General features: G+C 64.8%; 52 protein-coding genes and 1 other RNA gene (1 of these 53 only partly in view). 19 read left to right on the top strand and 34 right to left on the bottom strand.

Annotation, left to right across the window (positions count from 1 at the left end; all coding sequences use genetic code 11):
- The 4 genes from B7Z66_07130 to B7Z66_07115 form a co-directional block, all read left to right on the top strand.
- A protein-coding gene (locus tag B7Z66_07130) for a glutamate-1-semialdehyde-2,1-aminomutase (protein ID OYV76843.1) crosses the window boundary here: on the top strand, positions 1 to 513 show its final stretch. Its footprint begins 768 nt before the window's first position; only the last 513 of its 1281 coding nucleotides appear in the window; the start codon falls outside the window, past its left edge; the stop codon is at positions 511 to 513.
- 107 nt (positions 514 to 620) lie between these two features.
- On the top strand, positions 621 to 2651 hold the full coding sequence (locus B7Z66_07125) for a hypothetical protein (GenBank protein OYV76842.1): 2031 nt from the start codon (positions 621 to 623) through the stop codon (positions 2649 to 2651).
- A complete protein-coding gene (locus B7Z66_07120) occupies positions 2641 to 3006 on the top strand; it encodes a hypothetical protein (GenBank protein OYV76841.1) in 366 nt (121 codons plus the stop codon). Before B7Z66_07125 ends, B7Z66_07120 begins: the two co-directional genes overlap by 11 nt.
- A 223-nt stretch (positions 3007 to 3229) precedes the next feature.
- Positions 3230 to 3457 carry a hypothetical protein gene (locus B7Z66_07115; protein OYV76840.1) on the top strand — a complete coding sequence of 76 codons (228 nt, stop codon included), beginning with the start codon at positions 3230 to 3232 and terminating at the stop codon, positions 3455 to 3457.
- A 556-nt stretch (positions 3458 to 4013) separates the two neighbouring features.
- Here B7Z66_07115 and B7Z66_07110 read toward each other — a convergent pair.
- The 4 genes from B7Z66_07110 to B7Z66_07095 all read right to left on the bottom strand — a co-directional run bounded on the left by B7Z66_07110 (position 4014) and on the right by B7Z66_07095 (position 7272).
- On the bottom strand, positions 4014 to 4601 hold the full coding sequence (locus tag B7Z66_07110; protein ID OYV76839.1) for a peptidase S16: 588 nt from the start codon (positions 4599 to 4601) through the stop codon (positions 4014 to 4016).
- A 101-nt stretch (positions 4602 to 4702) separates the two neighbouring features.
- Entirely contained in the window at positions 4703 to 5332 is a 630-nt protein-coding gene (locus B7Z66_07105; protein OYV76838.1) for an aromatic acid decarboxylase, read from the bottom strand.
- Positions 5329 to 6723: a UDP-N-acetylmuramate:L-alanyl-gamma-D-glutamyl-meso-diaminopimelate ligase gene (locus B7Z66_07100; GenBank protein ID OYV76837.1), complete on the bottom strand. Its 1395-nt coding sequence runs from the start codon at positions 6721 to 6723 to the stop codon at positions 5329 to 5331. Before B7Z66_07100 ends, B7Z66_07105 begins: the two co-directional genes overlap by 4 nt.
- Positions 6724 to 6780: 57 nt before the next feature.
- Positions 6781 to 7272 carry a hypothetical protein gene (locus B7Z66_07095; GenBank protein OYV76836.1) on the bottom strand — a complete coding sequence of 164 codons (492 nt, stop codon included), beginning with the start codon at positions 7270 to 7272 and terminating at the stop codon, positions 6781 to 6783.
- A 179-nt stretch (positions 7273 to 7451) separates the two neighbouring features.
- Between B7Z66_07095 and B7Z66_07090 the strand changes: the two genes are divergently transcribed.
- From B7Z66_07090 to B7Z66_07070, 5 genes are all read left to right on the top strand, one after another.
- Positions 7452 to 8666, top strand: a complete 1215-nt coding sequence (locus B7Z66_07090; GenBank protein ID OYV76835.1) for an SAM-dependent methyltransferase — start codon at positions 7452 to 7454, stop codon at positions 8664 to 8666.
- Positions 8667 to 8820: 154 nt separating this feature from the next.
- Positions 8821 to 11211, top strand: coding sequence for a hypothetical protein (locus B7Z66_07085; protein OYV76834.1), 2391 nt, complete (start codon positions 8821 to 8823; stop codon positions 11209 to 11211).
- A 7-nt stretch (positions 11212 to 11218) separates the two neighbouring features.
- Positions 11219 to 12526, top strand: coding sequence for a molecular chaperone SurA (locus tag B7Z66_07080; protein ID OYV76833.1), 1308 nt, complete (start codon positions 11219 to 11221; stop codon positions 12524 to 12526).
- Between the two features lie 18 nt (positions 12527 to 12544).
- Positions 12545 to 13645 (top strand): 4-hydroxythreonine-4-phosphate dehydrogenase PdxA, encoded by a 1101-nt coding sequence (locus B7Z66_07075; GenBank protein ID OYV76832.1) that lies wholly within the window; start codon positions 12545 to 12547, stop codon positions 13643 to 13645.
- Entirely contained in the window at positions 13626 to 14420 is a 795-nt protein-coding gene (locus B7Z66_07070; protein ID OYV76831.1) for a 16S rRNA (adenine(1518)-N(6)/adenine(1519)-N(6))-dimethyltransferase, read from the top strand. The genes B7Z66_07075 and B7Z66_07070 overlap by 20 nt, the downstream gene beginning before the upstream one ends.
- A gap of 322 nt (positions 14421 to 14742) precedes the next feature.
- Here the strand turns inward: B7Z66_07070 and B7Z66_07065 are convergent, their stop codons facing one another.
- The gene (locus B7Z66_07065) at positions 14743 to 14925 is read right to left on the bottom strand and encodes a hypothetical protein (GenBank protein OYV76830.1); all 183 of its coding nucleotides are present in this window, start codon (positions 14923 to 14925) and stop codon (positions 14743 to 14745) included.
- A gap of 316 nt (positions 14926 to 15241) precedes the next feature.
- Here B7Z66_07065 and B7Z66_07060 point away from each other — a divergent pair, with 316 nt between their 5' ends.
- Positions 15242 to 15997 carry a 6-phosphogluconolactonase gene (locus B7Z66_07060; protein ID OYV76829.1) on the top strand — a complete coding sequence of 252 codons (756 nt, stop codon included), beginning with the start codon at positions 15242 to 15244 and terminating at the stop codon, positions 15995 to 15997.
- Positions 15994 to 16995 carry a glucokinase gene (locus tag B7Z66_07055; protein OYV76828.1) on the top strand — a complete coding sequence of 334 codons (1002 nt, stop codon included), beginning with the start codon at positions 15994 to 15996 and terminating at the stop codon, positions 16993 to 16995. Before B7Z66_07060 ends, B7Z66_07055 begins: the two co-directional genes overlap by 4 nt.
- Before the next feature lie 3 nt (positions 16996 to 16998).
- Here the strand turns inward: B7Z66_07055 and B7Z66_07050 are convergent, their stop codons facing one another.
- The gene (locus B7Z66_07050; protein ID OYV76827.1) at positions 16999 to 18447 is read right to left on the bottom strand and encodes a hypothetical protein; all 1449 of its coding nucleotides are present in this window, start codon (positions 18445 to 18447) and stop codon (positions 16999 to 17001) included.
- Positions 18448 to 18676: 229 nt separating this feature from the next.
- On the opposite strand from B7Z66_07050, the gene B7Z66_07045 reads away from it, so the two are divergent.
- Both B7Z66_07045 and B7Z66_07040 read left to right on the top strand, forming a co-directional pair.
- Complete coding sequence (locus B7Z66_07045; GenBank protein ID OYV76826.1) at positions 18677 to 19060, top strand: Co2+/Mg2+ efflux protein ApaG; 384 nt, start codon at positions 18677 to 18679, stop codon at positions 19058 to 19060.
- A 183-nt stretch (positions 19061 to 19243) separates the two neighbouring features.
- Positions 19244 to 20068, top strand: coding sequence for a bis(5'-nucleosyl)-tetraphosphatase (symmetrical) (locus B7Z66_07040; protein ID OYV76862.1), 825 nt, complete (start codon positions 19244 to 19246; stop codon positions 20066 to 20068).
- Positions 20069 to 20115: 47 nt separating this feature from the next.
- Here the strand turns inward: B7Z66_07040 and B7Z66_07035 are convergent, their stop codons facing one another.
- From B7Z66_07035 to B7Z66_07015, 5 genes are all read right to left on the bottom strand, one after another.
- Entirely contained in the window at positions 20116 to 20325 is a 210-nt protein-coding gene (locus B7Z66_07035; protein ID OYV76825.1) for a hypothetical protein, read from the bottom strand.
- An 89-nt stretch (positions 20326 to 20414) separates the two neighbouring features.
- A complete protein-coding gene (locus B7Z66_07030) occupies positions 20415 to 20918 on the bottom strand; it encodes a dihydrofolate reductase (GenBank protein OYV76824.1) in 504 nt (167 codons plus the stop codon).
- Between the two features lie 54 nt (positions 20919 to 20972).
- Positions 20973 to 21767 carry a thymidylate synthase gene (locus B7Z66_07025; protein OYV76823.1) on the bottom strand — a complete coding sequence of 265 codons (795 nt, stop codon included), beginning with the start codon at positions 21765 to 21767 and terminating at the stop codon, positions 20973 to 20975.
- A gap of 64 nt (positions 21768 to 21831) precedes the next feature.
- Complete coding sequence (locus B7Z66_07020; protein OYV76822.1) at positions 21832 to 22644, bottom strand: prolipoprotein diacylglyceryl transferase; 813 nt, start codon at positions 22642 to 22644, stop codon at positions 21832 to 21834.
- A 49-nt stretch (positions 22645 to 22693) separates the two neighbouring features.
- The gene (locus B7Z66_07015) at positions 22694 to 23899 is read right to left on the bottom strand and encodes an rRNA large subunit methyltransferase I (GenBank protein ID OYV76861.1); all 1206 of its coding nucleotides are present in this window, start codon (positions 23897 to 23899) and stop codon (positions 22694 to 22696) included.
- A 416-nt stretch (positions 23900 to 24315) separates the two neighbouring features.
- Between B7Z66_07015 and B7Z66_07010 the strand changes: the two genes are divergently transcribed.
- A complete protein-coding gene (locus B7Z66_07010) occupies positions 24316 to 25014 on the top strand; it encodes a hypothetical protein (GenBank protein ID OYV76821.1) in 699 nt (232 codons plus the stop codon).
- On the opposite strand, the gene B7Z66_07005 is transcribed toward B7Z66_07010, so the two are convergent.
- Positions 25004 to 26818, bottom strand: coding sequence for a sodium-independent anion transporter (locus B7Z66_07005; protein ID OYV76820.1), 1815 nt, complete (start codon positions 26816 to 26818; stop codon positions 25004 to 25006). The genes B7Z66_07010 and B7Z66_07005 overlap by 11 nt on opposite strands.
- Before the next feature lie 353 nt (positions 26819 to 27171).
- Between B7Z66_07005 and B7Z66_07000 the strand changes: the two genes are divergently transcribed.
- Positions 27172 to 29265, top strand: a complete 2094-nt coding sequence (locus B7Z66_07000) for a thioredoxin domain-containing protein (GenBank protein OYV76819.1) — start codon at positions 27172 to 27174, stop codon at positions 29263 to 29265.
- 353 nt (positions 29266 to 29618) lie between these two features.
- On the opposite strand, the gene B7Z66_06995 is transcribed toward B7Z66_07000, so the two are convergent.
- The 4 genes from B7Z66_06995 to B7Z66_06980 all read right to left on the bottom strand — a co-directional run bounded on the left by B7Z66_06995 (position 29619) and on the right by B7Z66_06980 (position 31992).
- A complete protein-coding gene (locus B7Z66_06995; protein OYV76818.1) occupies positions 29619 to 31124 on the bottom strand; it encodes a glycine dehydrogenase (aminomethyl-transferring) in 1506 nt (501 codons plus the stop codon).
- A 108-nt stretch (positions 31125 to 31232) separates the two neighbouring features.
- Positions 31233 to 31418, bottom strand: a non-coding RNA gene (ssrS, locus tag B7Z66_06990) — 6S RNA.
- Positions 31419 to 31447: 29 nt separating this feature from the next.
- On the bottom strand, positions 31448 to 31762 hold the full coding sequence (locus B7Z66_06985; protein ID OYV76817.1) for a cell division protein ZapA: 315 nt from the start codon (positions 31760 to 31762) through the stop codon (positions 31448 to 31450).
- On the bottom strand, positions 31762 to 31992 hold the full coding sequence (locus B7Z66_06980; protein ID OYV76816.1) for a TIGR02449 family protein: 231 nt from the start codon (positions 31990 to 31992) through the stop codon (positions 31762 to 31764). The genes B7Z66_06985 and B7Z66_06980 overlap by 1 nt, the downstream gene beginning before the upstream one ends.
- A gap of 146 nt (positions 31993 to 32138) precedes the next feature.
- On the opposite strand from B7Z66_06980, the gene B7Z66_06975 reads away from it, so the two are divergent.
- Positions 32139 to 32450: a hypothetical protein gene (locus B7Z66_06975; protein OYV76815.1), complete on the top strand. Its 312-nt coding sequence runs from the start codon at positions 32139 to 32141 to the stop codon at positions 32448 to 32450.
- Positions 32450 to 33016: a hypothetical protein gene (locus B7Z66_06970; GenBank protein ID OYV76814.1), complete on the top strand. Its 567-nt coding sequence runs from the start codon at positions 32450 to 32452 to the stop codon at positions 33014 to 33016. Before B7Z66_06975 ends, B7Z66_06970 begins: the two co-directional genes overlap by 1 nt.
- A gap of 48 nt (positions 33017 to 33064) precedes the next feature.
- Here B7Z66_06970 and B7Z66_06965 read toward each other — a convergent pair whose 3' ends face one another.
- The 12 genes from B7Z66_06965 to B7Z66_06910 all read right to left on the bottom strand — a co-directional run bounded on the left by B7Z66_06965 (position 33065) and on the right by B7Z66_06910 (position 49551).
- Positions 33065 to 34138, bottom strand: coding sequence for a uroporphyrinogen decarboxylase (locus tag B7Z66_06965; GenBank protein ID OYV76860.1), 1074 nt, complete (start codon positions 34136 to 34138; stop codon positions 33065 to 33067).
- A gap of 94 nt (positions 34139 to 34232) precedes the next feature.
- A complete protein-coding gene (locus B7Z66_06960; protein ID OYV76813.1) occupies positions 34233 to 35639 on the bottom strand; it encodes a glutamate synthase small subunit in 1407 nt (468 codons plus the stop codon).
- Between the two features lie 73 nt (positions 35640 to 35712).
- Positions 35713 to 40179, bottom strand: a complete 4467-nt coding sequence (locus B7Z66_06955; GenBank protein OYV76812.1) for a glutamate synthase large subunit — start codon at positions 40177 to 40179, stop codon at positions 35713 to 35715.
- Positions 40180 to 40538: 359 nt separating this feature from the next.
- Positions 40539 to 42344 carry a hypothetical protein gene (locus tag B7Z66_06950; protein ID OYV76811.1) on the bottom strand — a complete coding sequence of 602 codons (1806 nt, stop codon included), beginning with the start codon at positions 42342 to 42344 and terminating at the stop codon, positions 40539 to 40541.
- A gap of 82 nt (positions 42345 to 42426) precedes the next feature.
- On the bottom strand, positions 42427 to 42678 hold the full coding sequence (locus B7Z66_06945; protein ID OYV76810.1) for a hypothetical protein: 252 nt from the start codon (positions 42676 to 42678) through the stop codon (positions 42427 to 42429).
- Positions 42679 to 42705: 27 nt separating this feature from the next.
- Positions 42706 to 43797, bottom strand: coding sequence for a 3-dehydroquinate synthase (locus B7Z66_06940; GenBank protein OYV76859.1), 1092 nt, complete (start codon positions 43795 to 43797; stop codon positions 42706 to 42708).
- A 32-nt stretch (positions 43798 to 43829) separates the two neighbouring features.
- A complete protein-coding gene (locus tag B7Z66_06935; protein ID OYV76858.1) occupies positions 43830 to 44393 on the bottom strand; it encodes a shikimate kinase I in 564 nt (187 codons plus the stop codon).
- A 97-nt stretch (positions 44394 to 44490) separates the two neighbouring features.
- Complete coding sequence (locus tag B7Z66_06930; GenBank protein ID OYV76809.1) at positions 44491 to 46623, bottom strand: pilus assembly protein PilQ; 2133 nt, start codon at positions 46621 to 46623, stop codon at positions 44491 to 44493.
- A 106-nt stretch (positions 46624 to 46729) separates the two neighbouring features.
- On the bottom strand, positions 46730 to 47293 hold the full coding sequence (locus B7Z66_06925) for a hypothetical protein (protein OYV76808.1): 564 nt from the start codon (positions 47291 to 47293) through the stop codon (positions 46730 to 46732).
- Complete coding sequence (locus tag B7Z66_06920; protein ID OYV76807.1) at positions 47290 to 47889, bottom strand: pilus assembly protein PilO; 600 nt, start codon at positions 47887 to 47889, stop codon at positions 47290 to 47292. Before B7Z66_06920 ends, B7Z66_06925 begins: the two co-directional genes overlap by 4 nt.
- Entirely contained in the window at positions 47886 to 48488 is a 603-nt protein-coding gene (locus B7Z66_06915) for a hypothetical protein (protein OYV76806.1), read from the bottom strand. The genes B7Z66_06920 and B7Z66_06915 overlap by 4 nt, the downstream gene beginning before the upstream one ends.
- A gap of 1 nt (position 48489) precedes the next feature.
- Positions 48490 to 49551: a pilus assembly protein PilM gene (locus B7Z66_06910; GenBank protein OYV76805.1), complete on the bottom strand. Its 1062-nt coding sequence runs from the start codon at positions 49549 to 49551 to the stop codon at positions 48490 to 48492.
- A gap of 194 nt (positions 49552 to 49745) precedes the next feature.
- Between B7Z66_06910 and B7Z66_06905 the strand changes: the two genes are divergently transcribed.
- Both B7Z66_06905 and B7Z66_06900 read left to right on the top strand, forming a co-directional pair.
- Entirely contained in the window at positions 49746 to 52286 is a 2541-nt protein-coding gene (locus tag B7Z66_06905) for a peptidase (GenBank protein OYV76857.1), read from the top strand.
- A gap of 96 nt (positions 52287 to 52382) precedes the next feature.
- Positions 52383 to 52991: a hypothetical protein gene (locus tag B7Z66_06900; protein ID OYV76804.1), complete on the top strand. Its 609-nt coding sequence runs from the start codon at positions 52383 to 52385 to the stop codon at positions 52989 to 52991.
- A 66-nt stretch (positions 52992 to 53057) separates the two neighbouring features.
- Here the strand turns inward: B7Z66_06900 and B7Z66_06895 are convergent, their stop codons facing one another.
- The 6 genes from B7Z66_06895 to B7Z66_06870 all read right to left on the bottom strand — a co-directional run bounded on the left by B7Z66_06895 (position 53058) and on the right by B7Z66_06870 (position 57266).
- Positions 53058 to 54002, bottom strand: a complete 945-nt coding sequence (locus B7Z66_06895; protein OYV76803.1) for a malate dehydrogenase — start codon at positions 54000 to 54002, stop codon at positions 53058 to 53060.
- A 54-nt stretch (positions 54003 to 54056) separates the two neighbouring features.
- Positions 54057 to 55319 (bottom strand): malate dehydrogenase, encoded by a 1263-nt coding sequence (locus B7Z66_06890; GenBank protein OYV76802.1) that lies wholly within the window; start codon positions 55317 to 55319, stop codon positions 54057 to 54059.
- 71 nt (positions 55320 to 55390) lie between these two features.
- The gene (locus B7Z66_06885; GenBank protein ID OYV76801.1) at positions 55391 to 55651 is read right to left on the bottom strand and encodes a hypothetical protein; all 261 of its coding nucleotides are present in this window, start codon (positions 55649 to 55651) and stop codon (positions 55391 to 55393) included.
- Complete coding sequence (locus B7Z66_06880) at positions 55648 to 56472, bottom strand: hypothetical protein (protein ID OYV76800.1); 825 nt, start codon at positions 56470 to 56472, stop codon at positions 55648 to 55650. The genes B7Z66_06885 and B7Z66_06880 overlap by 4 nt, the downstream gene beginning before the upstream one ends.
- A 5-nt stretch (positions 56473 to 56477) precedes the next feature.
- Positions 56478 to 56687 (bottom strand): 50S ribosomal protein L31, encoded by a 210-nt coding sequence (locus tag B7Z66_06875; protein OYV76799.1) that lies wholly within the window; start codon positions 56685 to 56687, stop codon positions 56478 to 56480.
- Between the two features lie 126 nt (positions 56688 to 56813).
- A complete protein-coding gene (locus B7Z66_06870; protein OYV76798.1) occupies positions 56814 to 57266 on the bottom strand; it encodes a hypothetical protein in 453 nt (150 codons plus the stop codon).
- Positions 57267 to 57513: the final 247 nt, after the last annotated feature.

Genomic DNA, 57513 nt, shown 5'->3' with positions numbered 1-57513 from the left:
ACCCCGGACCTCACCACGCTCGGCAAGGTCATCGGCGGCGGGCTTCCGGTCGGGGCCTTCGGCGGACGCCGTGCCATCATGGAATCCATCGCGCCGATGGGTCCGATTTATCAAGCTGGCACCCTGTCGGGCAATCCGGTCGCCATGGCAGCGGGGCTCGCCACCCTGGAGATTGTCGCGCGGCCGGGCTTCTTCGAGGCGCTCAGCGCCGCCACCGCGCGCCTCACCGCAGGACTACGGGCGGCAGCACGAGACGCCGGAGTGGACTTCACCACGAATCAGGTGGGGGGCATGTTCGGATTCTTCTTCACTGCCGCCCCCCAGGTGAGCTCCTATGCGCAGGCCACGGCATGCGATCAGGAGCGGTTCACGCGCTTCTTCCACGGCATGCTGAACGCTGGCGTGTATCTGGCGCCATCCGCCTTTGAATCGGGATTCGTCTCGGCGGCCCATGGCGCGGCCGAACTCGATGCCACGGTAGCGGCGGCGCGCCGCGTGTTGGCGACGCTGTGACGCCGGCCCGTTTCCGATCGCACTGGCCGCGCACCGCCAGTGCCCGACCTCCACAGTAGAGACGCCCCGTGCCCGATTCCATCCAGCCGATTTTGGCCTGGTTCAGCATGCACCCCACCTGGGCGGGCCTGGGGGTGTTTGGCATCACCTGCGCCGAGTCGCTGGCCATCGTGGGGCTGTTCATGCCGGGGATGCTGTTGATGTTCGGCATCGGGGCACTGGTGGCGGTGGACGCCTTGTCCCTCTGGCCCACCCTGGCGTGGGCCACCGCCGGGGCCATCACCGGGGACGTGGTGAGCTTCTGGCTCGGGCGTCACTTCCATCTCCGGCTCAAGGTCATGTGGCCATTCCGGCACTATCCGCGGCTAATGAACCGCGGCGTGGATTTCTTCCACCGGCACGGCGGCAAGAGCGTAGCCATCGGCCGATTCATCGGCCCGGTGCGTCCCATCCTCCCGCTGGTGGCGGGCATGCTCGGGATGCACCCGGTGCGGTTTTTGCTGGTGGCGGTACCCGCGGCCATGGTGTGGGCACCGGTGTTCATTCTCCCTGGAGTGGCCTTCGGGGCGTCTCTGCAACTGGCCGCGGAGGTGGCCACCCGGCTGGCGGTGCTGTTGGCGCTGGTCATCCTGGTGCCCTGGGCGGTGTACTGGCTGGTGCGGCGGGCATACGGGTTGCTGGCCCCCCGGGGAGGGCGCCTGCTGGACCGCGCCTTGGACTGGGGCCACAGCCATCCAGTGCTGGGCCGGATCACCGCGGGGCTGGTGGACCCCCAGGAACCGGAATCCCGCGCACTCCTGCTTTCCGCGTTGTTGCTGCTCCTGGGCACCTGGGGCTTCTTCCGGATCCTGGTGGTGGTGACCCATCACCAGATTCCGCTCCCGCTGGACCACACCGTGTACCACTTTTCCCAGGGCCTGCGCAGCCCGTGGGGCGACCGGCTCATGGTCCTGGTAACAGAGCTCGGCGGACAGCCGGTGGATATATCCCTGACCCTCGCCGTCGCGGCTTGGTTGGCACTGCGCCGGCGCTGGCTGGCCGCTGGTCACTGGGTGGCCGCCGTGACCTTCGGGGTGCTTGCCACCCTGGGGTTGAAGGTCATCCTGGAAATCCCGCGCCCGGTCCCGGACCTGTACGGGGGGCTCAGCACCTACGCGTTTCCCAGCGCCCACGCGACCCTCAGTACTGTTACATATGGGTTCCTCGCGGTGCTGATTGCCCGGGAACTGCGCCCATCGAAACGCTGGCTGCCTTATACCGTCGCAGCGTTGATCATCAGCTTGGTAGTCCTTTCCCGGATCTACCTCGGTGCTCATTGGCTCACGGACGTGCTCGCGGGGACCAGCCTCGGACTGGCCTGGGTGGCGCTGCTGGGCATCGCCTACCGTCGGCACAGTACCGCGCCACTGGAAGTGGGCGGTGTACTCGCCGCCGCCCTGGTGGGCCTGTTGGCAGCCGGAGTATGGCAGGTGGGCCATCAGTATCGTCTGGACCTGCAGCGCTATACACAGCGCCATCCGATCCATGTGCTAACGGAGAACACCTGGTGGCAGGGGGGCTGGCGTCAGCTGCCGGCGTTCCGGATCGACCTCGCGGGCCGACAGACCGAGCCTCTGACTGTACAATGGGCCGGCCCGTTGACGACGCTGGAGCACACCCTGCGCGACCATGGCTGGGTCACGCCCCCACCCCTCACCCCGAGCACCGCGCTGCGTTGGCTGTCCAGCCGGCCGGTCCTGGACAAGCTCCCGGCACTGCCCCAGGTGCACAATGGGCGGCATGGCTCTCTGCTGATGATCCACCCGGAGCCCGCAGACCCCGTGAAGGGCGGACAACACCAATGGGTCCTGCGTCTATGGACCGCGGACACCCGGCTCATGCCCGGAGGGATTCCGGTTTGGGTAGGAACCATCACCGAGCAGTCCCTGTACCGACCCCTGGGGCTGGTGGCAGTGCCGCGAGCGGGCACCCGGTTCAATCGCGCGGTGCGAACTCTGGAAGGGTTCCTGGACGACTTGGCGTGGCGCGCCGTGCGCCGTCACGGCCCCACGACCACCGACCCGAACGCACACTGGAACGGCACAGTGCTGCTGATACGCGCCCTCCCCCCAACCGCGGGCCGTTCCAGTGAAAAATAGGCCGTTCCGGGAACGGCTCGGATTTGCCTTGGCGGGACTCCGATCCGCGTGGCGCCACGAACAAAGCCTGCGCACCCAGGGCATCGTCGCGACGCTGTTGCTGGCGGCGCTGGTCGCGCTAGGCGTATCCCCCGTATGGTGGGCGCTGGCCGGCGCCCTGACCGCGGTCGTAATCGCCGCGGAGCTGTTCAACACCGCGTTGGAGCAACTCGCCGATCGTCTGCACCCCGAACAACACCCCGATATTCAGCGCGCGAAGGACGTCGGCGCGGCCGCGGTGCTGGTGCTCAGTGTAGCCGCAGTATGGGTAGGCCTGTGGTTGCTGGTCGCGTGGCTGCAAGCCCCTGCAAACTGAACCGTCGCGAACGCGGACACCCGGCGTCGCCGGATCCCCCCACGACATTCCCGCGAAACTGATCACCGCGACACAGCCCTGGCCCTAACGCCAGTCAAATAGTTGTTCTTAATGAACTTAAGTGACCTTGGCACATGACTTGCTGCCCCTTGGACACGGGGACGCCGATGGCAGCGATCTCGGATGACCCGTTCGAATGACTGCAATACTAAGGAGGTACATCATGGACCGCACGAATCGCCTTCGCTTCCTCCCCGCCACCGTGCTGGCAGGCCTGTTGGCTTCCGCCGCCTGGATTGGCGCTCCCGCCTTCGCGTCTTCCAGCCCGGCGGGGCTCCATGCTTCCGCGCTGCGGGGGGCGCCGGCCGCGCAGCAGACCAATGCAAAACCCACCAAGGCCTACTGCCGTAAGCATCCGACGGACCCGCGCTGCCAGAACCCGGGGCAGTAGTAAATCCGTTCGGGCGGCACGAGCGCCAGACCCTTGGCCCCGTGCCACCACTTCCCTGAACACAGGGCGCGATCCTCATCGGGATCGCGCCCTTTTCGTGTGCGGACCGCCGTGCCACCCACGACCGATGGCCGGAGTACCACATTGTCGCAGGATGGGAACATAAAAATAATTTTATATAATAATTAGTTATCGGAATTCAACACAACGCCGTCGGCCACGCCCGACACCCATGGCGCGAAGATTTTGGATCCCATCGGAAGGCCCCCGCTGTTCGCCCGGCCCCTCCCGCGGGGGCCGTACACACGAACAACCGCCGGGCGCCGCGGACCCACCGCCGACACCCGGTCGCAGCGAATGCGGGTGGTGCGCGCCCGTCCGGGCGCACGCAGCGGTATGTCCGGAAACAAGACCGTGATCGAGGATGTGTAGCCGAGCGATTAGAAAATCGGGGGGTCGTTTCGTGATCGATCAGGGACCCTTGTACCAGCGTATCCCAAGGGGACCGCGAAAATGCGTCGCGTCGCTACCGCCCCTCCGCCTTCCGGACCGACGCTTAGGCCAGTTCCATGCCGTCAACGATCTCACCGAGCCGCTCCAGGCGCTGCAGTGGGTCCGTGAGTTGCAGGAAGTACTGCTTCTGGGACAAGCGCAGCGGGAGCAGTTCGGCCAGCCTCCAACCAACCCACCGGGCGTCGTCAAAATGGGTGGGCAAACTACCGTAGAGGGATTCAAAGCGCGCCAGCATGCGGCCCAGCAGGTCCACCATAGGCCGGCACGCCTGGGGAATCTCTGCGGCGGGCTCTTCGGCCATCAGACGCACATGGGCCACGGAGAGTTGGTTCCCCTGGACGTCCACCGACTCGACTTGAAACCGGCCCTGACCATGGACCGTGATCCCCAGCAAGCCGTCCGCGCGCACGTTCCAGTCCGCGACCCGGGCAAGGGTCCCCACCTCGTGGGTAGACGCGGCCTGCCCCACTTCGTCTCCCTGGCGGATCAGACAGACCCCGAATTCGCGCTCCCGTTTCAAGCAGTCGCTGACCATATCCAGGTAACGGGGTTCGAACACCCGCAAAGGCAGGGGTCCCCCGGGAAACAACACCGCATGCAGCGGGAACAGGGGGACTTGGATTTCATCCATCAGGGTGACGCGCCGGCTAAGGGTGCTTACCAGTGTTTCGTAACTTTGCGGCGAAAGTTTAGGGCTGGGCAGCGCTATCGGCACCATAGCGACACAAACGGCTAGGGCCCTTCCCCCCAGCGGGGCACAAGATCGCACTCAACCTCGAGGTGATCGAGGATCCGGGCTACCACAAAATCCACCAGGTCTGAGATCTCCCGCGGCTTATGGTAGAACCCCGGATTGGCGGGAAGAATGACCGCGCCGGCACGCGCCAGACGTAACATGTTTTCCAGGTGGATCACCGAGAACGGTGTTTCACGCGGCACCAGGATCAGCTTGCGCCGCTCCTTCAACACCACATCTGCGGCGCGTTCGATCAGATTGTCGCTGGCACCGCAGGCGATCGCCGCGAGGGTCCCGGTGGTGCACGGGCACACCACCATGGCCCGCGGGGCGCCACCGCCGCTAGCCACCGGGGCGGTCCACTGGTCGAGGCCCAGGACCGAGAGTTGTCCGGGTTCCGCGCCGTAGCGCGCGGCGAGCCGCCGCTCCATCTCCCCGGGCCGTTTCGGAAGTTTCAGATCGGTCTCCATGCCGACCACGATCTGCCCCGGGGTGGAAACCATCAGATATACCCGGCGTCCGGCGTTCAGCAAACACTCCAGCAGGCGCAGGCCATAGACCGCACCGGACGCGCCGGTCATGGCGATCGCGATGGTCCCGGCGCGCGATTGTGGGGTCTGGTTCATGGTACCGCCGACGGGGCGCGCGTGGCACCCAGTCCCCGCAACAATCGCTCGTGGATCCCGCCGAACGCGCCGTTGCTCATCACCACCACATGGTCCCCCGGCCGCGCATCCGCGACAATGCGATCCACAATCGCCTGCACTTCACCCAATACCGCGGCTCGGGGGCCCATCCGGGCCGCGACGGGCTGGAGATCCCAGGTCAGATCCGGGGGCCTATAGAGCAACACTTGGTCGGCGTCCGCCACCGCTGGTGCCAACCGTTCCCGGTGCACGCCCATGCGCAGGGTGTTGGAGCGCAGCTCCAACACCACGATGACCCGCGCACGTCCCACATGGCGCCGTAGGCCCTGGAGGGTGGTGGCGATCGCGGTGGGGTGGTGGGCAAAATCATCATAGACGCGCACCCCGTTCACCTCGCCGCGCAACTCCATGCGTCGGCGGATCCCCTGGAACGATGCCAGGTGCCGCGCAGCCTCCGCCGGCACCACCCCAAGCTGCGCCGCAGCCGCCACCGCCGCCAGGGCGTTGCACACGTTATGCCGTCCCAATAGCGGCCACACCACCTCGGCGTCGTGATCCGTTCCGTGCCGGATCCGGAACTGACTCCCATCCGCTGCCACCCCGCACGCCCGCCAAGGCGCAGCGGCGTCATCCTCGTCTTCCAGGGCAAAGCGCTCCACCGGTGTCCAACAACCCCGGTCCAGCACCTCCCGAAGATTGCCGTCGTGGCTGCGGCACAGGATGCGTCCGGTCGCCGGAACCGTGCGGATCAGGTGATGAAACTGGCGCTGGATCGCCGCCAGATCCGGAAAGATGTCGGCGTGGTCAAACTCCAGGTTGTTCAACACCAGGGTCCGGGGCCGGTAATGCACAAACTTGGACCGCTTATCGAAGAAGGCACTGTCGTACTCGTCTGCCTCGACCACAAAGTACCGGCCGCCCCCGATGCGCGCGGAGACCCCGAAGTTGGCCGGCACCCCACCGATCAGGAAACCAGGTTCGAGTCCGCTGCACTCCAGGATCCAGGTCAACAAACTCGCCGTGGTGGTCTTGCCGTGGGTACCCGCCACCGCCAGCACCCCGCGTCCCTGCAGTACATGCTCCGCCAGCCATTGGGGCCCGGAGGTGTACGGGAGCCCGCGATCCAGCAGAGACTCGACGGCGGGGTTGCCGCGGGACAGGGCGTTGCCAACGATCACCAGATCCGGCGCCGGTTCCAAATGCCCGGGATCGTATCCCTCCCGGAGGATCACACCCTGAGCCGCGAGTTGGGTGCTCATGGGAGGATAGACGTTGGCGTCCGACCCCTGCACTTCATGGCCCAAGGCCCGGGCAAGGAGCGCCAGCCCTCCCATGAAAGTCCCACAGATCCCAAGTATGTGGATGCGCATCCGAGTCCTCCGCCGCCCGCCCCGGGATGATAGCGGAAAACACCGGCCCGCGATCGGTCAGCCGCTCACCGGCGCCAGCCAGCCGGCCAACCAATAGGCGAGATAAAAATACACCACGCTGTACACCATCGCCCGGAACAGTCCGACCGACAATGCGTGGCGAAGCACATGGCCGACTACCGCGACGCTCCACCCTCCGATCAGCAGCAAGGCCAACAACGCCAGGGTGGCGTCCGCGTGCATCGCCTGCAGCCGGTCCAGCCACCACAACACCGGCACCTCCAGCACCGACAGCAAGGCGCTGCAGCCGGTCAGGGCGGTCAGGGTCTGGGGAAAACGCTGTGCTACGCGATACCAGACGAGAATCCCGTAGCACAGGGCCATCAACAACCCGGTATCGGCGGCGGTCAACAACAGGGCGGACTGGATATCGGCACCGCGGCTGAGTAACAGCAGATCCACGGTGACATAGGCTGCGACACAACTCGTGATCTGGTCCGCCGCGACCGACAGATCCTGGGGACCGGCGCGGAACCGGCAGATATCCACTAAGGTCCTAAGCACTACACTCCCAAACACCGCGTTCCGAGCCGCCTCAGCGGCGTTTCCTGAGTCCCCGTCGGACACCCAACCACGCAGTATCGCGGTCCGCACGGGCCCGGCGTGGCCCCCTTGACCCTTTCCCAGGGCGAGGAATATCGTAGGAGTCGCGACTGGAGAGCAGTCTAATGGACCTCCGACGGTTGGACAAACAGATCCAGCACGGGCGGTTGGACCTGCATCTCGCGGGTGATGTCTATCAATTTGGGCACGGGCAGCCGCAGGCCCGCTGGATCATACCGGAGCGCAGGACCCTCGTCCGGATCGCGCGCGATCCGGAGTGGGAGCTGGGCGAGACCTACCTCGATGGCCGCTGGGACGCCGGTCCCGGGGGGCCGCTGCACCTCTTGCAGGTGTTGATGGCCAATTTCCCGACGTCCGGCCGCCGCGAACACGGCCGGTTCCTGAAGCCGCTGCGACGCTTGGCCCAGCAGTGGAACCGGGTGCGACGCAGCTACCGCAATGTCGCGCGCCACTACGACCTGGACGAGTGGCTGTTCCGCCAGTTTCTCGATCGTGACCTGCAGTATTCCTGCGCATACTTCTTCACGCCGGATGCCAGCCTGGAGGAAGCACAGCGCGCCAAATGCCATCACCTGATGACCAAACTGCGCCTGGACCCAGGCCAGCGTGTCCTGGACATTGGCAGCGGCTGGGGCGGACTGGCGCTGTTTCTCGCAGAGCACGGCGACGTCGAGGTAACCGGTCTTACGCTGTCCCGGGAACAGCTGCGTGTGGCGCAGGACCGCGCCCGGCGCCGCGGCCTGGAGACGCGCGTGCGATTCCTGCTCGAGGACTACCGGGAACACTCCGGGCGCTACGAACGCGTGGTCAGCGTCGGCATGTTCGAGCACGTGGGCGTGCCCTATCACCGGCGCTTCTTCAAACGAATCACGGAACTCCTCGAGCCAGACGGCGTGGCGGTCGTGCATACCATCGGGCGCAGCGGCCCGTCGGGTTCCACCAACCCTTGGATTCGTCGGCATATCTTTCCGGGCGGCTACATTCCGGCGCTGTCCGAACTCAGCCGCTCCATCGAGCCTAGTGCGCTGCGCCTGTGTGACGTGGAGGTATTGCGGCTGCACTATGCGCTTACCCTGGAGGCTTGGCTGGAACGCTTCGAGACCCACCGCGCGGAGGTCGCCGAGCGCCTCGGTGAACGGTTCTGCCGGATGTGGGAATTCTATCTCGCCGCTTGCGCCGCGTCGTTCCGTTGGCGCGATTTGGTGGTATTCCAGGTTCAGCTCTCCCAACAGCTCAGCGCGGTCCCCCTTACCCGCGACTACCTTTACCGACCTGCGGAACAATCCGCGACCCATGCCTTGCGCCGCGTACACCCCTGAGCGTTTCGACCCGGCGCCTCACGACCCTCCCTGAGGCCGCGGTCCCAAAGGCCGCATGCCGGTTTGAAGACGCGGCCGTTCTGTGACATTTTAGGGGCCGCCAATCAGAACGTGACTCACATTCGTGCGATCCCCATCTCACCGGCTCTCGGTCTTGCTCCTGGCTTGGGCTATTCTTCCGCGCGCCTACGCAACACCTCCGGGGACTGATACCCCGTGGGACTGCGCAGCGGATCTCTCCGGCACCGGCTGGGCGTGCGCCCGGTCCGGCGGCCCAACCAGCCGACCGGTCCCCACCGCCCCGCCGCCCGCCACCGATTCCGGCGGTCATGCCACCGCGGCGCGCGCACCGGGACCCGTCGCGGCCGCGGACACCACGGCCCGGACGCTGCCGGAGTTCCCGCATAACGCTGGGGCCGGCGGCCTGTGCAGCTGGACGCCGACCCGGTGGGTACTCAAACCGTTGCCCGGCCCGCCGGGCACCACCCACCTCAGCGCAGACCAGGTGGAAGTGCGCCAACGCGACGCCTACGCCCTCAACGGCAACGTGGTGATCCAGCGTGATGGGCAGGAACTGATGGCGGATCAGGCGCAGTACGACCGTTCCGACGACACCGCCAACGCCGCCGGCCATGTACTGTTTGCGGATGGTGGACTGACGGTCCGCGGACGCTCCGCACACATGGATTTGGCGAACAACACCGGAGAGGTGGGCCAAGCCCGCTACCAACTCGTGGACCGCCATGCCCACGGCACCGCCAAGACCATCCAAATGGAGAGCCGATACCGGGCGGTAGGCCGGCAGATCACCTATACCACCTGTGATCCCGGGCATAACGACTGGCGCATTAAGGCCACGCGTCTGTACATCAACCGCGCGACCGGGATCGGGGTCGCACACAACGCAACTCTCTCCCTGGCCGGCATGCCGGTGTTCTATTTTCCCTATCTTAGCTTCCCCATCAATGACCAGCGCAAGTCCGGGTTCCTGATACCGAGCGTCGGCAGCTCGAGTAACTCCGGTTTCGAATTCAGCGCACCCTATTATTTCAACATCGCGCCCAACCGCGACGCGACCCTGACCCCACGGATCATGAGCAAACGCGGGTTGCTGCTGGGTGGGGAGTTCCGCTATCTCAACCCAGACAACCATGGCACCCTGAAACTGGCCTATATCCCACGCGACCTCATCCTGGACAAGGCGCGCGGGGCGGTATCGTTCCAGCATCAGCAGAACCCGGCACCCCGATGGAACATCGACCTTAACCTGAACTACGTCTCCGACAAGACCTATCTCACGGACCTGAGCAACAGCCTCACCACGGCGAGCACCTCCTTCCTGGAGCGGCGCGGGGATGTGTCCTACTACGGGGACCACTGGTCGTTGCTCGCCCGGGCCCAGGATTTCCAGACCGTCGACCCGACGTTGCCTGCTGCGAGCCAGCCCTACGCGCGGCTGCCGGAGATCCTGTTACAGGCACGCCAGCCCTTCGGCATATATGGTCTCGACTACGGGGCCAAGGGAGAGATGGACTATTTCAACCGCCCTGACAGCGTGACCGGAGCCAGGATCGACCTGAAACCGACGGTGAGCCTCCCTCTGGGAGGGCGGGCCTTCTTCTTCACGCCGACCACGGCGCTGCGCTACACCGCGTACAGCCTGCAGAACACCGCTCCCGGCATCGATTCGCACCCAATCCGCACCACGCCAATCGCGAGCCTCGATACCGGCTTGTACCTGGACCGGAAACTGCGCTGGTTCGGCACCCAATACCTCCAGACCGTGGAACCACGGCTGTATTACCTCTATGTCCCCTACCGCAACCAGTCCGATATCCCGGTGTTCGACACCGGCGCGCTGGACTTTAATTTTTCCCAGTTGTTCCACGACAACCGGTTCGTCGGCGCTGATCGACAAGGCGACGCCAACCAGCTCACCGCCGCCATATCGACACGGTTTCTGAACCCCGTCACCGGCCAGGAACCGTTCGATGCAATGATCGGTCAGATCTTCTATTTCCAGAATCAACGGGTGACGCTGCCTGGCATACCGGTGGAAACCGGCCGCGCCTCGGACGTAGTCGCACGCGGCTCCACGCAATGGGGACCCAATTGGACCCTGACCGGGGGCCTGCTGTGGAACCCCAATCAGCGGCAATTCGACCGCAGTGAGGTGCGGCTCGGATATCAGGGTAACAATCGATCGGTATTCAACATATCGTATCGTTTTCGCCGCGGCATCCTGGAAGAGACAGACGTCTCCGCCCTATGGCCCATCAGCCAGCGTTGGGCCGTGTTCGGGCGTTGGAATCAATCCCTGCGCGATCACCTGCTGTTGGAAGGGATGGCAGGCGCACAGTACGAGAGTTGCTGCTGGATACTGCAGGTAGTGACCCGCCGTTACGTAAGCACAACCGCCGGAACGCCCAATACCTCGATCATGCTCCAGCTAGAACTTAAGGGCCTGGGCCGCCTGGGCAACCGCGTCGATGCGCTGATGAAACGTGATATCCTAGATTATCAACCCCAACCCACTGGGTGGTAAGGAAACAATGCGGGACCTACGTCGACTGTTCCCTCTCTGGCTGCTGACGGCGTTGCTGCTGCTCCCGCGGCCTGCGGCCGCGACACCGGTACCACAGGATCGGATCGTCGCCATCGTCAATAACGGCGTGATCGTGCGGACCGAACTCGATCAGCGCACGCGGACAATCGAGGCACAGCTCCGACAACAAGGCGTCTCCCTCCCATCCGAGGCGGTACTCCGCCGGCAGGTGCTGGAGCGCATGATCATGGATCGGATTCAGCTCCAACTCGCCGCGCGCAGCGGAATCCATGTGGATAACGACACCTTGAACAACGCCATGCGCAATATCGCGGGGCGCAACCATCTCACCCTGAACCAATTCCGCGATACGCTGGAGCGTGACGGCTACAACTATGACCGCTTCCGTCAGAATATCCGGGAGGAAATCACCATCAGTCGGCTACACCAACGCGAGGTAGCCGATCGGGTGACGGTCACATCCCAGGAAGTGGACAATTTCCTCGCCACCATGAAAAAGCAGGCGGACCGCAACAAGGAATTCCATCTCGCCCATATCCTGATCGCGGTGCCGGAGGCCCCCAGTCCGGAACAAATCGAAACGGCGCGCGCCAAGGCCGAAACGGTACTGAAGCTGCTCAAAGGGGGCGCTGATTTTGAGCAAACCGCCATCGCCATGTCCGACGGGCAGCAGGCTTTGAAGGGGGGGGACCTCGGCTGGCGCAAGGCGGGCCAACTCCCGAGTCTGTTCGCGGAACCCGTGGAGCGGATGAAACCGGGAGAAATCAGCGGACTGATCCGCAGTCCGAGCGGGTTTCACATCATCAAACTCATCGCGGTGCGTGGCGAGCAGCCTCACATCATCACCCAATTTCTGGTGCGCCACATTGTGATCCGCACCGACCAGTTGGTTTCGGACAGCGACGCCCGCAACGAGTTGGAGCAATTGCGTGCCCGCATCCTCGGGGGAGACGACTTCGCCGCGCTGGCCCGCGCCCACTCGCAGGATCCGGCCACCGCACCGAATGGCGGCACGATGGGGTGGCTATCGGCAGACGATGTAGGCCCGCGCGTCACCCAGGTCTTGGAATCCCTCAAGCCCGGAGAGGTCAGCGAACCGTTCCGGACCCAGCTCGGCTGGCAAATCATGCAGGTCGTCCAGCGCCGCCAGCACGACAGCACCGCAGAGTTCCAACGCGCGCGCGCCCGCGAGGTCCTGCGCAAGCGCAAAACCGAGGAGGAACTCGGGCTATGGCTACGCCGGCTGCGGGACGAGTCCTACGTGGTCTACCGCCTGAAAGCGCCGGCGGGGTAGCAGGCGGCACGTACCGGGGTGCTCGGAAACCCAACCGCACCTTGGCCTGATCGGATCACAACCGTGAACCCAGCACCATCCACCCTGCGCATCGCATTAACCCCCGGCGAACCGGCCGGCATCGGCCCGGACTTGTGCGTGCTGGCCGCGGGACGGGCCCGATCCGCGCAACTGGTGGCGGTGGCGGACCCGGGGCTGCTGGAACGCCGCGCGCGGTGCCTCGGGTTGGACCTCCGCCTGGCGACGTTCGATCCCACCCGGGCGCCGGCCCCCCACGAGCCCGGCGTCCTGCCGGTGCTGCCCGTGGCCCTGGCCCACCCCGAGCACTGCGGGCAACTCGATCCTGCGAACGCCTCCTATGTGATCGAAACCCTGCGGCGCGCCGTTCAAGGCTGCGTGGACGGCGACTTCGCGGCGCTGGTCACGGGACCGGTGCATAAGGGGGTGTTGAACGATGCCGGGATCCCGTTCACTGGGCATACCGAATTCCTGGCGGAGTTGACCGGAGGTGATCCTGTCATGCTACTGACGGTGCCAGGCATGCGGGTCGCCCTGGTGACCACCCACCTAGCCCTGCGCCAAGTACCAGACGCCATCACCACCGCACGTCTGGAACGCGTGCTGCGGGTCCTGCACCGGGACCTGACCCGCCGCCTGGGCATCGCAGACCCGCGGATCTTGGTATGCGGGCTGAACCCCCATGCCGGGGAGGGTGGACACCTGGGCCGCGAGGAGATCGAGGTCATCGCACCGACGATCCGGGCGCTCCAGTCCGAAGGGATGGCGTTGGACGGGCCAGTGCCGGCCGATACCGCTTTCACCCCGCCCCGTCTGGCCCAAACGGACACGGTATTGGCCATGTACCACGATCAGGGGCTGTCAGTACTCAAGCACTCGGGTTTCGGACGTGCCGTCAACCTGACCCTGGGACTTCCGATCCTGCGCAGCTCAGTGGACCATGGGACAGCCCTGGACTTGGCCGGGACCGGCCGTGTGGACCTGGGGAGCCTGGAAAACGCGCTGGAAATGGCCATTGCCATGGCGCAGCGCAGCCATGCTGCGCAGGAATCGACACGCCACCCGCGACCACTGTCCGTCGATGCATCCGCCACCCCGTAAGCGTTTCGGTCAGCATTTCCTGCACGATCCCGCCGTCATCCGGCGAATCGTCGACGCGGTGGACCCGCGGCCCGGTGACTGCCTGGTAGAGATCGGCCCCGGCCGCGGTGCTTTGACCCTTCCGATCCTGCACGCCGCGGGGCGGCTGCACGCGGTGGAAATCGACCGGGACGTAGCCTTGCACTTAGCGGCGCACGCCGGCGACCACGGTGAATTGGTGTTGCATCAGGCAGACGCGCTGCGCTTCGACTTTGCGGCACTGGAACCCGGATCAGGCCCTCTGCGGATCGTGGGGAACCTTCCCTACAACATTTCCACGCCCCTGCTGTTCCACCTGTTGAGCATCACAGTGCCAGTGCGGGACCTGCACCTCATGCTGCAGCGGGAAGTGGTGGAACGGATGGCGGCGGCGCCCGGGGAACACGCCTACGGGCGGCTGTCCGTGATGACCCAGTACCGCTGCCGCGTCGAACGGCTGTTCACCATCGGACCCGGCGCGTTCCGGCCCGCCCCCAAGGTGGATTCGGCGTTCGTGCGCTTGGTCCCGTTCCCAACGCCACCGGTGGTGGTGCGGGACGAAGCCCACCTGCGGGCGCTGGTCACCCAGGCATTCAGCCAACGACGCAAGACCCTGCGCAATGCCCTGCACGGGCTGTTGAGCGCGGAACAGATCCGTGCCCTGGGCGTGGACCCGGGGACCCGTCCCGAGCGGCTGGGCCTCGCCGAATTCGCGCGTTTGAGCAACGCCTGCGTCCAGGACCCGGTGGATCGCTAGGCCGAATGGCATCTACTTAGGCGCGTACCGGGGAAAATGGCCATGGCCCCCATTACGGACCAGTCCGTGACGCGTCCGTGGGTGCTTTGGGTTGCAGTGGCTAAACTCAGAACGGTCGAAGACAAGCTTGACGGCTGGAGCATAAGTAAACGCCAATCCCGCCGGGCCGTGATTCACACCTGCCGAAGTCCGTTGCGACCCGCGACCAGTTTCAGCACGCCGTCCTCGACAACGCAGGAGCGGGTACGGAGGTGAAGCGACGGAACAAATTGAGTGGCCTCCCGGCGGGGAGGCGGCGCGGGTCACTGGAGAGACGGGACGATCAGCCCTGACGGTCCGGGCTGACCGCAGTATGCCCGCCGTGGGTGGCGGAAACCGCTACGGGCGCGACCCCTCGGGTCGGACTATGCGCCTGAAGACTGGTGGTCACCACGACACCCAGCCCCACGAACAGGGCCAGCAGCAACATGATGTCCGGCTTACGATGCCGATGCCGATGATACATGGGTCCTCTCCAAGTGAATCGGCCAAGCCCCGCACGGGGCAATCCACAATCCTAGTATGGCGCCAACGGCGCCGGGTACACCGAGACCCGATTCACAGTTAATCTGTTCTGGCGCCGACGCCTCGGGAAAAATGCGTCGGACCACCCGGAAACCGGGCTATCCCGTAATCCCTCCTAGCGGCCCCCGCGCCGGTTTCTTGAACCGGACGCTGCGCCGGGGTATCCCCGGCCACGGGCATCTTCCACCCGGCGCCGCCAGTGGGTATTCTGGTCCCAGGCCCGGCCCACCCACCCGCGGCCAGGGAGCGACGGTTCCATGGACACCCACCTGCACGTTCTGCCCAGCCCGCAAGCCGCCAGTGACGCCGCCGCCCAGCGCTGGGTGGCATTGGCCCGCATCGCCATCACCCGGGATGGCCGCTTCAATGTCGCCCTGTCCGGCGGCGGCACACCACGGCAACTCTATGAACGGCTCGCCCGCCCGCCCCTGCGCGAGGAAGTGGACTGGCACCGGGTCCATCTGTTCTTCGGAGACGAACGCAGCGTCCCTCACGATCATCCCGACAGCAACTACCGCATGGCCCGGGAGACCTTGCTGGAACGGGTCCCAGTCGCTGCGGAGCACGTGCACCCTATCACCGCCCGTGTCGCACGGATCCGGCAGGACGCCTGGGACTACGGCCGACTGCTCTGCCGCGAACTTCCCCTGACCCCCAGCGGGGTCCCGCGTTTCCACGTGATCCTGCTCGGCCTGGGTCCCGATGGCCATGTGGCATCCCTGTTTCCGGGAACCTGCATTCAGCACGAAACGCGGCTTCCGACGGGGGCGGTCTACGTGCCTCGGCTGAAAACTTGGCGGATCAGCCTCACCTACCCGGTGCTCAACCAAGCGGACCACATCCTGCTACTTGCCGAGGGAGAAGGCAAGGCCGACATCGTGGCCCGCGCGCGGCAGCGCGCCGCCACGTCTGACCTTCTACCCATCCAGCGGATCGAGCCGGTGGGTACCATGGAGTGGTTTCTGGATCGCGCAGCGGCGGCGCGACTTCCCACCGGGAACGCGCCGGCATGAAGGTCCTGGCGGGAGACCTGGGCGGCACCAAGACCCTGCTGCTGGTAGCCGATTGTGGACCGGGTACCTGCATTCCACTGCGCGAACAGCGCTACGAGAGTGCCACGTACGAGGGTTTGCTTCCCATGGTAGAGGAGTTTCTGGGGACCCTGGGGCGCGAACGCGTGGGTATCGAACGCGCCTGCTTTGGCGTAGCCGGTCCGGTAGCGCCGGTGTCTCCGGAACGCCAGCGGGCGCGGATCACCAACTTGCCCTGGGAACTGGACACCGCGCAGCTCGCCGGCGACCTGGAACTGAGGCGGGTCCGCCTCATCAACGATTTCCAGGCGGTGGGCTATGGCGTCGAGGCACTGCAGGACGACGACCTGGTGACGCTCCAGCGGGGAGAACCGGTCCACGGCGGGCCCCGGGTGGTCATCGGCGCCGGAACCGGGCTCGGCGAGGGGCTGCTGCTCTGGCACGCGGACCACTACGAGGCGTTGGCCTCGGAGGGCGGCCATGTGGATTTTGCGCCCACGGATGCGGAACAGGATGCAGTACTCGAGGGCCTGCGCCGGGAATATGGGCGAGTCTCCTACGAGCGGGTACTTTCCGGGCCTGGGCTGGTAAACGTGTTCCGGCATCTGCCGTTAGGGGCGGGCGAGACGCCGTCCGCCGCCCTGCAGCAGGCCTTGACGCAAGGAGATCCTGCGGCGGCCATCAGCGAGTTCGCCCAATCCGGCCGAGACGCCATCGCGCAACGCGCCTTGACGTGCTTCATTCGCATCTATGGCGCCCAGTCAGGTAACCTGGCGCTGACCGTGATGGCCACAGGCGGGGTGTTCTTGGCGGGCGGCATCGCAGCGAAGATCCTGCCCCAGTTGCGCGAGGGTCCGTTCCTGGACGCCTTCCTTGACAAGGGACGGATGGGCCCGCTCCTGAAACGGTTCCCGATCCACGTAATCCGCAACCCCCGCGTGGGACTGTTGGGCGCCGCCCTGGCCGCCAGCCGGTTGTAGAGATCAACGCTTGGGATGCAGCGGGATCACATGGTCATTGACGCTGAGGGTGCCGTTGCGGTAGCGCAGCGCCAAGTCACAACGTGCGTCGGTGCACCGCAGCAGCCCCTGGGCCTCCAGACCCTGCATACGCTGTTTGGCCATCAGGCCGGCCAACATGGTCAATCGTGCGTCATCGGCTTCGCCCAGGGTGCCCTGCTGCCGGGCCACAGCCAATTGCGCCCGCGCCTGGTGCGCCAACAGGGACCGCACCAGCACCGGCGGGATCTGAAGGTCAGCACTGCCCTGCAGATGCTGCAGCCAGCCGTTGCCAGCCGCACCCGCATCGTAACCGGTGGCGTCGAATTTCACCTGTCCATGCCCCTGCACGCCCCCGACCGGCGTTTTGAAACTCAAACGCCGGATCTCCACCTCCGGTGAGCGGTGCAACAGGGCCGGGAGCAGGATGCGAAACTGCTCCGCCAACCGCAATTGCAATTGTTTCTGGGTCAGACGGCGGGATCGCAGATCCTGCAATGCCGTCTGGAACTGCACCAAAGCAGCGGCGTCCAGATCCCGGGCCGTGACATCGTACTCGGCCGGCCCGACATCGACACCGCCGAGGGTCATGTGCGCAACGCGGGAATTTACTGCCAAGGTGACCGCGCCGTCGCTCTCCCCACTGGTACTCTGCAAGGTCACGTCGCGCAACACCACCGGCGTCGCGCCGGTCCTGCCGTTGGTCACCGTGAACGCGCCCACATGCAGCGTGGACGAACCTAGCATGAGTCCCGACGCACCCCGCTGCCCGCGTCCAACCAGATGTACGTCCCCGATCTTCACCGCCCCCGCCGCTCCCAGAAACGAGACGCCCACCAGGGTCAGATCCTGCGTGCTGCGGCTGAAGTCTCCGGCCATTTCCACGCGGCCTTGCAGCCCCTTCCACGCCAACGTCCCGGGAAGAATCGCGCCAATGGGCATACGGAACGCAGGTATCCCAATCCGGGTATCGCTAGCACCGGACAAGTGGACCACCGTAACCATGGTGAGGGGCGGGTGGCCACCGGCATCGCGCATCAACGTGCTCATGGTCTGTGGGTTGAGATCCAGCGCGGTGTGGACGACCGCCTGGACCGGCGCCCACCCGGCGGCGCGCCAGTCCCGGAACGGGAACGGACCGTGGTCGATCCGTTGCGCAATATTGAACGTGATTTCGCGGGTCGAAACACCGGCACCCGGTGCCGCTGGCAACCGCCCGGTCGGAATCCTCACAGTCACCGCGACCCGTGCCCGGGAGGAAAACCAGCCCCGGTCATAGGCGCGGATCTGAAATGAAACCGGACCGTTCGCGCTGGCCGCGCGCAGCACGCCGTCATAAGTACGCTCCGCCCGCACCCCCATCCAGTACGGGCTTACGCCCAGCAGGCCGGCAAATACCACTAGGGCCGGGACAAAGATCAACTTTCTAGTCATGGTGCACCTGTCATCACTGGAAAGACCCCCCGGTCCGGCGAATCGGGGGCGCTACCCCAGCACCCCTGCCCGGGGCCGACCAGTCCCCTGGGTACACGGTCGGAGCGCGCCCGTAAGGCCTGCTATCGGCGCCGCAAACCATGGGCTTTAGGGGGCTTTCCACGTTTCCCCAGGGTACCCCGTCGCCTGGGCCCTTGCACGGCCAGTCGCATTCGGTTGAAATAGCGCGATGAACAAGCAGACGGACTACCGGGTGCACGTCGACGTCGAGTCGATCTACATCGAAGAGCAGTCGGCGCCCGCCGATCAGCGCTACGTATTCGCCTACACGGTCACAATCCGCAACCTCGGTGGGGTGCCGGCGCGGCTCATGACCCGCCATTGGATCATCACCGACGCCAACGGCAAGACGCAGGAGGTACGCGGTGAAGGCGTCGTGGGCGAACAACCGTACCTCAAACCCGGGGAAGGCTTCCAGTACACCAGTGGTACCATGATCGAAACCCCGGTGGGCAGTATGCGGGGAAGCTACCAGATGGTGGCGGACGACGGCGCCGAATTCGACGCGGATATCCCCACGTTCACCCTTTCCGTGCCCCGTACTCTGCACTAGGAATCTGTCCGGTTCGGGGCGTTCCGCCCAAAACAGACTCGGGCGCCGCGACACTGGTGACGGCCGGGCGGCACCATCATCGGCCGCACGTCGAAACGGAACCATCCCTGGACCTGCGCGCACCCGGTTGCGATCGGCCACAGGTGCGACGCGCTACACAGACCCATGAGGAGTTACCGCTACGTGGCCACCTACGCCATCGGAGACCTGCAGGGTTGCCATGATGAACTGCAGCGATTGCTGGAGCGGTTGAACTTCGATCCGGCCCGGGACCACCTTTGGTTCACCGGTGACTTGGTAAACCGCGGACCAAAATCGTTGGAAACCCTGCGCCTGGTGCACAACCTGGGCGACCGGGCATTGACGGTGCTAGGCAATCACGACCTGCATCTGCTGGCCCAAGCCGCCGGGCTCCAGGAAAAATCCCACCGGCGCGACACCCTGGCGCCTATCCTCCACGCACCGGACCGCGATGAACTGCTCCACTGGTTGCGCCATCGTCCGCTACTGCACCACGATCCCCAACTCGGCTACACGTTGATCCATGCAGGGCTTCCACCCCAGTGGGGCCTGGAGCAAGCCCAGGCCCGTGCCAGCGAGGCCGAAACCGCGCTACGCGGGCCCGAATATCCGGGCCTGCTGCAGCATCTGTATGGGGATTGGCCGCCACGCTGGAACGATGAACTGGCCGGCTGGGACCGGTTGCGATTCATCATCAATTGCCTGACGCGGTTACGCTACTGCACTGCGGACGGGGAACTGACGCTGCAGGAGAAGGGCCCCCCCGGAACCCAGCCGGCACCCTTTCGGCCGTGGTTCTCCGTAGCGGGCCGTGCCAGCGCCGGGCTGCGCATCGTCTTCGGACACTGGTCAACCCTCGGACCGGTGGCCGAACCCGGGATCTATCCACTGGATACGGGGTGCGTTTGGGGCGGGCGGCTCACCGCCCTGCGCCTGGATGGCAAGCCCCGGTGGATACACCTGCGTTGTGCCGCCGCCGGTGCGTAGCACTAGGTGGCGGCTATCGGCTACTGAAAGGCTGACCGCGCGGCAATTCAGGGTCGTTCCCGGCCCTTCACCGGACAGGTGTTGATCCCCAGAATCGACCAGCCCGGGCACCACCCGGTGGCCGCGGTGCCCAGCGGAATCAATCCCACCAGCCCCCAGTAACGGGCGTTGCCCTTCAGAAAGAACAGCAGGGAGAGTAGTCCCAAACCGACCACAACGCGGACAATCTTGTCGACATTACCAACGTTCTTCTCCATGAGCCACCTCCAGAACGCGCAATCGTGAATCGCCGTGCGCGGTAACCAGCGTCCGTCCCATGGGATGGTACGGGTCCGCCGGACCCGGTTCAAGTAACATCGGAGGCGGCCCCGGTGCGTTCCAGCACCAAAAACGTCATCGGGTGGGGATTGTGTGGATCCGCTGGATGCTCCTCGCGCCCGGTCTCGCGCCAAGCGCCCGGTGCCAAGTCCGGAAACCAAGTGTCACCCTCCACCATGGCATGCACGAGGGTTAGATGGATCCTCTGTGCCCGCGGCAGTGCCTCCCGGTAGAGCTGTGCACCGCCGATCACCATCACCTCCTCACCCTGCGCCGCGGTCAAGGCGTCTTCCAGGGAGCCGGCCACGATACAGCCCGGCGCCAAGCGGGATGGATCTCGGCTAACCACGATGTTACGCCGTCCCGGCAGCGGGCGACCGATCGACGCATAGGTACGCCGCCCCATGATCACCGTTTTACCCAGAGTGACCGCCTTGAAATGCCTCAAGTCTGCGGGCAAATGCCAGGGCAGCCGCTGCCCTACGCCGATCACCCGGTTCTCCGCCATGGCGACTACCAGTGCAAGGATCATGGATACGACGCCGCGGTCAAACCTGGGGCCGGGCAATGAGACACGCGCCCGGCATCACACTGCGACCGGGGCCTTGATCGGCCCGTGGCACCGATAATCCACGAGCTCGAAGTCCTCATATCGGAAGCCGAACAGATCCCGAACCGCGGGGTTCAGGCACATTCTGGGTAACGGATACGATTTGCGGTTCAGTTGCGTCCGCGCCTGATCCATGTGGTTGAGGTAGAGGTGCGCGTCGCCCAGCGTATGAATGAATTCGCCCGGCTGCAGATCGCACACCTGGGCCACCATCAGCGTCAGTAGCGCGTAGGAAGCGATGTTGAACGGCAGCCCAAGAAAAATGTCCGCACTGCGCTGATAGAGTTGGCAGGACAGCCGGCCCTCGGAGACGTAGAATTGGAAAAGCACGTGACAGGGCGGCAGCGCCATGCGTTCCAGCTCGCCCACGTTCCAGGCGCTCACCAGCAAGCGCCGCGAATCCGGGTTGGTGCGGATCTCATCCACCACCGCCCGCATCTGGTCGATACGCCGTCCGTCGGGCGCCGGCCACGAGCGCCACTGGCTACCGTAGACCGGTCCCAGTTCCCCGCGCTCGTCCGCCCACTCATCCCAGATGCTCACCCCGTGCTCGCGCAGATAGCCGATATTGGTATCGCCGCGCAGAAACCACAGCAGTTCGTAGAGGATGGACTTCAGGTGCAACTTCTTGGTGGTTACCGCCGGAAAGCCACGGGCGAGGTCGAAGCGCAACTGGTAGCCGAAGATGCTGAGGGTTCCGGTGCCGGTGCGGTCGCCTTTGCGAACGCCGGTTTCCAGCACATGGCGCATGAGATCGAGATACGGTTGCATATTGCAGTGTCTTCCCGTCTACGAACACCGTGCCGGGCTCGGGATCCGGTTCTGATCAGAACAGTCAGGCCGCGCCGGGCGCGCGATTTCGGTATGCGTACCAGAGCAACGCCAAGCCGATCAGCGCCATGGGGAACGACAGAACCTGGCCCATGGTAAGCCAGCCGAAGGCCACGAACCCGAGCTGCGGGTCGGGCTGACGCACGAATTCCACGGCGAAACGGAACGTCCCGTAGCATAGCAGGAACAACCCGGATACCGCCATGGTGGGGCGAGGCCTGCGGGAAAACAGCCAGAGGATCGTAAACAGTACCACGCCTTCCAGAAACGCCTCGTAGAGTTGGGAAGGTTGACGGGGTACGCGGCACAGATACTCGGGGAAGCGGTTGCAGGAGAGCTTCATCGCCCACGGCAGGTTGGATGCACGACCCCACAATTCCCCGTTGATGAAGTTTCCGATACGCCCGGCACCAAGCCCAATCGGCACCAGGGGTGCGACGAAGTCCGCCACCTCGAAGAGGCGCTTGTGGTAACGCCGCCCGAACCACCACATGCCGGCCAATACCCCTAGCAGCCCGCCGTGGAACGACATTCCACCCTGCCAGATCTTGAGGATCACTGTCGGATGGGCCAGGAAACCTGGGAGGTCGTAGAACAGCATATAACCGATCCGTCCGCCCAGGATCACGCCGAGGAACCCGTAGAACATCACGTCCGCCACTTGGTCCCGGTCCCACCCGGAATCGGGCCGCGCCGCACGCCGCAGTGCCAGCCACCAGGCGGCGGCGAATCCGACCAGGTACATGAGGCCGTACCAACGGATCTTCAGCGGACCGAGGCTAAGGGCTATGGGATTGATGTCAGGATAGGTCAGCATGCCATTTACCTGTACGCGCGCCGGTTCACAGGAAACGATCGTTCATGGATTAGAAACCCGCCGGCAGAACCCGGGCGAACAACGCCTTCAGGTAACCGGTCTCGGGGATCGCCGGATGCACGGGATGGTCCGACGATTGGGAGCCCTGGGCGAGCAACTGCAGACTGCGATCCAGGTGACGGGCGGACTGCAGCAAGACGTCCCGCAGCTCATCGCGACCCATGTGATAGGAACACGAGCAGGAGACCAATATGCCGTCCTGGGCAAGGACCTGCATGGCCATCCGATTGAGCCGATGATACGCCTCCAGACCCGCCTTGAGATCACGTTTTCGTTTGATGAATGCCGGCGGATCCACCACCACCACGTCGAATCGCTCGCGTTCCTCACGCAGCGCCTTGAGCGTATCGAAGACATCCCCAGGCACGGTCTCCACCCGGTCTACGACGCCGTTCAGTGCCGCGTTCTCCGCGATCTGGTCCGATGCCTTGGACGAGGCCTCCACGCAACGCACGTGCTCCGCACCATGGACCGCCGCCTGGATACCCCAGCCGCCGAGGTAACTGAACAGGTCCAAAACGCGGCGCCCGGCCACATATTCTACAGCCCGGCGCCGGTTATCGCGTTGGTCGTAGTACCAACCGGTCTTCTGGCCCTCCTGTAGGGGCACCCGGAAGCGGCACCCGTTCTCCTCCAGGATAACCGCGTCCGGAACCGCGCCGTGCGCCACCTCCACATAGGATTCCAAGCCCTCCAATGCGCGGATCGGACTGTCGTTGCGCAACAGGATCCCCTGCGGAGCGAGCACCTTGCATAAGGCGGTCACTACGTCTTCCCTCATCCGTTCGATGCCGGCGGTTGAGAACTGCGCCACCAGAATCTGGCCGTAGCGGTCCACCACCAGGCCGGGCAGGCCGTCGGCCTCGCCATGAACGAGACGATAGTGCGGCGATGGATACAAGCGTTCGCGCAGCGACAACGCCACCTTTAGCCGATGCACCAGCAAGGATCGGTCCAGGGGGTGGTGGGCGTCACGGCTCACCAGCCGGGCGCAAATCAGCGAGTGCGGGTTGACGTACCCGGTGCCGAGCGGCTTCCCATTGTGGGCTTGCAGCTCCACGGCCTGCCCAGGGGAAAAGTCCGTCAGCGGCGTCTGCACGACATCGACCTCATTACTGAAGACCCATAGGTGCCCGGCACGCAGCCGACGCTCTTCGTGGGATTTCAGGCGCAAGGCAGGGAGGCCAGTCTCCATGGACAGTGCAGGCACACTCATGCGACATTCCAGCGGCGCAGCGTGTTCCATAAGGACAGGATACGCTACGCCGCGGTGGATTAGGACCGGTTACGACCGGCCCAGCATAATCCCTGCGCGGCGACCCAGCAACACCGTGCGCGCAATTTTCCGAGTAACGACCCACTCCCGTATACTAAACGCCATCCGTGACCGTCGAGCGCCCGGAGATCCGCGGTCTACCTGATCACCACAGCCAAGTTCCCGCCCCGGTACCTAAGACGATTGCCTTCGGCTGGCGGTTCCTGATCCAACCATGGCCTAATGTGGTGTTGCACGTTAGGGGGCCCATTCAGCGCACCGCCGGACACGGCTTGGTAAAATTTGGCGGTACGACTCTCCCGCGCGCGCAGATTGCCGGTGGTGGCGCAGTTCGCATGGATGATCCCCCAACTGTCACGGTCCCAAACCGTGTCCCAGGAGTGGTAGCGGTGCGATTGGCGCTACTGGATCTAGACGGCACCCTGCTCGCAGGGCCCAGCTCCGAGCAGCTGTTCATCCTCCACCTGTTGCGCAACCGCATCCTCGGCCCGCGCCAGGGGTGGGCCGCCGCCGGCTTTCTGTGGCGCTACTCCGGACGTTACGGCCGTCACGTCTGGAGAAAGGACAAGGCGTATCTCTCCGGGTTGGACGCCGCGCTGTTGGTTCCCGTGGCCGCCGCCTTCGTGCGCAATTTCCTGATCAGCAGACTGCGTCCCGCGATGCTCGAACGTCTCCGCCGCCATCAGCGCGACGGGGACATCCCGATCCTGCTGACCGGGACCCTGGACCTCATCGCCGGGCCGCTGGCCAACCACCTGGGTATCTCCCACTGGTGCGCCACGATCTGCGCCCAGCGCCACGGGCGCTTCATGCCACAACCGCCGGAACGCCACCCGTTCGGCCGCGAGAAACTGGCCCTGGCGTCGTGCCTTGCAGAACAGCTGGGCCTGGCCCTGGCCGACGCCACCGCCTACGCGGACTCCCGCCATGACCTGCCGCTGCTGGAAGCGGTGGCGCACCCGGTGGCGGTCAACCCGGCGCCGGGACTCGCCCGAGCCGCGCATCGGCGCGGTTGGGAGGTCCTCACCGACTGATCACGGGATCGGCGATCGCCGCATCGGATGCCGGCACCGGCAGGGCACTCCGGTCGAGCGTCTGGCATTCGCGGAAGATCCGTTTGTCGCACGCCGCACAGCGCAACGCGTCCAGCCGCGGGAAGATCCCCGCAATGGCGTCCACCTTGGAGTCGAACACGTGGTCGGCACCGATCAACTGCAGGTAGCCGCCCCGCTCCAAGGGGTCACGCACGCCCTTCTTCAACCCGCAGAGATACAGGTCACCGCCGGTTGCCCGGGCGCGCTGGGTCTCCTGGGCGAGCATCTCAGCCCCGGCCACATCCACGAAGTTGACCCCATGGCAGATCAACAGCACATGACGTTGTTGCGGGTTCGCCTCCTGCATCTTATGGAGGGACTGCTGTACATGGTCCACCGCCCCGAAGAACAGCGAGCCGTCGATCCGGACCATACGCAGCTGCGGACACGCCGGGAGCCGGTCGCTGGTCACGAACCGGCGCTTGGGCAAGCTCGGATCAGGGACCCGCGCCACCACCCGCGGGTGCGCCGTGCGATTCAGGTACAACACCAGCGAAAGGATCACGCCCACGTAGATGGCGAATTCGAGTTCCACGAACAGGGTGGACAGGAATGTGGTGACGAGTACCGCGGCGTCCGCGCGACTGGTCTTCAAGATGCCTTTGATCTGGTGAAAATCGATCAGGTTGTAGGCCACCAGCAGAATGATCCCGGCCATGGACGGGATTGGCAGATACGCGGTCAGAGGGGCAACCAGCAGCAGGATCAGGGCCAGGCACAGGGCCGCGAAAATCGCCGCCATGGGTGTCTGGGCCCCGGCCTGATAGTTGATCCCGGAACGCGTAAAAGAGCCGGATCCGGCATAAGCGGAGAAGAAACTTCCGACCATGTTCGACAGCCCTTGGCCGATGAACTCCTGGTTGCCGTCGATGCGCTGGTGGGAACGAGTTGCGATGGCACGGGCGATGGACACCGCCTCGATCAGGCCCAGCATGGACACCGCCAGCGCCCCAGGGGCCAGTTGGCGGATAGTCTCCAGAGAAAAGTCCGGGGCGGCCAGGGGCGGCAGATGGGCGGGGAGCGAGCCCACCAGGCGCACCCCGTGCTGCGCACCGCCCAGTAACAAACTCACGATGCTACCCACTACCATGGCCAGCAACATGCCCGGCCAACGTGGGCGATAGCGCCGGAGCAGCAGCGCGGCAATCAACGTGATGCTGGCCACCGCCACGACGTAGAAATTCGTCTGCCCGGCCTTGACCCACAGGTCGATCCAGGTGTTGAGAAACGACTCCCCGGGGGGGACGCCCACGCCCAGGTAATGTTTGAACTGGCTGGTGGCGATGAGGATCGCCGCCCCGGCGGTAAAACCAACCACTACCGAGTGGGACACGAAATTGACCAGCGCCCCGAGCCGCGCGACACCCAAGGCGAACTGAAACACCCCGGCAATGAAGGTCAGAGTGAGGGCATAGCTGATGAAGCTGGCAGTACCCGGCTCGGCGAACGGGCTTACCGTGCTGAACACGACAATGGAGATCGCGGTGGTCGGTCCCGAGATCAGGTGTTGGGAAGAACCAAACAGCGCCGCCACTATGGGGGTGATAATGGCGGTATAGAGACCGTACTCGGGAGGGAGCCCGGCGATCATCGCGAAGGCGACGCCCTGGGGCAATACCACCACGGCGTTGGTCAACCCCGCCAACAGGTCTTGACGGAGCGTGCGCCGGTTCACCGTGGGGGCCCAGCGCAGGAACGGGAATACCCATGCCCACGGCCCGTCGCGCAACGCCGACCGAGTCATCTGCCCCTCCCCCACTGACGTCTCGCCGGCGATCGATGGCCAGCCATGGCCCGGCCCGCGCGCGCCGGCAGCGGCGGACCACAAGCGGTCACCCGGCCACGGTGCAGGTGCCGGGCAAGAACCAAAGGACCGGAATGACGGAACCGGTGCCCCAGGGGCCGTGCGGGGCCCGGCCGGAACTCGACACCCCTGGAGTGACAATCCTCGTGCGCGCACGGGGGCCGGGCAAGTCGCTGCCCAGCATAGCAAACCGGTCCTGCGCCTTAAAGGCGCACGCCGCGCCGGGCCGAGACAGTCCACGCGGGAAACCGTATATTGGGGGGTCCAAAAGCGAAATCCCGGGAAATCGGCTCATGACGACAGCACACGGCACATCTACCGCTAACCACCTGCTCCACGAGACCAGCCCCTACCTCCTACAGCATGCCCACAACCCAGTGGAGTGGTACCCATGGGGCCCCGATGCGTTGGAACGGGCACGGCAGGAAGACCGGCCGATCCTGCTGTCCATCGGTTATTCCGCCTGCCACTGGTGTCATGTGATGGCCCACGAGTCTTTCGAGGACTCGGAAACTGCCGCGTTGATGAACCGGCTGTTCGTGAACATCAAGGTGGATCGGGAAGAGCGTCCGGACCTGGATAAGGTCCATCAAACCGCCCACCAGCTGCTGACCCAGCGTCCCGGCGGTTGGCCCCTCACCGTGTTCCTCACCCCCGATGACCGGATCCCGTTCTTCGCCGGCACCTATTTCCCCGGGGAACCGCGCCACGGTCTGCCGGGCTTCAAGGACCTGCTGCAACGAGTCGCGGCGTTCTATCCCACGCACCGGCAGGAGATCCGCAGGCAGAACGATTCTCTGCGGGACGCATTGACGGCCCTCACCGGCGCGGGCGCATCCCAGGACTCAGCGACCTTGACCCCGGCGCCCCTCGCGGTGGCACGGCAGCAACTCGAACACAGCTACGACGAACGCTATGGCGGATTCGGCGCGGCCCCGAAATTCCCCCATCCCACCAGCATCGAATACCTGTTACGACGCTGGGCCGATGCCCGGGACAGCGGCCACGAGGATACCCGTGCCCGGGAGATGGCGGCGTCGACCCTGCGGAACATGGCCCGTGGCGGCCTTTACGACCAGATCGGGGGGGGATTCTGCCGGTACTCGGTGGATGAACGCTGGATGATCCCCCATTTCGAAAAAATGCTGTACGACAACGGGCCGCTGCTGGCCCTCTACAGCCAGGCCTGGCACGCCACCGGCGAGCCCTTGTTTCAGCGCGTGGCCCAGGAGACCGCCGCGTGGGTGATGCGCGAGATGCAATCCCCGGAAGGCGGCTATTACTCGACGTTGGATGCCGACTCCGAAGGCGAGGAGGGACGCTACTACGTGTGGGACCGGGACACGTTACAGGCCCGACTGGACGAACCAGTCTACCGGGTATGCGCCGCGCGCTTCGGCCTGGACCAGCCGCCCAACTTCGAAGGGCGCTGGCACCTGAACGTCCACCGGGATTTGGCCGCCACCGCACGCGCTGTAGGAATCCCCGAGGACGAGGCCGCGCGCCTGTTGGCCGCAGCCCGCGAGCAATTGCACGCGATCCGCGCGGAGCGCGTCCGCCCGGGCCGCGACGAGAAAATTCTGACCAGTTGGAACGCGCTCATGATCAAGGGCATGGCAATAGCCGCGCGGCACCTGGGCGACCCGGAGTGGGTCCGCTCCGCAGAACGGGCCTTGGAATTTCTGCGCACCACCCTGTGGCAGGACGGCCGGTTGCTGGCCACCTACAAGGACGGCCGTGCGCACCTCAACGCCTACCTGGACGACTACGCCTTCCTGCTGGACGCGATCCTGGAATTGCTCCAGGTGCGCTGGTGCGACGCGGACCTGGCCTTCGCGCGGGACTTGGCGGAGGCACTGCTGGCGCGCTTCGAAGATCGGAACACCGGCGGCTTTTTCTTCACCTCTAACGACCATGAACCCCTCATTCAGCGGCCCAAGCCGCTGGGGGATGACTCCACGCCGTCCGGAAACGGAGTCGCGGCCTACGCCCTCAACCGACTCGGCCACCTGCTGGCGGAACCGCGCTACCTGGAGGCCGCCGAACGCACCCTGAAGGCCGCCTACCCAGCGCTCCAGCAGGTCCCCTATGCCCACATCAGCCTGCTCATCGCCTTGGATGAGTCGCTCCGTCCGCCCCAGGTCGTGGTCCTGCGGGGAGCCGCCGAGGCCCTGCCGCAGTGGTGGGCACACGCCGCCGGTCCCTACGCGCCGCACCGGATGACCCTGGCAATCCCCGGGGACGCCCAAACCGCTGCGGGGGTGCTGGGCCAACCACCGGCTGCGGACGGGGTCATCGCCTACATATGCACGGGCACCGCCTGCGGCCCGCCGGTAACCTCCCTGGAGGACCTGGAACCGGCCTTGCGCAGGGCGCACCCGGGCTGAGGGACGGCGGCACGCAAAAACCCGTCCCGTGGATGCACCGGGCGGGGCCGCATTCCCTACCCACGGGTACAGACGAGACGCGACGTTGCTGAGCGTCCCGCGGTTTCCGCGGCGGAACTCGACGTGGTTTCGGCTGATTTGAACGGCTGGGGTTTTTAATGGGTACTGAAGGAAGCAGCCGTGGCGTGCTTCCCCACCCATTCGCCACCTAGCCGATCACCCTGTCCTGGTGGCCCTCCTACAGAAGGTTGAGGGAATGATCTTCTGAGCGTCGGGTTACTAACGTATTCCTTGGCAAGTACCTGCCATGCACGTTAGCGCGGGTCCGCGGGTAACCCGGAAGGAAGCGCCACCTATTCTCCCTGGTTCACCGCCGCGTGCGTGGTACCGGCACCGTCCGGCGTCACCGTCCCGGCGGCCGGCCGCCACACCAAATCCAGTTCGCGCGCCGCCCGCACGTCATCCAGGCGTCGTACCGGCAGGGTATAAGGCGCCCCGCGGACCCGTTCCGGGTTCTCCCGGGCCTCGGCGCGGATCTTCACCATGGCCTCGACGAATCCGTCCAGGGTCTCGCGGGATTCGGTCTCCGTGGGTTCGATCAACAAGCACTCGGGCACCAGCAACGGGAAATAGGTGGTGGGCGCGTGGTAGCCGTAGTCCAGCAGCCGCTTGGCCAGGTCCATCGCGCGCATACCGAGTTCCCGTGCCTCCGGCTTCAGGGTGAGAATGAACTCATGGGTCGCGCGCCGCGACGGGTAGGCAAGCTGGAATCCCCCGGCGCGCAGCCGCGCCTGAAGATAATTGGCGTTGAGCACGGAGAATTCCGCGACCCTCTCCATGCCCCGGCGTCCCAGCATCCGCGCATAGGCGTAGGCGCGCAGCAATACCCCCGCATTTCCCGCAAAGGCGGAAAGCCGGCCGATGCTCTGGGGCCGGTCCTGCTCGGTCAGCCAGCGGTACTCGCCGCGTTCGCACGCCACCATGGGCACCGGTAGAAACGGGAGCAGCCGCGCACCCGCACCCACCGGACCAGCGCCCGGACCACCGCCACCGTGGGGGGTGGAAAAGGTCTTGTGCAGGTTCATATGGATAACGTCAAAGCCCATATCCCCGGGACGCACCTTTCCCAGGATGGCGTTGAGGTTCGCGCCGTCGTAGTAGAGGAGTCCGCCGGCGTCATGCACGATGCGCGCGATCTCCTGGATATGGCGCTCGAACACTCCCAGGGTGGACGGATTGGTCAGCATCAGGCCCGCGGTCTGCGGCCCCACTGCCGACTTCAAGGCCTCGAGGTCCACGTCGCCATTGCGCCCGGTGGGAATCTCGCGGACCGCGTAACCACACATGGCGGCGGACGCGGGATTCGTGCCGTGGGCCGCGTCCGGCACCAGGATTTCGGTACGCGCGGCGTCGCCGCGGGCGTCGTGGTAGGCGCGGATCATGGCGACCCCGGCGAACTCCCCCTGGGCCCCGGCCATGGGTGCCAGGGACACCCCCTGCAGGCCGGTCACGTCCTGGAGTATCTCCTGGAGGTCGTACAGACAGGCCATGAAGCCCTGGCTCAGGGACTCATGTGCGGCGGGATGACGGCACAAAAAGCCCGGGAGCATCGCGAGGCGGTTGGCGCCCCGCGGGTTGTACTTCATGGTGCAGGAGCCCAACGGATAGAAATGGGTGTCGATGGAGAAGTTTTTCTGGGACAGCCGCGTGTAATGACGGACCACGTCCAGTTCCGAGACCTCCGGCAACACGGCACGCCGACGCCGCCGCAGGTGTTCCGGAATACCCTGACATTCCCTCGCCACCGGCAACTGGGCACGATTCAGCCTGCCCGGGCGGGAGCGTTCAAAGATAAGCATGTTAGTTGAATCCTGTACCGGAAGTCCGCACGGGCATCCCGTGCCTATCGAATCGGTGCGAGGAACCGCGGGACAACTACGGCGCTGTCCTCGAGTAACCGGTTAAAAGCATCTCCCGCCTGTGCCGTAAGGGGCCTTCGCCCTTGAACCATTGGGTCCAGGTGGGGACACCGGCCGGCGTATCAGGCTTTCCGCCAGAGGCGGACATGCACACAACACCGACGACTTTGCCCCCGGGGCGTTACTCTAGGGTCAAGGATTTTCCCAGTCCCTACTCGAACACCGCAGGAGATGCCAAACCGAAAATCAATACACATGCACCACTACAGATCTAATTGCCGGCCGTGATTGAGCGCCTCTTCCACTTTATCCCGCAGCGCGCGGATCCGCACCCCGAAGTTGCGGCCATAGTGATTGCGGTGCGCCTGCTGCTGCAGCAACTCGTGGGTGATATTAAGGGCCGCCATCACGGCGATGCGGTCCATGCCGACCACCTTCCCACTGTCCCGGATCTCCTTCATGCGCCCACTGAGATAGCGTGCACTAGTGAGCAAACCGTCCTGCTCGTCTTCCGGACAAGCCACCAGGTATTCCTTGTCCAGGAGATGGACCGAAACGGCGGCGGTCTTCTCAGTCATCAACCGTGCTCCATGGTTCGCAGTCGTGTGACCATGGATTCCACACGGCTGCGCGCCAAGTCATTGCGCTGGACCAATTGCGCGCGCTCCTGGGACAAAACGTCGAGACGCGCATTGAGCGCCTGATTCTCCGCTTTCAGACGCTCGCACAGCCGCACCAGTTCGTCTACCCGGAGTTCCAGGCGGCGGAATTCTTCCTCCGCCACGTCGTTGGGATTTTCGCTTGCCATAGCTCCAATATAGAGCCGACGCCGAGTCCGGTCAACGCCCGCGATAACCCAGCTTGGGTTCTAATTCTCTTAGTGATACCATGGGGTTAGCAGCCGCGTCGCGGCGAGTGGACCGCGCGCTCACGGCGGCACCGGCGAACCGTCCTATGAACAACGATCCCCTCAGCCGATTCCACCGGGACCACCCCCAACGGCCCGATGCACGCATCGTCGAGGGGCGGACCGGGACCGGAAGGTCCTGCCGCATCGTTGATAACACGGCCACCGTCGCTCCGGCCGAGTTGGCCGCCCTGCTCCAGGATCTGATCCGGGCACAACGGTTCGGACTTGGCGGGCACTCCACGGGGCCGGATCACGCCATCACCATCGGCGGGCCGGTAGGCACCCATATCCAGTTGGACGGCCGGCTGTACCGGTTGTTGGTGTTCCCCTACGAAGCCCGGATCGAGGATTTTTGATGGAGAGCCCGCCCGTTCCCGTGGACTTCCACGAGGTCCACGACGCGCTGGAACAGGCCGACGCCGACACCGGCGCCGCGGAAGCCCATGGCCTGCTGTGCGGGATGCTGTGCGCACGCGCCGCCACCCCACCCGGCGCGTGGCTGATCCAGGCCTTGGGTAGGCCTACAGACGCCGGGCCCGGGCAGGCAACCTTGACCGGTCTTTATCAACAAACTCTGGAAGCATTCGCCGACGGCGACCTGTCATTCCATCCGCTGTTGCCCGGAGACGAAGCGCCCATCGCGGCGCGCGCCCGATGCCTCGGCCAGTGGTGCGATGGCTTCCTGGCGGGTCTCGGCTTGGCGGACAGTCCCAAACTGGACGAGTTCGCGGGAGAAATCAGCGAATTTCTGCACGACGTCACCGAGATCGTCAAGATCCAGTCGGAGTTGCCGGACGCCCGGGATGAGGACGAGACTGCCTATACGGAGATCCTGGAATACATACGCATGGGGGTCCTGCTTACCTACGAGACCTTAAACCCGCGGGAACCCGGTGCTCCCCTGGGAGGAAGTGTTCACTGAGGCGTAGGCCGCCGCGCCGGATCCAAGACAGCACCCGAGCCCTCCCAGTCATGCGCCGGCGCCGTGGTAAGCGACCCCCAAATTATGAACCGCCTCCACCAGCACCGCGACCCGTTCCGGATCCGTGTCCGCGTGGATACCGTGTCCCAGATTGAACACGTGTCCGGGCCCCGGTCCATACGCCTCCAGGACCGCCTGCACCCCGGCACGAATCCGCTCTGGACCGGCGTAGAGCATCGCCGGATCCAGGTTGCCCTGCAGCGCCACCCGGCCCCCCACCCGGGCGCGGGCGGCACCCAGGTCAGTGGTCCAGTCCAGTCCCAGGGCGTCGCAGCCGCTGGAGGCCATGGCCTCCAGCCACTGCCCGCCACCTTTGGTGAACAGCACCACGGGGACCCGCCGTCCCGCGTGTTCACGGGGCAACTCGTCCACGATACGTTTCATGTAGACCAATGAAAACGCCCGATACGTATCGGGGGACAGCACGCCGCCCCAGGTATCGAACACCATGATCGCCTGGACCCCTGCCTGGATCTGGGCGCGCAGGTAAGCGCTGACACTGCGGGTAACCACCTCCAGGAGCCGGTGCAACGCGGCGGGTTGATCAAACAACAACGCCTTGGTACGGGAGAAGTCACGGCTCGCTCCACCCTCCACCATGTAGGTAGCCAAGGTCCAAGGGCTGCCGGAAAATCCGATCAGCGGCACGGTCCCCCGCAACGCCGCGCGCGCCAAGCGCACAGCATCCAGCACGTAGCGCAGCTCCAGCTCCGGGTCTGGCACCGCCAGGGACCGGATGTCGCGTTCGCTGCGCACCGGTCGCCGGAACCGCGGACCTTCACCGTCCACGAAATACAGGCCCAGTCCCATGGCATCGGGCACCGTGAGGATGTCTGAGAATAGAATTGCAGCATCCAGCGGGAAACGCCGCACCGGCTGCAGCGTCACCTCGCATGCCAGCTCCGGGGTGGTGCACAATTTCATGAAACTGCCGGCCTGCTCGCGCACCACACGGTATTCCGGCAGATAGCGGCCCGCTTGGCGCATGATCCACACCGGCGTGGTATCCACGGGCTCCCGCAACAGGGCCCGCAACAAACGGTCGTTTTCCAGTTCGGTCATACCCATGAGGCACCAGGAACCGGACGCAGCGGGCCGGCGCGTCAAGACAAGATTCGGACACGACGGCGTGCTGCCGCCGCGATTTCAACGCAGGCTACACACCCAGGTAATCGACGATACCGTCCGCCGCCTGACGGCCCTCCCAGACGGCGGTCACCACCAAGTCCGAGCCACGCACCATGTCGCCGCCCGCGAATACCTTGGAATGGCTGGTCTGGTAGCGATATAGCCCGTCCACGCCTACCTGCACCCGTCCGGCGGCATCCAGGCCGATTCCGAAGTCGGTAAACCAGGGCGGTGGACTCGGGCGGAAGCCGAAGGCGATAACCACCCGGTCGGCGGGGATCACCTCCTCGGATCCGGGCACGGGTTCCGGACGGCGCCGGCCGCGCTCGTCCGGCTCACCCAGGCGGGTGGTGACGGTCTTCACGCCCTCCACCCGTGTGTCGCCTATCACCTCGATAGGCTGGCGGTTGAACAGGAACCGCACCCCTTCCTCCCGGGCATTGGCCACCTCACGCCGCGAACCCGGCATGTTTTCTTCGTCCCGGCGGTAGACACAACTCACGCTCTTGGCACCCTGTCGAACAGCAGTGCGGTTGCAATCCATGGCGGTGTCGCCACCACCCAGTACCACGACCCGCTGTCGTGCCATGTCAATAAAACCGGAGGCAGAGGGCTCCAGCTTCAGCACCCGGTTGGCATTGGCGATCAGATACGGGAGGGCCTCGAAGACGCCCGGGAGGTCCTCGCCGGGGAACCCGCCCTTCATGGAGGTGTAGGTGCCCATCCCCAGGAACACTGCGTCGTATTCATCAAGCAGCCGCTGGAACGGAATGTCATGGCCGATCTCCGTGTCAAGCACGAACTCGACGCCCATCTCTTCCAGCACCCGGCGCCGGACCCGGATCACCTCCTTCTCCAGCTTGAACGGGGGGATCCCGAAAGTCAGCAGGCCACCAATCTCCGGGTAGCGGTCGAACACCACCGGCTTGACCCCGTTGCGCACCAGCACGTCGGCGCAACCGATGCCCGCGGGCCCCGCGCCCACCACCGCCACGCGCTTTCCAGTGTCGCGAACTCCCGATAGATCCGGACGCCAGCCCTGGCGCAGGGCCTCATCGGTGATGTATTTCTCCACCGCTCCGATGGTCACCGCGCCGAATCCGTCGTTGAGCGTGCAGGCCCCCTCGCAAAGCCGATCCTGCGGGCACACCCGCCCGCACACCTCGGGCAGGGAATTGGTCCGGTGGCACTGTTCGGCGGCCTCGAACAGGTTGCCCTCCTGGATCAGCTTGAGCCAGTTCGGAATATAGTTGTGTACCGGGCATTTCCATTCGCAATAGGGATTGCCACAGGCCAAGCAGCGTCCCGCCTGCCCGGCCGCCGATGCGGGGTCGAACTGGCCGTAGATCTCCTGCCAATCCCGGATACGGACTTCCACCGAGGTCTTCTTCGGCATGCCGCGCGGAAGGTCGAGGAACTGGAGGAGGTTAGCCATTCTCGATCAAGACCCACAGGTTAGTGCGTGAGCGCCATGCACCACGGTGCCCGCCGGAACGCTGCGGCGGCCCCTATGCCGCACGTTGCAGGGTATCCAGGATGGTCGCCAGATCCACGGCCTTAGGTTTTACGAGCCAGAATCGGCCCACGAAATCCGAGAACTCGTCCAGAATTCTGCGTCCCCATGCACTGCCGGTCTCGGCGACGAATTCCCTGATCAGCGCACGCAGGTAGTTGCGGTGGGCCTCCATATTCTCGGTATCGATACGGTGGATGTCTACCAACTCATGGTTGTAGCGGTCCACGAAAACGTTTTGGAGATCCAATGTAAAGGCGATCCCGCCCGTCATGCCGGCACCAAAGTTGAGGCCGCAGGCCCCGAGCACCGCAACCACGCCGCCCGTCATGTATTCGCAAGCGTGGTCACCGACACCCTCCACCACGGTGATCGCGCCGGAATTGCGCACCGCGAAGCGCTCGCCCGCAAGGCCCGCGGCGAACAACCGGCCTCCCGTAGCACCGTATAAACAAGTGTTCCCCACGATCACGTTTTCCTGGCTCGCGAGGTCGCAGTCCCGGGGCGGGTAGATCACGATCTTGCCCCCGGCCATGCCCTTGCCCACGTAGTCGTTGGCATCGCCCTCCAAATAGAGGTGCAGGCCGCCGGCGTTCCATACTCCGAAGCTCTGGCCCGCGGTACCGGTCAGGCGCAACGTAATCGGGGCCTCGTCCATGCCCAGATTGCCGTGGCGCTGCGCGATCTCGCCCGACAGACGCGCCCCGATGGAGCGGTTGTCGTTCCGCAACCGGTAGTGGAACTCCCCACCGCGCTTATGTTCGATGGCGTCCCGGGTATCCAGTACCATCTGCTCGGCCAACTCGCCCTTATCGAAAGGCTCGTTGCGGGCCACCTGACAGAATTGGGGCTTATCCGGAGCGACGCCATAGTCGGAAAGGATTGGGTCGAGATCCAGGCGCCGCTGCTTGTCGGTCTGCCGCGGCAAGGCGACCAACAAATCCGTTCGTCCTATGAGATCGGTGAGTCGGCGCACGCCGAGCCGCGCCATCCATTCGCGGGTTTCGCGGGCAACGAACCGGAAATAGTTCATTACCATCTCGACCTTGCCGTGGAAGTGGTTCATCCGCAGCACGTTGTTCTGCGTCGCCACACCGGTCGCGCAGTTGTTGAGATGGCAGATGCGCAAGTATTTGCACCCCATGGCGATCATGGGCGCCGTACCGAAGCCGAAGCTTTCCGCCCCGAGGATCGCAGCCTTGACCACGTCGAGTCCGGTCTTGAGTCCGCCGTCGGTTTGCACCCGCACCCTGCCGCGCAGGTCGTTGGCACGCAAGGTCTGGTGCGTTTCGGTGAGGCCGAGTTCCCAAGGGGTGCCTGCGTATTTCACCGAGGCCAGAGGACTTGCGCCGGTGCCACCGTCATAACCCGCAATGGTGATCAGGTCAGCGTAGGCCTTGGCAACCCCCGCCGCTACGGTTCCGACTCCGGCCTCGGAGACCAGCTTGACCGACACCAAAGCCTGGGGGTTGACCTGTTTCAGATCGAAAATCAGCTGCGCCAGATCCTCAATGGAATAGATATCGTGATGCGGCGGGGGCGAGATGAGCGCGATGCCGGGTTTCGCATAGCGCAGACGCGCGATAGTCGCGTCGACCTTGTGCGCGGGGAGTTGACCACCTTCGCCGGGTTTTGCCCCCTGTGCGATCTTGATCTGCAACACCTCGGCATTGACCAGATACTCCGGCGTCAGGCCGAAACGCCCGGAGGCCACTTGTTTGATTTTGGAGGTCTTGTTGGTCCGGTAACGTTTCGGGTCTTCACCACCCTCGCCGGAGTTGGAACGCCCACCGAGACGGTTCATGGCCTCGGCCAGCGTCTCGTGGGCCTCCGGGGACAAGGCCCCCAGGGACATGCCGGCGCTGTCGAAGCGCTTGACGATCTCCTCGATCGCCTCGACCTCATCAACAGGCACCGGGTCGGTATCCTCCCGCAGCGCGAACAGATCCCTCAGCACCGTGACCGGACGCTCGTTGACCAACGCAGCGTAGTCCTGATAATCGCGGAATTCGCCGCTGCGCACCGCACGATGCAGGGCCTGCACAACATCCGGGTTGTAGGCGTGATATTCGCCGCCATAGATGAATTTAAGCAGGCCGCCCTGATCAAGGGCCTTGCGCGGATTCCATGCGTGCTCGGCAAGCTGCGCTTGATCCCGTTCCAGGTCCTCGAAGTTCGCGCCGCTGATCCGGCTGACGGTACCCATGAAACACAGGTCCACCACCTCGTCGTGGAGCCCGACGATCTCGAACAATTGCGCCCCACGGTAACTAGTGATCGTGGAGATTCCCATCTTCGAGATGATCTTGTAGAGGCCCTTGTTGATGCCCTTGCGGTAGGCGCGGCCGAGAGCGGACGGATCATGGGCGCGCAACTCGCCGCTGCGCACCATGTCATAAAGGCACTCGTAGGCGAGATAGGGATACACCGCCGTGGCACCGTAGCCGATCAGACACGCGAAATGGTGGGGGTCACGGGCAGTGGCCGTTTCCACCACCAGATTGGCATCGCAGCGCAACCCTTCCCGTATCAGCCGGTGATGCACCGCGCCGGTAGCGAGCAGGGCGTGGATGGGGAGTTTGCCGGGACCGATATCGCGGTCCGACAGCACCAGCAGCACCTGGCCGCCGCGCACTGCGGCCACGGCCTGCTCGCACAGGGCCTCGATCGCACCGCGCAGCCCCAGAGCGCGGGGGTAGTTCAGCTCGATACGGGCATGGGAGTACTCAGGATCGTCCTGGGCCAACAACTGGCGGAATTTGTCCTCGGACAGGACCGGCGAATCTACGAGCAGCCGCTTCGCGTGCTCCGGCGTCTCTTCAAACAGGTTCTGTTCCCGCCCGAAGCAGGTCTCCAGGGCCATCACGATCTGTTCGCGCAATGGATCGATGGGCGGGTTGGTGACCTGCGCGAACTGCTGGCGCAGATAGTCAAACAGCGAACGGGCCTGGCGGGACAAGGCCGGCAACGGCGTGTCATCCCCCATGGAGCCCACCGCTTCCTGGCCGGCTTCCGCGAGCACACGGATAACCTGATCCCGTTCCTCGAAGCTGACCTGGAACAGCTTCTGCCACGAGTCCAGGGCGCGCTCGTCCAGCGGCGCGCTAGTAAGAACCTCGGCCTCCAGGGTGGATTCGATGCGTCGGGCATGCTGCCTGAGCCACTGTTTATACGGCTTGCCGCCCTTGAGCCGCGCATCGATGTCCCGCGGCAGCAGCAATTCACCGGAGTCGGTATCCGCGGCGATCATCTGGCCGGGCATCAAGCGGCCCTTGTGCACCACGTCAGCTGGCGCATAGTCATAGACTCCGATCTCGGAGGCCAAGGTAATATGCCGGTCGCGGGTTACCACATAGCGCGCCGGGCGCAGGCCATTGCGGTCCATGCTGCAGGCGGCATAGCGCCCGTCAGTCAGTACGATGCCGGCGGGACCATCCCAGGGCTCCATGTGCATGGAATGATATTCGTAGAACGCCCGCAGATCCGGATCCATAGTCTCCACATTCTGCCATGCCGGCGGGATCAGCAGACGCATGGCGCGGAACAGGTCCATGCCACCTGCGAGCAGCACCTCCAGCATGTTGTCCAGGCTGCAGGAATCCGAACCCGATTCGGACACCCACGGGCGCAACGCGTCCATGTCGGGGATCAGCGGCGTCTCGAACTTGGAGGCACGTGCCACGGACCAGTTGCGGTTGCCGCGGATGGTGTTGATCTCGCCGTTGTGCGCAAGATAGCGGAACGGCTGCGCCAAGCGCCACTGAGGCCAAGTGTTGGTGGAGAAGCGCTGATGGAATACACACAGAGATGAAGTCAGACGCGGGTCCCGCAATTCCGGATAGAACACCGGCAGGTTCTCGGGCAGGACCAGACCCTTATAGGAGATCACCCGCGCGGAGAGACTCGGTACATAGAAAACCGGATCCTCAGACTCCCGTGCCTTCTCCGCGCGCCGCCGGGCAATGAAGAGCTGACGCTCCAGGACCGCTTCGTCCAGCCCCGGCGCCGCATTCACGAACACCTGCTCCACCCGCGGCAAGGTCTTCAGGGCCTCGGCGCCGCAGGCCGCGGGATCCGTGGGTACTGGCCGCCAGCCGGAGACGTCCAGCCCCTGGGCTGCCAGTTCGTCGCCCAGTCGGCGGCGCGCCGCCTGGGCGACGCCGGCCTCGGGGTGGAGGAACACGACCCCCACCGCGTAGCGCTCGGACAAGCTGAGGCCAGCCTCGGTGGCCACCGCGCGCAGAAACGCCGTGGGCAACCGCATCAACAGGCCGCAACCGTCCCCGCTTTTGCCGTCCGCCGCCACGGCACCACGGTGGGTAAGCCGCGCCAGGGAACCAATGGCGGTCTGCACCAGCCAGTGGCTGGGCTTCCCATCCATCTGCGCAATCAGGCCGAAGCCGCAGTTGTCCTTCTCAAAGGACGGCCGGTACAGCCCGGAGAGGGGGGGATGGGTGCTCACGGCTGCAGTCTCACGCCTCCAGATCCAAACAGGTTCAACCCCCGGACGCCGGCACCCACCGTCACTGTGGGCCGACCGGGACGTTCCGTATTCCCCGAAGCCTGGCCACAACCAAACCGCCACGCGGAACGCTCACCGCAGGCAAAAGGGTATGGGAGTATAGCGCCGGGGATGGGCCCATTCAACGAAACACGGTGGGATTCAACCCGTGTTTTCATAGGATTCTCGGCGCTTGTAACCACCCTGCCAGGCGGCGTTTACGGTGCCGGGGGCGCTTCTATAGGGAGCGCGCGCAACCCCCCGGCCAACCCACCCAAAATCTCATGGGTACCGGCACTCCGTGAAGGGAAAGCACGGAACTAGTGGTTGGGGTTGGGGTTGGGGTTGGGGTTGGGGTTGGGGCGGGCCCCGGCGATGGCGATGGCGGCCTGCACCGACGCCATACGTCTCACCCAGGGGTGATCGCGACGCACGGCCTTCGGCAGGTCCTGAGCAGCGTGGAGCGCCGCGTGCCGGGACGAAAAGGTGCCGTACACCAGGGCGTAGGCCTCCCCTTTCGGGATCCGGGTCTTGAAGTAGGCGACGTCGGCACGCCAGCGATGGCGGTGGACGAACCGGCGCAGGGCGGCCTCCTGACCCAGGACGATGATCTGTACGGTGTAGTGGTCGGGGGCTTGGTTCAACAACCACGCCGCATCCCGAATCAGAATCGGCGCGGTGTGATCGGACCTGGGGGATAGCGTCCCACGGGCCTGCGCGGTGGACGTCGGAGGAATCACCTTCGCCTTAAACGCTGGCCCCGGCGGCACCGTTTTCTGGGTCGATGGTGAGGGTGTCGCGGTGCTGGGCGCCGCCGCGGTGACTACCCCGTGGTCCCCCACGCTATCGGGCGCGCGGGAGACGGGGGTCTTTGGCGGCGCGCTCGGCGGTGCCGTGTCGTGTCCCCGGTCGCCGGATGTGCCTACCGGGGGAATGGAGAAGGCCACGGAGGAAACGGCCTTGGGGGTGGCGGGCGATCGCGGTGATCCAGCCGCCGCCTTCGTAGCAGACGACCCCTGGGGCGCCTTGGCCATGAGGGGCAGCGATGGGGGTGCCGATGGGGGTGCCACCCCAGCGGCCTGGGCCAGGGGCGACACGGCGGGCCGAGAAGCCGCGGCCAACCGTCGTGGGGGGCCTTCTTCGGTACGGCGCAGCGCCACCGGTGGCCGCCCAGCACCTGGGGCTTCCAGGGCGGGCTCCGAAAGCCAGCGCCCCAGCGGTTTCTGCAACAGGATCAACCCCACCGCAAGGACCATGGCAAGCCCGGCGAAGGCGATCCCAGGCCCCAACCGGAGAAACGTCGGGCCACGGTGACGGGCCGGGTCTCCCGCCGCGGCCGGGCAGGACGCCAACAGGATCTGATGGGCCTGTTGGTTGATCCGGCCCGGCATTCCGCCGGCACGTCGTTGTATCTGCTTGACCTGCTTAGACGTGAAGGGACTGTCTCCGGAAAGACCCGCCGCCAGGAGGCGGTGCATGAGATAAGCCTCGGTCTGCTCCTGGCTGAACACAGGAAGGTCCTCCCCGTGTACCGCCTTGCACGCCTCCGGCGCGAGATCCAGTCCCGCCAGGACCTCTTGGATCCCCGGCTCAGCGAACAGCACCACCCGCGCCGGCGGACGTTCCCCGCCATGTGGGGTCACGAGATCCGCGAGCGCCGCCAACACCGCGCCGCACAGCCGGTGGGCATCATCCACCAGCACCACCGGAAGCAACCCCTGACCGCGCATCCGGATCAGGGTGTCCCGGAGCACGGCGCCGTCCCCGGGGCTGGCCGGGTCCTGGAATGCCTGCGCGAGTCGGCACAACAGGTCGTCCGGGGACCGTGCGGAGTCGCCGTCGATCCAGCACAGGCGCCAACTCTCGTCCGCCCGCGTCCGCAGTTGCTGCAACAGCGTGGTCTTGCCCCCACCTTCCGGGGCACGTACCACGATCAGGAAGTCGGTGGACTGGACCAGGTGACGAAGCAGATTGAGCCGTTGCAGCAGCGCCGGGTCCTTGTAGAAGAACTCCGGGCCGTCCTCGGCACCGAACGGAGCGCGGCGCAACCCCAGCACCGCCAGATAGGTTGGATCGATGGATGCAGCGCCTGCCGTCTGCACAGACCCCATGCCCGCTGCCCTCATGGACGAGTAGCCTCCGGCTTTGCGCTCAGCATAGCAGAGCCGACCCCGTGATGCCCCAGCGGGGACGCTGCCGACCGGGGGATCAGACCGACGCCGTCCCTTCCATGAATACCACCCGATATCCGCGCCGCACCTGTTGATCCCGCACGGACAGCAGGGCCTGCTGGGCCTGCTCGCGGTTCGGGTAGTGCTCGCGCCGTACCCGCCCGGCGGCGCCCTGCACACCCCATTCGCGAATGACGTTCCAACCGTCCAACAGGTCCGGCTGCAACATCAGATGGTAGAACCGCGGCGGATGATCATCGACGGCGGGCACCTGGAGATAGATCCGCATCGGGGCCGCCCGTCACGGAAATCGCGCCTAAGCGCGATCCGTCGACACCGGCCCGGCGAGTACCGCGTCGAGTTCCAGCCCGTCGAAGCGTTCGGTGACCACCGCACGACCGATGGCCTTCAACAGCACCAGACGCAGTTGCCCATCGCGCACCTTTTTGTCTACGGCCATTAGCTCACGGAACCGCGGCGCATCGAATTCCGGCGGCGGCGCCGTGGGTAGCTGGGCACGCTGCAGCAAGACCTTGATCCGTTCCACCGCCTGGGTGGACAGCCAACCCTGGCGCGCCGAGAGCTGCGCTGCCATGCACATCCCGGCAGCGACCGCTTCGCCATGGAGCCAAGTCCCATAACCGGTGCCGGTCTCGATGGCGTGGCCGAAGGTATGGCCCAAGTTGAGCAACGCCCGCTGTCCGCCCTCCCGTTCGTCCGCCACCACCACCTGTGCCTTGTCGCGGCACGAACGTTCCACCGCGAAGGCAAGCGCCTCCGCGTTGCGACCCAGCAAGTCCTCCATGTGGATCTCCAACCACTCGAAGAACTCACGGTCCTGAACCAAGCCGTATTTGATCACCTCCGCGATCCCCGCCCGAAACTGCCGATCGTCCAGGGTCCCCAAGGTATCGGTATCCGCCACCACGCAGCGCGGCTGGTGGAATGCCCCGATCATGTTCTTACCCAGTGGGTGGTTCACGCCGGTTTTACCCCCCACCGAGGAATCCACCTGGGCCAGCAACGTGGTCGGCACCTGAATGAAATGCACGCCGCGCTGGTAGCAGGCGGCGGCGAAACCCGTGATGTCCCCCACTACGCCACCGCCCAGCGCCACCAGCGTGGTCTGACGGTCATGGCGGCGTTCCAACAGGGCATCGAAGATCCGGTTCAAGACCTCCAAGGTCTTGTACTGCTCCCCGTCCGGAAGCACGACTGCGTCGTTCTCGAACGCCGCCAGTGCCGCCTGGAGCCGCGCCAGATAAAGGGGCGCGACGGTTTCATTGGTCACCACCAGGACCCGCCGACCCGGGATGTGCCGCGCGAACCCCTCCGCGCGGTCCAATAGGCCACTACCGATGTAGATCGGGTAGCTGCGGGTGCCCAGGTCGACGTTGAGGGTTCTCACGGCCACTATTCTACGGGTTCGAAACGCGGAAATCAGGCTTTGGGGCGGACCGTACGCGGCCGCCGGGGTGGCACGCAGGACTCCAGGCCGAGACGCTGGAGAATATCGCCAGCCACCGCCCGCACGGTACGCCCGTCGGTATCCACCGTCAGCTCCGCGACCGCTTGGTACAAGGGCTCGCGCACCGCCATGAGTTCCTCGAGACGCAAGCGCCGGTCGCGGGTGTGCAGCAGCGGCCGGTGACGGTCCCGGGCAGTGCGCTTGAGCTGCTGAGCCACTGAGGCGTGCAGATAGATCACCCGTCCCCGGCGCGTCAGGTGGTCGCGATTGAGGGGGTCCAGCACGGCACCACCGCCAGTGGCGACCACTACCCCCTGCAACCCGGTGAGTTCTTCCAATACCGCCCGTTCCCGGATACGGAATCCCGCCTCGCCTTCCAGATCAAAGATCAGCGGGATATCCGCACCGCTGCGGGTCTCGATCTCCCGGTCCACATCATGGAAGGTCCATCCCAGGGCCCGGGCCAGTTGGCGCCCGATGGTGGTTTTACCCGCGCCCATCGGGCCTACCAAAAACAGATTGGCCAGTTTGTTCATACCGGCCAGATATGCCAGAAACCCCGCGCCGCCGCAAGCCGGGCCCAAAATGAAGAAGGCCCGTTTCCGGGCCTTCTTCCCCAACAAGCGCGCGCCGCTATTGCCCGGCGCCGGCACTGTCCAAGCGCATCTGATCCACCCGCAGGGTATCCTTCATGATCTTGGGCGTGACGAAGATCAGAAGTTCGGAACGGTCGTTGACCTTCTGGGTATTACGGAACAGAAAACCGATTCCCGGAATATCCCCCAGCACCGGCACCGTATCTTTCTCGTTGGTGTCGGTATGCTGGTAGATACCGCCCAGCACCACCGTCTCGCCGTTGTCCACCAGCACCTGGGTCTGCACGTTGCTGGTATCGATACTGGGGACACCGAAGAAGACCTGCCCGACGCTGTCCTTATTCACCAGCAGATCCATGATGATCCGGTCGTCCGGTGTGATGTGCGGGGTGACCTTCAGGCTCAACACCGCCTTTTTGAACTGCACCGAGGTGGCGCCACTGGAAGTGGCCTGTTGATAGGGGATCTCCACGCCCTGCTCGATGGTAGCCGTCATGTCGTTGGCGGTAATCACCCGCGGGCTGGAGACGATCTCACCCTTGTTCTCGGCCTGCATCGCGGAGAGCTGAAGCTGCAGCAGGTGGCTGCCAATGCGCCCGATGGCGATCCCCAGGGCCGCGGTGGGATTGGCCACCGGCAGGGTGGAGATCAACCCTTCGTTGCCGCTGCCGGCGGGTGCCTGGAACCCTGTAGTCCCCCCCGGGAACGTCGTGGTGCCAGCCTGGGTGCCGCCCACCGTATAGAAATTGCCATTGTTTCCGTAGGTGGTGGAACGGCTGAACCCGAACTGGGATCCCAGATCCCGGCTCCAGTTGTTGTTCGCTATCACGACCCGCGAGTCGATCAACACCTGGCGGACCGGGATGTCCAGGGTCTGCACCAGCTTGCGGATTTTATCCAGGTTACTGGGGGTATCCTGCACCAGCAGCGTGTTGGTGCGCGCGTCCACGGTCACGCTGCCGCGCGAGGACAGGAATCCGCTGTTGTCCTGGCCACCCTGCTTGGATTGCAGGAGCTTGGCGATATCCTGGGCCTTGGCGTAGTTGACCTGGATGAATTCCGCCTTGAGCGGCTCCAACTTCTGCATCTGCTTCTGGGCCTCGGCCTCGAGCTTCTCCCGTGCGGCCATCTCGTCGCTGGGCGCCACCATGATGACGTTGCCGCTGCGGCGCATGGCCAGGCCCTTGGTCTGGAGAATGATGGCCAGGGCCTGATCCCACGGCACGTTCTTCAGGTGCAAGGTAATACTGCCCTTCACGCTGTCGCTCACAACGATATTGGTGTTGGTGAAGTCCGCGATGAGCTGCAACACCGCCCGCGTCTGAATATCCTGGAAGTCGAGCGAAAGCCGCTGTCCGGTGTACTTGAATTTCTCCTTTGCGGCGGCCTCCTTCTGAGCCGCGGTGACCGGCTTGACCTCGATGGTCAGCTTGTCGCCGGCCTGATAGGCCATGTCCTCGTACTCACCATGGGGGGTGATCGCCAACCGCACGCCGTTGCCCTGGGCGTAGGTATCCACGGTGGTCACCGGGGTCGCGAAGTCCGTGACATCCAGCCGCTGCTCCAAACGCTCGGGCAGGCTCGCATTCATGAAGTCCACAAGGATCGCCTTGCCTTCCTCATGCAGGTTCCAGGAAATTGAAGGGTTGGAGAGATCAACGGTAATCAGGGCTTGGCCCGCGTCTCCGCGCCGGAAATCGACGCCGGTGATACCGGCTCCGGTCGCGGCACCCGCCGTCTCCGCCCCCGCCTGCATGGCGGCGGGCGCCTGAGCCGGTGCGCTGGCGAGCGTAATAACGATTTTTTTCCCTTCGACGCGCGTCGCGTAGGGCACCAACTGCACCAAGTTCAACACCACACGGGTACGCCCGTCGGCCTGGGCGGTCGCGATGCTGCGCGCCACGCCCACCCCGATGGCCTGACTCTTTTGGGACAATTGGTTCGTAGTATCCGCCAGATCCAGCGCGATGCGTGCCGGATGGTCCGTGGTGAACCCGACCGGCTCCGCGGCGGGCTGCGCCAGGGTGAGAACCACCTGCACCCGGTCCCCGGGCAGCGCGGAGAAACTGACGTTCTCCAGCGCGTTGGCGGCGTACACCGGCTCCGCGTACGCCCATCCGGCGGCGAGGGCCGCGATCAACAATAGCAGCAGGTGCCAGGCCCGGCTCATAGACACCCGGAAACGTCCCTCCGGGGTCCGAGCGGCCGTCACCCACTCATCCGTAGCGTGGGCTGTCTGTGGCAACATCATTTTTTAGCGCTCCCCATGGGATTTCCTACTTCAGTGCCAGGGAGGCATCGCGTTTCATCCAGCCTCCCATTCCGTCGGGTACGATCTCGACCAATGCCACCCTGCTTTCCGTGATCTTTACCACCTTGCCGTAGTTCTGGCCCATGTGGTTACCATCCTGGACCCGGAAGATAGTCCCATCGGGCGCTCGTACCAGGGCCCAGGTGTGACCGCCCCTCTCAATGGTTCCGACCATGCGCAGGGTATCCAGCGAATAGGCCTCCAGCGGTTCCCGCGGGCGCGTGGTATCCGGGCGAATCTTGCTCGTGCTGGTCACCGGTGCCTTCACACCACCAGCCAGGCGCGCGGGAGAGAACGGGTCCTTCAACTGGGAAGCGTCGTAGGTAAAGGTTTTGTAGGGCCGGACCTCGGGCAGCGGCGCAATCCGCCCGCCGGGACGCGCTTCCACCTGCTTCACGTACTGGTGCAGATCGGCCATCCGGTCACCGCCACAGCCGCCGAGCAGCGTGACGGCGAGGAGGGCCGGAAGCATGGTCAGCCAGCGCGTGCGGCAAGCTGTATTCCGGGGCAAGCGGGCGCGGGCAATCATTTTCCGCCCTCCCCTTCCTCAAGATAGCGGTAGGTCTTGGCCGTGAGATCCATGATCAGCTTGCCGGACTTGTTCTCCGGCTTGATGGAAATGTTGTGCAAGGTCACGATCCGGGACAACGCGGCGACACCGCTCACAAATTTCCCGAATTCATGGTATTGCCCGGTGACCTCGATGCGGATCGGCAGCTCGGCGTAGAAATCCTTACGGATTTCCGGTTCCGGTTTGAACAGGCGGAATTCCAGGCCGCTCGCCAGCCCGGTCTGGGAGATATCCACCAGGAGATCGGCCACCTCGGTCTTGCTCGGCAACTGACGCAACATGGCGCCGAACGATTTACGCATCTCCACCAGCTGCTTCTCGTAGGCCTCCAGGTTCGCGGCCTTCCTCTGCTTCGACTCGAAGACCTGCTTGAGGGAGACCTCCTGCTGACGTGCTTGCTGCAGACCCTCCCACTGGTGACTCAAGTCAAACCAATAGCCGGCAAACAGCACCACCACGCTCAACAGACCGATAAATACACCCTTGACCGGCCACGGCCAGCTGCCGGCGTTGTGGAAATCCAGGTCCAATTCCTTGAAATCGGAAAGGTTCACTTGCGACCCCTCCGGTGCTTGCGCTTGGTTGCCCGGGGATGTTCTTCATCCACCTTGGGCACGACTTGACTCACCTGCAAGGTAAAGTCGCTGTCACGCTCCAGACCCGCGACCGGCTTGGTGTGGATCACCTCGAGGCGCGGATTGGTCAACCACTTGGATGCGGCCAGATTGCGCATATACGCCGACACCCGGGAATTGGACTGGGCCACCCCCTTGAATGTGAGGTTGGTGCCCTGCTGGGTGATACTCGTCACATATACGCCGTCAGGCAGCGTCGTGGCGATTTCGTTGAACAGATGAACGATCTCCGGACGGCTGTGCTGCAAACGCTGGATGATATCCATGCGTGCCAGCAACTTCTTCTTCGTGGACTCGAGGTCCTGGATCTTGTGGATCCGCTTGTCGAGTTCCGCCGTCTGCTGCTGCAGATATTCGTTCCGGTTGTTTTGGTAACCGATCATGCCGCTGATGCGCATTTGGATCAGTAGCACCACGAGGCCCGCCAGGACCGCGGCGCCCACCAGGGCGATGATAAATTCCCGCTGGCGCTCTTTGCGGAGCTCGTCGCGCCACGGCAGCAGGTTGATCCGCGCCATCTCAGTCAAAACTCCTGAGGGCCAAGCCACAGGCGATCATCAGGGCCGGAGCGTCGTTGCTCAGGGCCTGGGGATTGACCCGGGAGGCCAAGGTCATGTTGGCGAAGGGGTTGGCGACGGTAGTGCTCGTCCCCACCCGTTCCTCGATCAGTTCTTCCACACCGGGGATCGAGGCGCTGCCACCGGCCAGCACGATGTGGTCCACATGGTCGTACTGGCTGGAGGAGAAGAAGAACTGGAGTGAACGGCTTACCTGCTGGGCCATGGCTTCCTTGAAAGGCTCCAGCACCTCCGGAACGTAGTTGTCCGGGAGGCCGCCCTGCTTCTTTGCCTGTCCGGCCTCATCGTAGGAGAGCCCGTAGCGGCGCATGATTTCTTCAGTCAGTTGCTTGCCACCGAACACCTGTTCACGGGTGTATATCACCTTGCGGCTGCGCAACACGTTCAGGGTCGTCATGGTGGCACCGATATCGACCACCGCGATGGTCTTGTCCATGCCGCCATCGAGCATCTGTTCGCCGATCAGGGAAAATGCGTTCTCCATGGCGAACCCCTCGACATCCACCACCTTCGCCAGCAGGCCCGCTACCTCCAGGGCCGCGACCCGGGTCTCCACGTTCTCGCTGCGCGAGGCAGCGAGCAGGATATCCACCATCTGGGGATTCTTCTCGTTCGGCCCCAGGTCTTCGAAATCCAGGTTGATTTCTTCCAGTGGATAGGGGATGTACTGATCAGCCTCCATTTGCACCCGGCTCTCCTGTTCCTCCGGTGTGAGCCCGGCTTCGAGCTGGACGACCTTGGTGATGACCGCCGAGCCGGCAACGGCCACGGCGACATTCTTGAGACGGGTGCGGGATTTCTCCACCGCGCGGCGCAGCGAGTCACCCACCGCATCCACGTCCGCGATGCTTTTTTCCACCACGGCATTCTGGGACAGCGGGACCACGGCGTAGCTCTCGACCCGGTAGCGGTTCCCATCCCGCCCCAGCTCTAGCAGCTTCACAGCCGTGCTGCTGATATCAATCCCCAGTAACGGGGGTACATTCCTTTTGAGCCCCAGCACGAGCTTTTTATATCCTTTTTAGGGCGTTAGCTTGCATGGCAAGCCTCGCGTTTCGAATTACATACCAGCGATAAGCCGGTGTCAACCCAATCCTTAACGGCACAAGTACTATCCGGTTTAGGAGATTTTTGGGTATCCTAAGCTTCGCGTCCATGAAGCCCATCACAGCTTCCACCCACTTGGCCCCGCCCTCGATGAAGTCCCTGTTCAAGACGTTGCGGATCTTTATCGGCATCCTCTTCGGCGGCTTTACAGCAAGCATCGTGCTTCTGTTCGCCGCCTACCTGTACCTGGAACCACAGTTGCCATCGGTGCAAAGCCTGAAAGATATCCGCCTGCAGGTCCCCCTGCGGGTCTACAGCCGCGCGGGGTCTCTGGTTGCCGAATACGGCGAGAAGCGCCGCTCTCCCGTCAAATACGCGGACCTGCCGCCCCAGGTCATACACGCCTTCCTGGCCGCCGAGGACGACCGCTTCTTTCAACATCCCGGGGTGGACTACCAGGGGATCTTGCGCGCCGCCTTCGAACTGATCCGTACCGGGCAGAAACGCCAGGGAGGCAGCACCATCACGATGCAGTTGGCGCGCAACTTCTTCCTCAGCCGGGAAAAGACCTATACCCGCAAACTCAAAGAGATCTTCCTGGCCCTCAAGATCAACCGGGAACTCACCAAGCAGGAGGTCCTGGACCTGTACCTCAACAAGATCTATCTGGGCAACCGGGCCTACGGGGTCGGTGCCGCCGCTCAGACCTATTACGGCAAAGACCTCGGTCACTTGAACTTGGCGCAAATCGCCATGATCGCGGGACTGCCCAAAGCACCGTCCCGGGACAACCCCATCGCCGACCCGCGCCGCGCTCTGGTCCGGCGCAACTATGTGCTGGGGCGGATGCATGCCTTGGGCTACATCGATGACCAGAACTACGCCGCGGCGGTCAAACAGCCGGTAACCGCCAGCCTGCACGCCCTCAGTATCGGCGTCGAGGCGCCTTACGTCGCCGAACTGGTGCGCGCAGATATGGTCGAGCGTTATGGGGCGGACGCCTATACCGCGGGCTACCGGGTCTACACGACCCTGGACGACGGTTTGCAGCAAGCCGCGAACCGTTCCCTGCGGGACGACCTGCTCGCCTACGACCGGCGCCATGGTTATCGCGGCGCAGTCCGCCGGATCGATCCCGCATCGCTGCCCGACCCCAAGGCCCTGGACGCTGCGCTCGGCAACGTTCCGGCGGTCAGCGGGCTGGAACCTGCCGTGGTCCGCTCGGTCCATGACCACGCCGCGGAACTCTACCTGGGCGGCGGACACTCGGGAGCGCTGGACTGGTCCGGACTGTCCTGGGCGCGCCGGTACATCGGTGTCGACCAGTTGGGTCCCGTGCCGGAGCAGGCATCCGACATCCTGGCGCCGGGGGACGTGGTCTACGTCGCACATCAGGCTGACGGCAGTCTGATCCTGGCCGAGCCACCCGCGGTACAGGGCGCCCTGGTGTCCCTGGACCCCCGGAACGGCGCGGTGCAGGCCCTGGCAGGCGGCTTTGACTACTACCAGAGCAATTTCAACCGGGTGGTACAGGCGCAGCGTCAGCCCGGCTCCAGCTTCAAGCCCTTCATCTACTCCGCGGCACTCCACAAGGGCTTTACCGCCGCAACCCTGATCAACGACGCGCCTCTGGTATTCAACGATCCGGCCCTGGAAAACATGTGGCGTCCGGAAAACTACAGCGGGCGATTCCACGGCCCGACCCGCCTGCGGGAGGGACTGGTGCACTCGTTGAACCTAGTCTCCATCCGCGTGTTGCGGGCGATTGGGGTCGACTATGCCATCGACTACGTGAAGCGCTTCGGCTTCGCAGCGGACCGGTTGCCGCACAACCTCTCCCTGGCCCTGGGCAGCGCCAGCGTGACGCCGATGGAAATGGCACGCGGGTACGCGGTGTTCGCCAACGGTGGCTACCGCGTCGACCCGTACTACATCCAGCGAGTGGTGGGTGCCAACGATCAAGTCGTATTCCAGGCGCAGCCTCTGGTGGCATGCCAGACGGACTGCAACGGCCAAACACCCGCCGCACGGACGGTCGGAACCACCGCCATCACCAGCGGCGACGGCGCCGCTGGGGCGGCCGTGCCAGCGGCGCCGCTGGTTGCGCCCCCCGTCTCTGCCGTGCAACCCCCGGCGCCGGCATCCGACCTACCAAGCGCACCGCCCGCGGCACCGGCGCAGGTCCGGATCGCACCTCAGGCGATCTCCGCCCAGAACGACTACATCATGGTATCCATGATGCAGGACGTCATCCGGCGCGGTACCGGCAAGCGGGCGCGGGTCCTCAAGCGCAACGACATCGCGGGCAAGACCGGCACCACCAACGATCAGCGCGACGCCTGGTTCTGCGGATTCAACCCGGATCTGGTAACCATCGCCTGGGTCGGATTCGACCAGCCTGCGCCCCTCGGGCACGGTGAGACCGGTGCGCGTGCCGCACTGCCGATGTGGATCGAGTTCATGGGCACTGCGCTGGCCAAGGTCCCGGACCGGCCCATTGCGCAGCCCCCGGGCATCGTCACGGTACGCATCGACGCGCAAACCGGAGTGCCGACCGCCCCGGATAATCCGGATGCCATGTTCGAGATCTTTCGTTCCCGGTACGCCCCCGGGCAGCAGCCGGGTCGCCAGCGCCCGGAGTGGCGGGGTGGGCCACCGGGCAGCGGCCGGTTGCCGGAACAACTCTTCTGAAGCGCACTAGCCGACCCCGCGCCGCCTGCACGACGCGTTGCGGGGTCCACGTCCGCTGCCACGGCGGACGCAGCGGATCGAAGCTGGGATAAGGGGATGACGGCGCGGGGCTCCAACAAAGACCAGCAGATGCGCCAACGCATCGCCGTGGAGGCGGCGCGCATCATGGCCGAGCAGGGGGTGCGGGACTTCCTGGCGGCGAAGCGCAAGGCAGCCGAACGGCTGGGGGCACCAGACACCCGTCATCTGCCCCGCAATCTGGAAATCGAACGGGAACTCGCCACCTACCAACGGCTGTTCCAGTCCACCACTCAACCACAGCGCCTGCGTGAACTGCGGCAGACCGCCCGCGAAGCCATGGAGTTCTTCTCACGCTTCAACTCGCGCCTAGTGGGTTCGGTGTTGAACGGTACCGCCGGCGAACATTCCGACGTCAACCTGCACCTGTTCGCTGACACCCCGGAGGATGTGGTGCTGTTCATGCTTCAGGAAAACATCCCGTTCGAACGGTGCGAACACCGGCTGCGGATCGCCCGTGACAACACCGCCACGTTCCCCGCATTCCGGTTCGTGGCTGGGGACACCGTCATCGACCTTACCGTGTTTCCGGTGAACGGCATCCGGCAGGCACCGTGCAGCCCGGTGGACGGCAAGCCGATGCGCCGCGCCGATCTGGATACCGTGGCGCGGATGCTGGAAGAATAGAGCGAACCGGGTTCGGTGCACCTCCGCCGCAACGCCCACGCGGCGAACAGCAGCGGAAAATCCAGACTAGTTCGCGCCGGACGCAGCACTCTTCAGGCGCTGGATGTCACCACGCACCGATTCAGCAGAGCGCGTGAATGACTGCTGCTCGTGCTCCGTGAGCGGCAGGCCGATCACTTGGCCGATACCGCCGCGGCCCACCACGCAGGGCACCCCCATGGCCACGTCCCGCAAACCGTATTCACCGTCCAGCAGGGCGACGCAGGGCAGCACCCGTTTGCGGTCGTACACCACCGCGTCGACCATGGCGGCAATAGCCGCTGCTGGGGAATCGTTGGCGCTGCTGGTCTTCTTCAGGGCTAGGATCTCGGCGCCGCCATGACGGGTGCGCTCCATGATCCGCTCAATGGCATCGGGGTGCAGGAAATGGGCGATGGGGATGCCGTGGATGGTGGAGTAACGCGGCATGGGCACCATGCTGTCGCCGTGACCGCCCAGCACCATGGCCGTGACGTCCATCACTGAGATCCCGGTCTCCCGCGCGATGAAGTGCGCCATGCGCGCCGCATCCAAGACACCGGACAGACCGAATACGCGGCGGCGGTCCCAGCCACTGTGGCGCCAAGCTTCGTAGGTCATGACGTCCACCGGATTGCTGACAACCAGGATCATTGCCTGGGGCGCGAGGCGCAAGACGTGATCCACGGTTCCGCGCACGATAGCTGCGTTGGTGTCCAGCAGGTCCGAACGGGACATGCCCGGCTTGCGCGGCAAGCCGGCGGTGATCACGACCAGTTGGGAGCCGGTGATGGCCTCGGCGCCGCTGCTGCCACTCACCCGGGTATCGAAGCCGAACAGCGGCGCGGTCTCCTGGATGTCGAGGGCCACGCCCTCGGCGATGCCCTCCCGGATGTCCAGCAACACCAGTTCCCGGCACATCTCCTGTTGGGCCAGGATCTGGGCGGTGGACTCCCCCACCCGCCCGGCGCCGACGACGGTAATCTTGTCCACGCTCCGTCCTCCCGGTTCCTTATGGCTTGTCAACGGAATCCGCGCCGACAGGTCCTAACCCGCCGCCTCCAGCCGCGGATAATGCGCTGGATAGGCCACCCGTGCCACTCCCGCCTGTACCGCGGCCCACGCCACCGCCGGCGCCACATGATGGATCAGGCGCGGATCGACCGGCTTCGGAAGGATATACTCGGGCCCATATGCCAGTCGCTCCAGCCCATAGGCCTCCAACACGCTCTTGGGAACCGGCTCCCGCGCCAACTCCCGGAGCGCATGCACCGCCGCCACCTGCATGCCCTGGGTGACGCCGCGCGCACGCACGTCGAGCGCGCCGCGCATAATGTAGGGGAAACCAAGGACATTGTTCACCTGGTTTGGATAGTCGCTGCGTCCGGTGGCCATAATGAGATCGTCCCGCACCCGGTGGGCATCCTCCGGATGGATCTCCGGATCCGGGTTGGCAAGCGCGAACACGATCGGCCGCGGCGCCATAACCGCCACCATCGCGGGACTCACCAAGCCGGCCCCGGACACGCCGACGAATACGTCCGCCCCCTCCAGGGCCTCGGCCAGGGTGCGGCGGTCGGTGTCCGCGGCCAGCGCCCATTTGTGGGGATTGAGGTCCTCGCGCCCCAAGTGCAGGACCCCCTGGCGATCAACCATAAGGATGTGATCCTTCTTCGCGCCCATGGCGATGAGCAGGCGCATCGAGGCGATCCCCGCCGCCCCGGCACCCAGGCACACGATGCGCGCCGTCTCCATCGTCTTGTCCTGCAGCTCCAGGGCGTTCAGCAGGCCCGCGGCGACGATGATGGCGGTCCCGTGCTGATCGTCGTGGAACACCGGGATGTCCAACTGCTCGATCAAGGCCTGCTCAATCTCGAAGCACTGCGGTGCCGCGATATCCTCCAGGTTGATGCCTCCGAAGGTGGGTGCGATCCGAACCACCGTATCAATGAACGCCTGCGGCGTGTCCGCGTCCACTTCGATATCGAAGACATCCAGGTCCGCAAACACCTTGAACAGCACTGCTTTGCCCTCCATGACCGGCTTGGCGGCCAACGGCCCCACCTTGCCGAGCCCGAGCACCGCGCTGCCGTTGGTGATCACCGCCACCAAATTGCCCTTGGCGGTATAGCGGTACGCGTTCTCCGGGTCCTCAACGATGGCACGCACCGGCGCGGCCACACCCGGCGTGTAGGCCAGACGCAGGTCGTTGCGCGTGGCACAGGGCTTGGTAACCGCCACGCTGATCTTCCCGGGACGCGGCTCCGCGTGATAACGCAGCGCCTCGGCCTTCAGGGTCTCCTCATTCATCGGCACACCTACCTTGACGAGTGGACAGAACCGCACGCCGGCAGCAGACCGGGTCACGGGGATCATGACGCCTATTCGACAACCTTGACCCGCTGACCTGGGCACGGTTCCCCGTCCGGATAAAACCCGTTGAGCAGCCGCAGCTGTTGCACCGCAGAGCGGGAGATGGGCGAATTAACGGCGAAGTCCGCCATGCGCAGCCCGGCCCGGGCACGGATGATACGCAGTTTCAGTGGGCGGGCAAGGGCCTGCCCCGCGTCGGTCAACTCGTGGAAATTGCACGCCGTATCCGGGGACACCCCGTCGTAGCGGCCGCTCCTCCCCGAACTCACCTCAGGACCTCCAAGGCCTCCGGGTGGCGGACCGCCATAAACCAGCCCGACCGATCCCCGAACGAGCGATGCAGCCAGCCCTGAGCCAACACCCGCTGCCCCTTCAGAGCCGGCAGATCATGGCCCACGAAGTAGATCAGATCCCCGCGCGGGATGCGCAGCACCACCGGGCCGTCCAACTGCAACCAGATCCCGCGCCGGCCCCCACGGACCGCCGTCACCCGGCCGGTGAGCAGGTGAAAACCGTCCGCGTCCCGGGGCAGGCGGGCCGCGGCGACAGGTTGGTACGCGGGCAGCGCCCAGAGGCCCCGCCGGGCATGCTGCGCCACCGCCTGTGCATCGTGGTAACAGGTCAAGTGCCAGAGGTTGGGAGGCACCACCAGGGCGGTGCCCAGACCGGCATCCAACAGCCGGCGCTCCACGGAACTACCGTCATTCAGGAACGCGTGGGCCAAGAGCCGATGATAGCGATCCTGACGATCTTGATCGAAACGCAACCGCAACTGGTAGCGGTGGCGTTGCAACAGGGCGCGCAACTGGTCCCGGGCGGCCTCCGCCAACGGCTGCGGACCCCCATGGTCCGGATGCAGCTCCGGGGTATCGATCCCGATCAGCCGCAAATGGCGTCCATCCGCCAGACGCACGGTGTCCCCATCGTAGACGTAGGTGACCCGTACCTGCGCATCCACCCGGTCCGCACCGCACCGGCCCGCGGCACGGGGCGCCAGGGACGGGATCAGCAACAGGACCAGCGCCAGCCCGCACCAAACAAAAAGGGCGCCTCCGCGGGGCGCCCTTCGGCTGTCAGTTCCGGCAGACATCCGGCTCAGGGGTTCTTGATCCCATACTTACGCCGGAATTTATCCACCCGTCCGGCAGTGTCCATGAGCTTCTGCTTGCCGGTATAGAACGGATGGCATTGGGAACATATCTCGATGTGCAAGTCCTTGCCCGCAGTGGAACGAGTGGCGAAGCGATTGCCGCAGCTGCAGGTAACGGTGACCTCGCGATACGAGGGATGGATATCGGGTTTCATGGACAGACCTCGGAAAACAGCTGATTTCGAAATCACCACCCCGCCATCTTACAACCCGATGCGAGGCACACTCGGAAAAGGGGTAAAATGCTACGCGAAACTCACACGGCCCACAAGCCCGACCGATCAGGCTTGGTCCCGGCGTGGGAACGGCAGCACGGTCGCGACCCGACGCGGCGCTGTGGTACGCGGCGCCGATCCGGCGGCGAAATCGCCAAGGCTGCGCAGCGTCTCCAGCAGGCCGCCGTCCCGCAACACTGCGTCCCACATCATCCGCTGGATACGTTCGCAAGCCACTACTGGATTATGGGTACAGCGGCGCACTTGGTCGATCTGCCATTGGAGACCCCGTAGACGCGGTTGGCGCTCCCGGGGTGCGCGGCGGATGATGGCATCCACGGCAGCCACCCGCTCCGTTTCGAAGGCCTGCGGGTCGGTACGTGCGAGGTATGCCCACCGCTCGAAGTCAAAGGGCTGGGACACAAGCCGGGCCATTTCACTCCTCCTGTCCGGCGGGTCGCCGGGTACTGAATTTTTCTCCGGCCAGCATACCACATCCTCGTACCTGGTTCCTGTCATGCCCCTGCCGTAATGTCGTTAATCTCCCTTGGAAACATACAGCTACAAGGGCTAGGGCGCGGAACGCCAAACTTCTGGCGACGCGGGTAACCCATTGTCCGCGTGGGATTTCATTCCTTATCCACAAAAGCTGTGGATAACGCTGTGGAAGGAATGGGGTCAAACCTGCCAACGCCCGATGGTATCTGGGACTTTTACAAAACGATTACAAAATAGGCTTCTAATATTTAACTTTAAAAACAATTAT

Source organism: Chromatiales bacterium 21-64-14 (assembly GCA_002255365.1).
GTDB lineage: Bacteria > Pseudomonadota > Gammaproteobacteria > 21-64-14 > 21-64-14 > 21-64-14.
The sequence above is the reverse complement of the archived record's forward strand: the minus strand, read 5'-3'. Positions and strand labels throughout refer to the sequence as shown.

Excerpts from the sequence above, each read along its gene's own strand:
- B7Z66_07125 (OYV76842.1), top strand. The coding sequence starts at position 621 with ATGCACCCCACCTGGGCGGGCCTGGGGGTGTTTGGCATCACCTGCGCC.
- B7Z66_07115 (OYV76840.1), top strand. The coding sequence starts at position 3,230 with ATGGACCGCACGAATCGCCTTCGCTTCCTCCCCGCCACCGTGCTGGCA.
- B7Z66_07110 (OYV76839.1), bottom strand. The coding sequence starts at position 4,601 with ATGGATGAAATCCAAGTCCCCCTGTTCCCGCTGCATGCGGTGTTGTTT.
- B7Z66_07105 (OYV76838.1), bottom strand. The coding sequence starts at position 5,332 with ATGAACCAGACCCCACAATCGCGCGCCGGGACCATCGCGATCGCCATG.
- B7Z66_07100 (OYV76837.1), bottom strand. The coding sequence starts at position 6,723 with ATGCGCATCCACATACTTGGGATCTGTGGGACTTTCATGGGAGGGCTG.
- B7Z66_07090 (OYV76835.1), top strand. The coding sequence starts at position 7,452 with ATGGACCTCCGACGGTTGGACAAACAGATCCAGCACGGGCGGTTGGAC.
- B7Z66_07080 (OYV76833.1), top strand. The coding sequence starts at position 11,219 with ATGCGGGACCTACGTCGACTGTTCCCTCTCTGGCTGCTGACGGCGTTG.
- B7Z66_07070 (OYV76831.1), top strand. The coding sequence starts at position 13,626 with ATGCATCCGCCACCCCGTAAGCGTTTCGGTCAGCATTTCCTGCACGAT.
- B7Z66_07065 (OYV76830.1), bottom strand. The coding sequence starts at position 14,925 with ATGTATCATCGGCATCGGCATCGTAAGCCGGACATCATGTTGCTGCTG.
- B7Z66_07060 (OYV76829.1), top strand. The coding sequence starts at position 15,242 with ATGGACACCCACCTGCACGTTCTGCCCAGCCCGCAAGCCGCCAGTGAC.
- B7Z66_07055 (OYV76828.1), top strand. The coding sequence starts at position 15,994 with ATGAAGGTCCTGGCGGGAGACCTGGGCGGCACCAAGACCCTGCTGCTG.
- B7Z66_07050 (OYV76827.1), bottom strand. The coding sequence starts at position 18,447 with ATGACTAGAAAGTTGATCTTTGTCCCGGCCCTAGTGGTATTTGCCGGC.
- B7Z66_07045 (OYV76826.1), top strand. The coding sequence starts at position 18,677 with ATGAACAAGCAGACGGACTACCGGGTGCACGTCGACGTCGAGTCGATC.
- B7Z66_07035 (OYV76825.1), bottom strand. The coding sequence starts at position 20,325 with ATGGAGAAGAACGTTGGTAATGTCGACAAGATTGTCCGCGTTGTGGTC.
- B7Z66_07030 (OYV76824.1), bottom strand. The coding sequence starts at position 20,918 with ATGATCCTTGCACTGGTAGTCGCCATGGCGGAGAACCGGGTGATCGGC.
- B7Z66_07025 (OYV76823.1), bottom strand. The coding sequence starts at position 21,767 with ATGCAACCGTATCTCGATCTCATGCGCCATGTGCTGGAAACCGGCGTT.
- B7Z66_07020 (OYV76822.1), bottom strand. The coding sequence starts at position 22,644 with ATGCTGACCTATCCTGACATCAATCCCATAGCCCTTAGCCTCGGTCCG.
- B7Z66_07015 (OYV76861.1), bottom strand. The coding sequence starts at position 23,899 with ATGGAGACTGGCCTCCCTGCCTTGCGCCTGAAATCCCACGAAGAGCGT.
- B7Z66_07010 (OYV76821.1), top strand. The coding sequence starts at position 24,316 with ATGGATGATCCCCCAACTGTCACGGTCCCAAACCGTGTCCCAGGAGTG.
- B7Z66_07005 (OYV76820.1), bottom strand. The coding sequence starts at position 26,818 with ATGACTCGGTCGGCGTTGCGCGACGGGCCGTGGGCATGGGTATTCCCG.
- B7Z66_07000 (OYV76819.1), top strand. The coding sequence starts at position 27,172 with ATGACGACAGCACACGGCACATCTACCGCTAACCACCTGCTCCACGAG.
- B7Z66_06995 (OYV76818.1), bottom strand. The coding sequence starts at position 31,124 with ATGCTTATCTTTGAACGCTCCCGCCCGGGCAGGCTGAATCGTGCCCAG.
- B7Z66_06985 (OYV76817.1), bottom strand. The coding sequence starts at position 31,762 with ATGACTGAGAAGACCGCCGCCGTTTCGGTCCATCTCCTGGACAAGGAA.
- B7Z66_06980 (OYV76816.1), bottom strand. The coding sequence starts at position 31,992 with ATGGCAAGCGAAAATCCCAACGACGTGGCGGAGGAAGAATTCCGCCGC.
- B7Z66_06975 (OYV76815.1), top strand. The coding sequence starts at position 32,139 with ATGAACAACGATCCCCTCAGCCGATTCCACCGGGACCACCCCCAACGG.
- B7Z66_06970 (OYV76814.1), top strand. The coding sequence starts at position 32,450 with ATGGAGAGCCCGCCCGTTCCCGTGGACTTCCACGAGGTCCACGACGCG.
- B7Z66_06965 (OYV76860.1), bottom strand. The coding sequence starts at position 34,138 with ATGACCGAACTGGAAAACGACCGTTTGTTGCGGGCCCTGTTGCGGGAG.
- B7Z66_06960 (OYV76813.1), bottom strand. The coding sequence starts at position 35,639 with ATGGCTAACCTCCTCCAGTTCCTCGACCTTCCGCGCGGCATGCCGAAG.
- B7Z66_06950 (OYV76811.1), bottom strand. The coding sequence starts at position 42,344 with ATGAGGGCAGCGGGCATGGGGTCTGTGCAGACGGCAGGCGCTGCATCC.
- B7Z66_06945 (OYV76810.1), bottom strand. The coding sequence starts at position 42,678 with ATGCGGATCTATCTCCAGGTGCCCGCCGTCGATGATCATCCGCCGCGG.
- B7Z66_06935 (OYV76858.1), bottom strand. The coding sequence starts at position 44,393 with ATGAACAAACTGGCCAATCTGTTTTTGGTAGGCCCGATGGGCGCGGGT.
- B7Z66_06930 (OYV76809.1), bottom strand. The coding sequence starts at position 46,623 with ATGAGCCGGGCCTGGCACCTGCTGCTATTGTTGATCGCGGCCCTCGCC.
- B7Z66_06925 (OYV76808.1), bottom strand. The coding sequence starts at position 47,293 with ATGATTGCCCGCGCCCGCTTGCCCCGGAATACAGCTTGCCGCACGCGC.
- B7Z66_06915 (OYV76806.1), bottom strand. The coding sequence starts at position 48,488 with ATGGCGCGGATCAACCTGCTGCCGTGGCGCGACGAGCTCCGCAAAGAG.
- B7Z66_06905 (OYV76857.1), top strand. The coding sequence starts at position 49,746 with ATGAAGTCCCTGTTCAAGACGTTGCGGATCTTTATCGGCATCCTCTTC.
- B7Z66_06900 (OYV76804.1), top strand. The coding sequence starts at position 52,383 with ATGACGGCGCGGGGCTCCAACAAAGACCAGCAGATGCGCCAACGCATC.
- B7Z66_06890 (OYV76802.1), bottom strand. The coding sequence starts at position 55,319 with ATGAATGAGGAGACCCTGAAGGCCGAGGCGCTGCGTTATCACGCGGAG.
- B7Z66_06880 (OYV76800.1), bottom strand. The coding sequence starts at position 56,472 with ATGTCTGCCGGAACTGACAGCCGAAGGGCGCCCCGCGGAGGCGCCCTT.
- B7Z66_06875 (OYV76799.1), bottom strand. The coding sequence starts at position 56,687 with ATGAAACCCGATATCCATCCCTCGTATCGCGAGGTCACCGTTACCTGC.
- B7Z66_06870 (OYV76798.1), bottom strand. The coding sequence starts at position 57,266 with ATGACAGGAACCAGGTACGAGGATGTGGTATGCTGGCCGGAGAAAAAT.